At 64.9% G+C, this 56,888-nt stretch carries 48 protein-coding genes (1 of these 48 cut by a window edge); 15 read left to right on the plus strand and 33 right to left on the minus strand.

Annotated elements, in window-relative coordinates:
* Positions 1–331 (plus strand): hypothetical protein (locus CR917_RS27280; protein ID WP_158255586.1); only part of this gene is annotated, 331 nt, incomplete at its 5' end.
* Between the two features lie 4 nt (positions 332–335).
* On the opposite strand, the gene CR917_RS11290 is transcribed toward CR917_RS27280, so the two are convergent.
* The 16 genes from CR917_RS11290 to tssA all read right to left on the minus strand — a co-directional run bounded on the left by CR917_RS11290 (position 336) and on the right by tssA (position 20,783).
* Positions 336–1,385: a serine/threonine-protein kinase gene (locus CR917_RS11290; protein WP_078481832.1), complete on the minus strand. Its 1,050-nt coding sequence runs from the start codon at positions 1,383–1,385 to the stop codon at positions 336–338.
* Positions 1,382–2,110 (minus strand): PP2C family serine/threonine-protein phosphatase, encoded by a 729-nt coding sequence (locus CR917_RS11295; protein WP_043860549.1) that lies wholly within the window; start codon positions 2,108–2,110, stop codon positions 1,382–1,384. The genes CR917_RS11290 and CR917_RS11295 overlap by 4 nt, the downstream gene beginning before the upstream one ends.
* Positions 2,111–5,668 (minus strand): type VI secretion system membrane subunit TssM, encoded by a 3,558-nt coding sequence (gene tssM / locus CR917_RS11300; protein ID WP_104572296.1) that lies wholly within the window; start codon positions 5,666–5,668, stop codon positions 2,111–2,113.
* A 14-nt stretch (positions 5,669–5,682) separates the two neighbouring features.
* Positions 5,683–6,552, minus strand: coding sequence for a type IVB secretion system protein IcmH/DotU (icmH, locus tag CR917_RS11305; protein WP_058540725.1), 870 nt, complete (start codon positions 6,550–6,552; stop codon positions 5,683–5,685).
* A gap of 4 nt (positions 6,553–6,556) precedes the next feature.
* Positions 6,557–7,888: a type VI secretion system baseplate subunit TssK gene (tssK, locus tag CR917_RS11310; RefSeq protein WP_054916577.1), complete on the minus strand. Its 1,332-nt coding sequence runs from the start codon at positions 7,886–7,888 to the stop codon at positions 6,557–6,559.
* A 2-nt stretch (positions 7,889–7,890) separates the two neighbouring features.
* A complete protein-coding gene (tssJ, locus tag CR917_RS11315; protein WP_078481830.1) occupies positions 7,891–8,385 on the minus strand; it encodes a type VI secretion system lipoprotein TssJ in 495 nt (164 codons plus the stop codon).
* Between the two features lie 5 nt (positions 8,386–8,390).
* The gene (gene tagH / locus CR917_RS11320) at positions 8,391–9,554 is read right to left on the minus strand and encodes a type VI secretion system-associated FHA domain protein TagH (protein ID WP_078481829.1); all 1,164 of its coding nucleotides are present in this window, start codon (positions 9,552–9,554) and stop codon (positions 8,391–8,393) included.
* Between the two features lie 17 nt (positions 9,555–9,571).
* Positions 9,572–9,712 carry a hypothetical protein gene (locus CR917_RS11325; protein WP_058540727.1) on the minus strand — a complete coding sequence of 47 codons (141 nt, stop codon included), beginning with the start codon at positions 9,710–9,712 and terminating at the stop codon, positions 9,572–9,574.
* A gap of 96 nt (positions 9,713–9,808) precedes the next feature.
* Positions 9,809–11,326: a sigma 54-interacting transcriptional regulator gene (locus CR917_RS11330; RefSeq protein WP_078481828.1), complete on the minus strand. Its 1,518-nt coding sequence runs from the start codon at positions 11,324–11,326 to the stop codon at positions 9,809–9,811.
* Between the two features lie 10 nt (positions 11,327–11,336).
* A complete protein-coding gene (gene tssH / locus CR917_RS11335; protein WP_173925045.1) occupies positions 11,337–13,925 on the minus strand; it encodes a type VI secretion system ATPase TssH in 2,589 nt (862 codons plus the stop codon).
* Between the two features lie 6 nt (positions 13,926–13,931).
* A complete protein-coding gene (tssG, locus tag CR917_RS11340; RefSeq protein ID WP_104572298.1) occupies positions 13,932–14,939 on the minus strand; it encodes a type VI secretion system baseplate subunit TssG in 1,008 nt (335 codons plus the stop codon).
* Entirely contained in the window at positions 14,903–16,690 is a 1,788-nt protein-coding gene (gene tssF, locus CR917_RS11345; RefSeq protein ID WP_054916573.1) for a type VI secretion system baseplate subunit TssF, read from the minus strand. The genes tssG and tssF overlap by 37 nt, the downstream gene beginning before the upstream one ends.
* A gap of 65 nt (positions 16,691–16,755) precedes the next feature.
* A complete protein-coding gene (tssE, locus tag CR917_RS11350; RefSeq protein ID WP_088513884.1) occupies positions 16,756–17,163 on the minus strand; it encodes a type VI secretion system baseplate subunit TssE in 408 nt (135 codons plus the stop codon).
* Between the two features lie 14 nt (positions 17,164–17,177).
* Entirely contained in the window at positions 17,178–18,653 is a 1,476-nt protein-coding gene (gene tssC, locus CR917_RS11355) for a type VI secretion system contractile sheath large subunit (protein WP_043860559.1), read from the minus strand.
* Between the two features lie 25 nt (positions 18,654–18,678).
* Entirely contained in the window at positions 18,679–19,188 is a 510-nt protein-coding gene (gene tssB, locus CR917_RS11360; protein WP_043860560.1) for a type VI secretion system contractile sheath small subunit, read from the minus strand.
* A gap of 32 nt (positions 19,189–19,220) precedes the next feature.
* Positions 19,221–20,783 (minus strand): type VI secretion system protein TssA, encoded by a 1,563-nt coding sequence (tssA, locus tag CR917_RS11365; protein ID WP_043860561.1) that lies wholly within the window; start codon positions 20,781–20,783, stop codon positions 19,221–19,223.
* Positions 20,784–21,147: 364 nt separating this feature from the next.
* Here tssA and CR917_RS11370 point away from each other — a divergent pair, with 364 nt between their 5' ends.
* Entirely contained in the window at positions 21,148–24,990 is a 3,843-nt protein-coding gene (locus tag CR917_RS11370; protein WP_104572299.1) for a bifunctional diguanylate cyclase/phosphodiesterase, read from the plus strand.
* A 208-nt stretch (positions 24,991–25,198) separates the two neighbouring features.
* The gene (gene glyA / locus CR917_RS11375; protein WP_043860563.1) at positions 25,199–26,452 is read left to right on the plus strand and encodes a serine hydroxymethyltransferase; all 1,254 of its coding nucleotides are present in this window, start codon (positions 25,199–25,201) and stop codon (positions 26,450–26,452) included.
* Between the two features lie 142 nt (positions 26,453–26,594).
* Here the strand turns inward: glyA and yjiA are convergent, their stop codons facing one another.
* The 3 genes from yjiA to CR917_RS11390 all read right to left on the minus strand — a co-directional run bounded on the left by yjiA (position 26,595) and on the right by CR917_RS11390 (position 29,923).
* Positions 26,595–27,578, minus strand: coding sequence for a GTPase (gene yjiA / locus CR917_RS11380; RefSeq protein ID WP_162484866.1), 984 nt, complete (start codon positions 27,576–27,578; stop codon positions 26,595–26,597).
* A gap of 62 nt (positions 27,579–27,640) precedes the next feature.
* Complete coding sequence (locus CR917_RS11385; RefSeq protein WP_043860565.1) at positions 27,641–27,838, minus strand: YbdD/YjiX family protein; 198 nt, start codon at positions 27,836–27,838, stop codon at positions 27,641–27,643.
* 18 nt (positions 27,839–27,856) lie between these two features.
* Positions 27,857–29,923 (minus strand): carbon starvation CstA family protein, encoded by a 2,067-nt coding sequence (locus CR917_RS11390; protein ID WP_043860566.1) that lies wholly within the window; start codon positions 29,921–29,923, stop codon positions 27,857–27,859.
* A 197-nt stretch (positions 29,924–30,120) separates the two neighbouring features.
* On the opposite strand from CR917_RS11390, the gene CR917_RS11395 reads away from it, so the two are divergent.
* Both CR917_RS11395 and CR917_RS11400 read left to right on the plus strand, forming a co-directional pair.
* Complete coding sequence (locus tag CR917_RS11395; protein ID WP_058540734.1) at positions 30,121–30,486, plus strand: PilZ domain-containing protein; 366 nt, start codon at positions 30,121–30,123, stop codon at positions 30,484–30,486.
* Between the two features lie 264 nt (positions 30,487–30,750).
* Positions 30,751–32,271 carry a nucleobase:cation symporter-2 family protein gene (locus tag CR917_RS11400; RefSeq protein ID WP_104572300.1) on the plus strand — a complete coding sequence of 507 codons (1,521 nt, stop codon included), beginning with the start codon at positions 30,751–30,753 and terminating at the stop codon, positions 32,269–32,271.
* A gap of 386 nt (positions 32,272–32,657) precedes the next feature.
* On the opposite strand, the gene CR917_RS27075 is transcribed toward CR917_RS11400, so the two are convergent.
* The 4 genes from CR917_RS27075 to radA all read right to left on the minus strand — a co-directional run bounded on the left by CR917_RS27075 (position 32,658) and on the right by radA (position 34,906).
* Complete coding sequence (locus CR917_RS27075) at positions 32,658–32,849, minus strand: hypothetical protein (RefSeq protein WP_146095003.1); 192 nt, start codon at positions 32,847–32,849, stop codon at positions 32,658–32,660.
* Positions 32,850–32,926: 77 nt separating this feature from the next.
* Positions 32,927–33,199 (minus strand): colicin immunity domain-containing protein, encoded by a 273-nt coding sequence (locus CR917_RS11405; RefSeq protein WP_104572301.1) that lies wholly within the window; start codon positions 33,197–33,199, stop codon positions 32,927–32,929.
* Positions 33,196–33,447, minus strand: coding sequence for a hypothetical protein (locus CR917_RS11410; RefSeq protein ID WP_078481822.1), 252 nt, complete (start codon positions 33,445–33,447; stop codon positions 33,196–33,198). Before CR917_RS11410 ends, CR917_RS11405 begins: the two co-directional genes overlap by 4 nt.
* 91 nt (positions 33,448–33,538) lie before the next feature.
* Positions 33,539–34,906, minus strand: coding sequence for a DNA repair protein RadA (gene radA / locus CR917_RS11415; protein ID WP_054916566.1), 1,368 nt, complete (start codon positions 34,904–34,906; stop codon positions 33,539–33,541).
* Positions 34,907–35,081: 175 nt separating this feature from the next.
* On the opposite strand from radA, the gene mscL reads away from it, so the two are divergent.
* Positions 35,082–35,495 (plus strand): large-conductance mechanosensitive channel protein MscL, encoded by a 414-nt coding sequence (gene mscL, locus CR917_RS11420; RefSeq protein ID WP_054916565.1) that lies wholly within the window; start codon positions 35,082–35,084, stop codon positions 35,493–35,495.
* A gap of 48 nt (positions 35,496–35,543) precedes the next feature.
* Here the strand turns inward: mscL and CR917_RS11425 are convergent, their stop codons facing one another.
* On the minus strand, positions 35,544–36,320 hold the full coding sequence (locus tag CR917_RS11425; protein ID WP_043860573.1) for a ferredoxin--NADP reductase: 777 nt from the start codon (positions 36,318–36,320) through the stop codon (positions 35,544–35,546).
* A 246-nt stretch (positions 36,321–36,566) separates the two neighbouring features.
* Here CR917_RS11425 and CR917_RS11430 point away from each other — a divergent pair, with 246 nt between their 5' ends.
* Both CR917_RS11430 and CR917_RS11435 read left to right on the plus strand, forming a co-directional pair.
* Complete coding sequence (locus CR917_RS11430) at positions 36,567–37,271, plus strand: autoinducer binding domain-containing protein (RefSeq protein WP_078481820.1); 705 nt, start codon at positions 36,567–36,569, stop codon at positions 37,269–37,271.
* A 107-nt stretch (positions 37,272–37,378) separates the two neighbouring features.
* Entirely contained in the window at positions 37,379–38,503 is a 1,125-nt protein-coding gene (locus tag CR917_RS11435; RefSeq protein ID WP_104572302.1) for a methyltransferase, read from the plus strand.
* A 135-nt stretch (positions 38,504–38,638) separates the two neighbouring features.
* Here CR917_RS11435 and CR917_RS11440 read toward each other — a convergent pair whose 3' ends face one another.
* From CR917_RS11440 to CR917_RS11450, 3 genes are read right to left on the minus strand one after another with little or no spacing between them, the layout of a single operon-like run.
* A complete protein-coding gene (locus CR917_RS11440; protein WP_043860576.1) occupies positions 38,639–38,794 on the minus strand; it encodes a DUF2474 domain-containing protein in 156 nt (51 codons plus the stop codon).
* 12 nt (positions 38,795–38,806) lie between these two features.
* Positions 38,807–39,814, minus strand: coding sequence for a cytochrome d ubiquinol oxidase subunit II (cydB, locus tag CR917_RS11445; RefSeq protein ID WP_104572303.1), 1,008 nt, complete (start codon positions 39,812–39,814; stop codon positions 38,807–38,809).
* Between the two features lie 3 nt (positions 39,815–39,817).
* Positions 39,818–41,254, minus strand: a complete 1,437-nt coding sequence (locus tag CR917_RS11450; RefSeq protein ID WP_104572304.1) for a cytochrome ubiquinol oxidase subunit I — start codon at positions 41,252–41,254, stop codon at positions 39,818–39,820.
* Between the two features lie 373 nt (positions 41,255–41,627).
* Between CR917_RS11450 and CR917_RS11455 the strand changes: the two genes are divergently transcribed.
* On the plus strand, positions 41,628–42,857 hold the full coding sequence (locus CR917_RS11455; protein WP_043860579.1) for an MFS transporter: 1,230 nt from the start codon (positions 41,628–41,630) through the stop codon (positions 42,855–42,857).
* Between the two features lie 92 nt (positions 42,858–42,949).
* Here CR917_RS11455 and CR917_RS11460 read toward each other — a convergent pair whose 3' ends face one another.
* Entirely contained in the window at positions 42,950–43,435 is a 486-nt protein-coding gene (locus CR917_RS11460) for an N-acetyltransferase (protein ID WP_054916561.1), read from the minus strand.
* A gap of 159 nt (positions 43,436–43,594) precedes the next feature.
* Here CR917_RS11460 and CR917_RS11465 point away from each other — a divergent pair, with 159 nt between their 5' ends.
* Positions 43,595–44,890, plus strand: coding sequence for an NCS2 family permease (locus tag CR917_RS11465; protein ID WP_043860685.1), 1,296 nt, complete (start codon positions 43,595–43,597; stop codon positions 44,888–44,890).
* Positions 44,887–45,972 carry a tRNA (uridine(54)-C5)-methyltransferase TrmA gene (gene trmA / locus CR917_RS11470; protein ID WP_043860686.1) on the plus strand — a complete coding sequence of 362 codons (1,086 nt, stop codon included), beginning with the start codon at positions 44,887–44,889 and terminating at the stop codon, positions 45,970–45,972. The genes CR917_RS11465 and trmA overlap by 4 nt, the downstream gene beginning before the upstream one ends.
* 108 nt (positions 45,973–46,080) lie before the next feature.
* Here trmA and CR917_RS11475 read toward each other — a convergent pair whose 3' ends face one another.
* The gene (locus CR917_RS11475; RefSeq protein WP_104572305.1) at positions 46,081–47,247 is read right to left on the minus strand and encodes an alkaline phosphatase family protein; all 1,167 of its coding nucleotides are present in this window, start codon (positions 47,245–47,247) and stop codon (positions 46,081–46,083) included.
* A 168-nt stretch (positions 47,248–47,415) separates the two neighbouring features.
* Between CR917_RS11475 and CR917_RS11480 the strand changes: the two genes are divergently transcribed.
* Positions 47,416–48,276: a shikimate dehydrogenase gene (locus CR917_RS11480; RefSeq protein ID WP_078481785.1), complete on the plus strand. Its 861-nt coding sequence runs from the start codon at positions 47,416–47,418 to the stop codon at positions 48,274–48,276.
* 75 nt (positions 48,277–48,351) lie between these two features.
* On the opposite strand, the gene CR917_RS11485 is transcribed toward CR917_RS11480, so the two are convergent.
* Positions 48,352–49,020 carry a TetR/AcrR family transcriptional regulator gene (locus CR917_RS11485; RefSeq protein WP_043860689.1) on the minus strand — a complete coding sequence of 223 codons (669 nt, stop codon included), beginning with the start codon at positions 49,018–49,020 and terminating at the stop codon, positions 48,352–48,354.
* 81 nt (positions 49,021–49,101) lie between these two features.
* Positions 49,102–51,009 (minus strand): 3-dehydroshikimate dehydratase QuiC, encoded by a 1,908-nt coding sequence (quiC, locus tag CR917_RS11490; RefSeq protein ID WP_104572306.1) that lies wholly within the window; start codon positions 51,007–51,009, stop codon positions 49,102–49,104.
* A 279-nt stretch (positions 51,010–51,288) separates the two neighbouring features.
* Between quiC and CR917_RS11495 the strand changes: the two genes are divergently transcribed.
* A complete protein-coding gene (locus CR917_RS11495) occupies positions 51,289–52,629 on the plus strand; it encodes an MFS transporter (RefSeq protein WP_043860691.1) in 1,341 nt (446 codons plus the stop codon).
* A 41-nt stretch (positions 52,630–52,670) separates the two neighbouring features.
* Here CR917_RS11495 and CR917_RS11500 read toward each other — a convergent pair whose 3' ends face one another.
* Together CR917_RS11500 and CR917_RS11505 are read right to left on the minus strand one after the other, a co-directional pair.
* Positions 52,671–53,492: a sugar phosphate isomerase/epimerase gene (locus CR917_RS11500; RefSeq protein WP_078481786.1), complete on the minus strand. Its 822-nt coding sequence runs from the start codon at positions 53,490–53,492 to the stop codon at positions 52,671–52,673.
* Positions 53,493–53,637: 145 nt separating this feature from the next.
* Entirely contained in the window at positions 53,638–54,414 is a 777-nt protein-coding gene (locus CR917_RS11505) for an IclR family transcriptional regulator (RefSeq protein ID WP_043860693.1), read from the minus strand.
* Positions 54,415–54,584: 170 nt separating this feature from the next.
* Here CR917_RS11505 and CR917_RS11510 point away from each other — a divergent pair, with 170 nt between their 5' ends.
* Together CR917_RS11510 and CR917_RS11515 are read left to right on the plus strand one after the other, a co-directional pair.
* Positions 54,585–56,303 carry an FAD-dependent oxidoreductase gene (locus CR917_RS11510; protein ID WP_104572307.1) on the plus strand — a complete coding sequence of 573 codons (1,719 nt, stop codon included), beginning with the start codon at positions 54,585–54,587 and terminating at the stop codon, positions 56,301–56,303.
* Between the two features lie 56 nt (positions 56,304–56,359).
* Positions 56,360–56,888 carry the 5' portion of a LysR family transcriptional regulator gene (locus CR917_RS11515; RefSeq protein ID WP_078481788.1) on the plus strand. It continues 383 nt past the right edge of the window, so 529 of the gene's 912 nt are visible here — the first part of the coding sequence; it begins with the start codon at positions 56,360–56,362; its stop codon lies beyond the right edge, outside the window.

Raw genomic sequence — 56,888 nt, forward strand, 5'->3', positions numbered from 1 at the left:
GCACAAGCACTCGACGGCGCATTACTGGAACAAACCTGAAGCCGGTACTGGCTGGAACCAGCTGGAGCGAGCCAAGCGCCAGCGCGAGCTGAACTGCGGCTTCACCCTGTTCGGCTGGGACGGCGACACCCTCGCCTGGGAAAGCTCGCCTGCGCAGGATGAATTACGCGAGAAAACCCGAAAAAGTGCGCAACTTCTTGCGCAGTACTGTGCAAGAAGTTGCGCACTCGTCTGTAGGCCTTTATCCCAAAGGCCTAGGGAAATGTATGCACAGGGTTATCCACATTTGAGTGCGCAAGAAGTTGCGCAGTTGGTAAAAACGGCAGGGTAGATTTTCAGCGCTTGAAAAGCGAAAAAACACGCCCCCAATAGCCCCCTTTCGACGCCATCGCCTCCTGCAGTTGCCGCGCACTGACCGTGCGCTGGGCAGGGTCGAACGCCAGCGCATTTTTCAGCGCAGGCCAGCAGTGCGTGGGCAGGTTCGACGGGCGCGTCAGCGTGCGATCGAGCTGCTCGGCGCGGGCCTGAGTTGAAGGCAGGCGCCGATAGGGATGCTTGCCGCTGGCCAGCTCGTAGATCAGGCAGGCCACCGCATACATATCCGCCGCCGCACCCAGCGTGCCGTGTTCAAGTAGTTCCGGTGCTGCGTAGCCGGGCGTCCAGGCGTTGAAGCGCTCGCGGCTGAGGTGGGCCAGCCCCGAAAGCACACCGGCGTCGGCCTGGCCAAGACCAAAATCGAACAGGCGCACGCCATCTTCGCCGAGCATCACGTTGCTCGGCTTGAGGTCACCGTGAAACACGCCCCGGGCATGGCAGCAGGCCAGGGCTTCCAGCAGCGGCAACACGATGGCGTTCAACGCCTGCCCGTGCAGGCCCAGCGGTTGCTCGCACAGCAGTTTGTCCAGTGCCGGCCCGCGCAGCAGCTCCAGGGTGATGAAGGCGCGCTGGCTCGGCGGGTCGATCTCGAAGCTGTACAGGTTGACCACCTGCGGGTGCGCCACGTGCCGGGTCAGGGCAAACTCGCTGAACAGGAGCGCGTTGGCATCCGGCGAGGCGGCCAGCGCCTCGCTCACGAGCTTGATCGCCACACAGGGCTGCGGGTCACCGAACTGCTCGCGCAGCAGATCGCGGGCGCGATAGACCATGCCCATGCCGCCGGCACCGAGCAGGCGTTCGAGCCGATAGCGCCCGGCCAGCACCTGCGGCAGCGGCACCAGCGGCGGTGTCGGCGCCGGCTTTTTCTTGCCTGTGCGGCGCCCCTTGCGCTTGGCCGCAGCGGGCGCCGGGGTGGCCAACTGGCCGTTGACGAAGGCGAAATAGGTGAGGTTGGCGTCGCGGGATTCGGTGGCCAGCAAGGCACCGAGGTCGGGCTGGTGTCTGCTCATTGGCGAATCACCACTGCGGTCAGGTTGTCCCCCGCCGCGCCACGCAATGCCCCTTCGAACAGACGCTCCAGCGCGACCTGCGCCGAAGCCAGGCTCAACGCCTTGCCCAGGGCATCGCTGCTCAGTTCCTGGTACAGGCCGTCGCTGCACAGCAGGAACGCATCGCCCGGGTATACCTGCAGCTCCAGCACCTCCAGGGTCAGCTGCTCGCTGGCGCCAAGGGCGCGGGTCAGGGCGCGAGCGCCCGGTTGCGCCCGCGCCTGCTCCGCGCTCATCTGGCGCTGGTCGATCAACTGCTGCTGCAACGAATGGTCGCGTGACAGCTGGTAAAGACGCTGCTGGCGCCACAGGTAGCAGCGGCTGTCGCCGGCCCAGATGCACGCCGCACGCTCGCCCTCGAGCAGCAGCGCCACCACCGTGCTGCCCATGATGCTGTCGTGGTGTGCATCCGTGACGGTCAGTTCCTGGCCAAGGCGCCGGTTGATCCAATGCAGGCACCCGCGCACCCCTTCCAGGCGCTCGTCAAAACTTCCATGGGCCGGCAACTCGGCCAGGCTGGCGACGATCAGCTGGCTGGCCAGGTCGCCACCGCGGTAGCCGCCCATGCCATCGGCCACCGCCCACAGGCCCTGCGCCGGGCACTCCAGAAACGCGTCCTCGTTGCGCATGCGCACCTTGCCAGCATCCGTGCGCGCCGCGCTGCGCCAGCGTGCTCCAACCTGCATCTAGAGCGACCCCGGCAGACGAAAGCCGCGTAACACGCCAACGTCGAAAGGGTTGGGCGCACGCTGGCTGCTGAGCAGGTAGTTGGCCCGCAGCCCGCCCACTTCGGCCTTGAGCACCAGCACGTCGCGGCCCTTGAGGTACTCGGTCTGCATCAGGTCGAACAGGCGGAACAGCGACCACGGCCCGGTGTTCTTCTCGATGCCGATCGGGCGCTCGACCATGCGTTCGAGCACCAGGCTTGCGCGACCGTCCTGGGCATCGGTCGGCCAATTGAAGGTCATGGGCACCACCGGGCCGTGGCGATAGTCCAGCTGCCGATCGCCAAAGCGGAACTCGGCGCGGCTCACCGCCGAGTCCAGGGTGTAGGGCTCGAGCCTGAACTGCACCTGCGGCTGCGCCGGGTTCTCGGCGAAGAAGCTCTGGCGAATCGTCTGGGTCCTGGCCATCTGGTCCAGGTAGACCCGCGAGATCGGCAGGCTCTGGCCGTCGATGCTGCGCAGGCGGTAGCTGCCCGGGTCGCCGCTGATGAATGGGCGCAGGTAGGTGTCGAAGAAGCGCTCGGCGATGCCCTGAGCCTTGAAGAACTCGCGAAAGTCGTTGATCGCCACGTCACTGGTGCTGTGGGCATCGAACGGGTAGCGCTGCTGGATCGACTCACCGTAGAAGCCGTACAGCTCGCTCTGGTAGCGCTCGTTGACGTACTGGTAGGCATCGTTGAGTACCAGCCGCCAGCTGTCTTCGGCCAGCAGGTTGAACCAGCCATTGAGCGGTCGCGGCAGACGCCCGGAGGCGTTGCGCAGGGCGCTGAGCGCATCGCGCTGGCCCCCCATGCGGGTCTTGGCAAGCTCGAAGGCCATCTGCTCCGGCTGGCTGGCGCGCGCGAGGCCGGCCATCTGCAGTTGCAGGTCGTTGAGCGCCTGCAGCGCCGGGGTGAGGTCGGCGGAGGGGCCATTGTTTTCGTCCAGCAGCCGATGCAGGGATTCGAAACGCCGCTGCAGGGACTTCTTCGCGGTGTCGGGCAGCGGCTTGGCCGCCACGGCGGGCTTGCTCGCCAGGGCGCCCTGGACCTTGCCGGCCACGGCGACCGCCGTGTTGGCCTTCTTGCCCAGCTTGACCCCCTTGGCCGGGTCGCTGGCCGGTGCCTCGGCGGGCTCATCGGTGCTGCCCGGCACGGGCTCGAAACGGGTGTTGTCGCGCACCTGCACCAGCAGTTGAAGTACCGGCGAGTTGGCCGAGGTGAGCCCGGCAAGCTGATCGGCGCCCTCGCCGGCATCGCCGAACGGTTGCAGGCCGACCTGGCCGACAGCCTCGCTCCAGTGGTTGGCGTAGTCGCGAAAGTACAGCTGTTCCAATCCTACCAGCAGGCGGCGCATGTCCATGTCGCTGATGCCGCTGCCCTCACCCAGGACCCAGTTGTCACGCAGCAGCTCGCTGACCAGGGTCGAGCCCTGTACCGAGAAATACTGCTCGTAGCCCTGCTGGGTGTAAAACCCCGGAATCACGTAGTCGGTGCCGAAAAACAGCCCGCCCTGGGGGCCCAGGTGCTGGCTGAGGCGGTAGTCGGGCAGGCTGCTGGCCTGCTCGCGCAGTACCCGGTACACCACGTTGACCAGCGATTCGCTGCGCAGCACCTTGCGTGCCTGGGCCACCAGTTGCGGGTCCAGCGGGTAGCTGAATGGCAGTTGCAGCAGGCGTTCGAAATGCCCGTTGAGCCCGTTTTGCACCGCCGTGTTGCCCGCGTAGCGGCGCGACCAGTCAGCGGCTACCCACTCCTGCAGCCAGGCGGCTTCGCGGCGGTCGGGCATGCTCAGCATCAGGTAGGCACGCAGGCTGTTGAGCAGGCGCTCACGGTCGCGCAGGTTGCCACGTATCTGCCCTTCGAGCTGTTTGGCCACCCGCGGCAGCAGTTGGGTGTGCAGGTCCTGTTCGTAGGCACTGCGAAGCAACGGATTGCTCTGCTCGCCCTGGTACAGGCCCAGGCGCTCATGCAGTGACGCATCACCCGAAGGCGGGAATACCTGGGTCGCGGCATAGCTGCTGTCCAGCGGCTTGAGCGCGGCCATGGCATCGCTTTGCGGGGTCAGCGCTGCACGCTGCCCGGCCCACACCTGACCGAGCCCGCGCAGTTGCTCGAGGCGGTCGTGGTTGGCACTGAAACCGCCCGCCCACAGCAACCCGCAGCACACCAGTACGCCCAGCGCGCCGACATACAGTGCGCGCTGCCCCCAGTCGATGCGTCGCCGCTCGCGCTGGTCGAGGCCGGCCAGGTCGGCCTCGGGGAAGATGACCCGGCTGAGCAGGTGATGGATGAACCGCGAACGCCCGCTGCGCAAGGTGGGTAGCACCGTGCTGGGCAGGCCCAGGCTGGCCCCGATGCTGGCGGTGTCCGGGTCCAGCTGCTGGACAAGGTGCGGCGCACTGGTGAGGTAGAACCCGCGAAGCTGGCTGGCGCGCTGGTAGCGATTGCCGGTGAAGGCGATGTCGACGAACAGGCACAGTTGCTCGCCGATCTGCGCCAGCTGGTGCGGGAAGTCGAGGATGCGCGCGCGCCGCTGTGTATCGCGCTCGTGGTGCATGCGCATGATCACCTGGCTGTTGAGGCGCCGCAGCAGCGCCTCGAAGGCCTGGCGCAGCACGGCCACATCGGTGCCGTTCTGCGCCTTGGTGAAGGTGCTGCCCAGTACCTGGTCGCTTTCTTCACGGCTGAGCTGGTCGAAGAAATCGTCGAAGCCCTGCAACTGGTCGGCCTTGCTCAGCACCAGGTACACCGGCACCTGGACATGCAGGGTCTGCTGGATTTCCTGCAGTCGCGCATGGACCTGGCGCGCCAGGTTTTCCAGGCCCTTCTCGTCGCCACTGCGCAGCAGCTCGACCGGCACGCTGACCAGCACGCCGTTGAGCGGCCGGCTGCGGCTGCGTCGACGCAGCAGGTTGAGCAGGGTACGCCAGGCACTGGCGTCGACCTCGGCGGTTTCCTGGGTCAGGTAGCGTCCGGCGGTGTCGATCAACACCGCGTGGTCGGCAAAATACCAGTCGCAATGGCGCGTACCGCGGGTGTCGCGGGTGAGTTGGCGGTCCAGTTTGTTGAGCGGAAACTCCAGGCCGGAAAAGTCCAGCAGGCTGGTCTTGCCACTGCCCTGGGGGCCGATCAGCAAATACCAGGGCAGGTCGTTGCGCCAGCGCTCGCTGCGCCCGCCATACAGGCTCGAGCCCTTGAGCGTACGCAACGCCTCGCTGAAGCGGCTGCGCAGCTCCTTGTGGTCCTCGTCGATGCGCGCTTCACGGCGCAGGCGTTCCTGGCCGTCCTCGCTCTCTTCGACAGCCTTTTTCTGCACCCCGGCGCGCCAGCTGGCGAACACCATGCCTAGCCCCCAGCACAGGAACAGCGCACTGATGGTCAGCAGACGCGAGGTGGCCGAGGCCCAGAAGCGGTGATCGTCGACTGCCAGCAGCGGCCCCACGAACCACACCAGCAGTACCAGCGACAGCACCAGCAACAGCGTCCATACCCACGTCTTGCGCAGGAAATCGCTGACTTTCTTGAAGAAGTTTTTCATCACACGTCCCTGTTCTACTGCTGCGCCTGGACCGTTTCCGGGTCAAGCTGCTGAAAAGGTTGCAGCACGGCCTCGCGCTGCTCGCCCAACACCCAGGCGAACCCCGAATACATCACCACCAGGCAGATCAGCGCGAACAGCGTGACCATCCACCACGGCACCACCCGCACCAGGCTGCGACGCTGGTCGTTGAGCCCTTCCCACTGCGGCGAAAGTTCGCGCGGGGCATCCCCGCGCAGTTGCCGCACCTGGCGGAACAAGGCGTCGCGAATCCCTTCGAGTTCGAGCATGCCGCGTACCATCACGCGGTACTTGCCCTCGAACCCCAGCGACAGACACAGGTACATGAGCTCCAGCATCGGCAGGTGCTTGACAGGGTTCTTCGACAGACGATCGAGCAGCTGGAAGAACTTCTCGCCACCGAAGGTCTCGTTGTGAAAGGTGCTGAGCAGGCTCATCTGCGCCCACTCGCTCTCGTTGCCCCAGGAGGTGGTGACCACGGCCTCGTCGAGCACCGAGCACAACACGTAGCGCGCGGTCATCACCTGGCTGGGCTCGGCGCCGTTGTGCAGCGCATGGGCCTCGAACAGCTTGATGCCATGGGTGAGTGTCTGGTTGAGGGCGTCGAGATCTTCGCGGCTGTCGCTGTGCTTGAGCCGCACCACGTGCGAGAGCAGGTCCGAGGCGGCTGCCACCAGGGTGTTGAGGCTGATGTTGATGGCCTCGGCCGGGCCCAGGCGGGCCGAGTAGATCATCCGGTCTTCCAGTTGCTCCAGGCGCGGCGTGGCCAACCCATCGGTCAGCGGAACCTGCCTGGGCGCCTGGCCCTGGCGGTCCACCAGCACGGTCTTGTCGTCCTGACGGTGTTCGATGTCCTTGTGCATGCGGTCAGTTCCTGATGGCCCAGAATTTCAGTTCGAGCTCGGCGAACTCGCCCGAGACGTGGAAGGCAAAACCACCGGAGCGCTCCAGCAGGGCCTGGTCTTCGGCGTTGAATTCGAGCAGGAAGTAGGTCTTGTTGGAATGGAACGGGATCTGCCGCGGCGCCACCGGCAACGGCACCACCTTGATGCCAGGCAGGTGCAGGTTGACCAGTTGCCGGATACGTTCCACCGGGCCGACCTTGAGGTGCGAGGGCAGGCGCGTGCGCAGGGTCTCGCTGTCGCAGTTGGCGCTGGCGGCCAGTACGAACGAGGCCGAGGCGAGCAGCGTCTGGTCGTGCACGGCGGCCACCAGGATGCCGTACTGGCGGGTTTGCAGGTCCAGTTCGATGGCGTGCTGTTCCAGCACCATCGACAGCACCTCGCGTATGCCGTCCATCAGCCGGCGAAAGCTCGCGCCCTGGTCGCTGTGCTGATAACGGCTGTCGGTACGCGGGCGCTTGGTGTCGCTGGCAAAGGTCGCCAGGTCCCCCAGCATGGTCAGCAGGGTGCGGTACAGCTCCTCGGGGTGCAGCTGGTCCAGGCCCAGGTAGTGACGCAGCAGCAGTTCGGTACGATTGATCAGTTGCAGCATCATGAAGTCGCCCACCTCCGCGCCGCCGACCTTGCCGTTGGAACGGATGCGCTCGGCAATGGTGTCGCCACGGTGGCCGAGCATGCTGATCACCTCCTTGAGGCACGACAGCAGGTAGCTTGACGCGTGGGTGTGGATGAAGGTCGGCACGAACTCGGGGTCCAGGCTGATCACGCCGTCCGGGGTGGTGTCGAGCACGGCGCACAGCTTGAGCTTGACGTAGGCCTGATCGCCCTGCTGCTCGCCCAGCAGCAGGCGAAAGTCCGGCCGTGCACAGCTGATGTCGCTGTTGATGTCGTCACCGGCGTTGGAGTCGCTGACCGGGGTTTCGTAGGCGATATAGCGCGCCAGCACATCGGACTGCTCCAGTCGCCGGGTCTCGATGTGGTTGCCGGTCACCAGCGGCAGTGCCAGGTACACCGGCGTGTTGCCGGTGTTGGGCGGTATGTCCAGGGCCAGCGGCTCGATGTTGCTGCTGAGTTCGAACAGGCTGCCGTCGGGCAGCACGCCGCTGGCCTGGCTGACCACCAGCTTGCCCATGCTCAGGAACTGCTGGTCGATCTCCAGGCTGAGAAAACCCCAGTTGTAGCTGCCCAGCAGCTGGGTTCGGGTTTTCATCTGGTAGTCGTAGTAGCGATCGTTGTGCTGGAAGTGCTGCGGACGCAGCAGCATGCCTTCCTGCCAAATGACTTTGTGCACATGCATGATCAGTTTTCCGTCCGGGCCAGTGTGGCGTTGCTGTTGCGAATGCCGGCCTGGTCCAGCGCCAGGCTGGCGCTGTTGAGTGCCTGCGGGGTGATCTGGACCACGTAGCGCCACTGGGTCTGCTCCAGGTCGCGGTAGGCCGCCAGCACGCCGACGTAGCGGCTGCCAGGTTCCACGCTCAGGCGCAGCGTCACGTGCTCACCGGGGCGCAGCTCCAGCTCTTCGCTGACCACCAGGTCTGGCGCCAGGGATTCCTTGGCCCGCTCGTACAGGCTGAAGAAGTCGGCATGCTCGAAGGCCACCGGGTGCTTGAGTTCGAACAGGCGCACAACGATCGGCGAGGGCCGGCCATTGAGGTCCGGGTTGAGCTGGTCGCCGGCGTCGAGGGTCAGTTGCAGCTTGGTCAGTTCCGAGTACGGCGACAGCGCGGAGCAACCGGCCAGCAACAGCGCCAGCGCCATCAGGCCGGTGGAGAGAAAGGTCTTGCAGCGCAGCATGGGGATCATCCTTGAGCGTCGGTGTGAAGGGTGCCGATCAGGCGAACCTGTTCGGCGTAGGCCTGGGCGAAGTCGCGCGCCAGCAGGCGCTCGCTCCATTCATCGTCCTGGCCAAGGGCCTGGTGGTAGCGCACGTAGGCGCGCCACTGGCTGCCGGCAGTCCGCAGCAGCGGTGCCCGGCCGCGCTCGAACTGCAGGCCCAGCTGGCGTGGCGAAAAGTGCTCAAGCACACCCTGCAGCGCAGCGCGACAGGCCGTCAGCATCGCCACCTGATGCGCCTGCAGGTCGCGGTAGGCCTGGGTCAGTGCCTGGCTCGCAGGGAGCTGGCCGGGCGCGGCCGGGTGCAGCAACAGGCCCAGCGCCTGGCCGGCATCGGCGCTCGACTTCAACGGGTTGTGGCTGGCGCGGTGGGAGGTGGTCAGGGCCAGGCGCAACTCGTTCTTCAGTTCGCTGCGGGTGCGCAGGCTTTGCTGCACGCCGCCGATGCTCTGCTTGAGCAGGCCGGCCGCCTTGATCGCCAGGGCTTCACGGGCACCAGGGTCGAGCCCGCCCAGATCGACCCCGAGGGCGGTACCAAAGGCTGCCCAGAACCGTTCGTTACATGCAGGTGCCGGCGGCGCCTGTGGTTCATCGTCGGGTTCGGGCTGCGCCACCAGGTTGGGTACCAGCAGGCTTTCCATGTCTATGCGCGCGTAGTCGGGGCGCTGGCGGGCCACCGGTGCAACCGTGTCGAGTGCACTCAGTGCGTCGAGGGGCGAAGGCTCGACGTCCTGCTGGTCGAGGGCATGGAACGGGTCCAGCTCAAGAAAGGCGTCGTCAGGGATGATGCTGCCCGCGGCGCTGGGCAGGCCGACCTCGACATCGGCTGCGGTGCGGGTGACCAGGCGCGCGCGCACCTCGAAACCGCCCAGCAGGTACACGCTGTCCTGCTCGATTCGCTGCGCCTGCCCCTTGCGCAGCTGCGCACCGCTGCGTCCGTCGCGGGTGCCGTTGCTGCTGATGTCGGTGAGGAAGAACACGCCCTCCTGACAGGTGACCAGCGCATGTCGCTTGGAGACATGCCGCTGCGGGTCGCTGATGACCCAGTCGCACGCCTCGTCGCGCCCGATCACGCCGCCTGCACGGGTGAAGGTCTTGCTGCGTCCCTGCGTTTCAAGAACCAGTTCCATGTTGATGCTCCTTGCACTCACTTGCCGCGGTTGGCTGCCTGCGGATCGCCCAGCGGGCGATAGGTGTCGTCGTTGAATTTGTAATTGCCGCTACAGCCGCCCAGGCCGCTGAGCACGATCAGCGCCAGCAGCAAGGCGGGCCAGTGACGAACAGACATTTGCAGATCTCCATCGGTGGGCATTGCACGGGGCGCCGCCCGCCGGGGGCAGCGCACGGTTGTAAGGGAAAATGCAGCATTGCTCGCCATGGCCGCTCAACCTTCGAACTCGCCAAGGTTGATGTTCAGCCGCCCCAGGCGGTACAGCAGGGTGCGCCGCGGCAGGCCCAGCTCGCGTGCGGCCAGGGTCTGGTTGCCGGCGTTCTTGCGCAGGCAGTCGAGCAGCCAGTGGCGCTCCACGTTTTCAAGGCGGTCGCGCAGGTTCAGCCCGCTGTCCCCCGACGGTACTTCGCTGGCCGGAGCAACATGCTCAGGCAGCAGGCACTCGCCGTCGCACAGCAACACCGCGCGCTCCACCAGGCCCTTGAGTTCACGCACGTTGCCCGGCCAGGCGAGCCCGTCGAGGTAGGCCAGTGCCGCCGGCGACCACTGCAGGGGCTTGCGCCCCAGAAACTCGCAGGCCTTGGCAGAGAAATGCCGGGCCAGCACTGGCACATCGCCGCCGCGCTGACGCAGGGCCGGCAACTCGATGGGGAACTGCGCCAGGCGGTAGTACAGGTCTTCGCGAAAGCGCCCTTCGCTGACCAGCACCGCCAGGTCGCGGTGGGTGGCGGCGATGATGCGCACATCGATGGTGTGGGTGTCGTTGGAACCCAGCGGGCGGATCTCGCCCTCCTGCAGCACGCGCAGCAGCTTGGCCTGCAGCGACAGCGGCATGTCGCCGATCTCGTCGAGCAGCAGGGTGCCGCCGTGGGCGGCATCGAACAGGCCAGGGCGGTCGCGCAATGCGCCGGTGAAGGCGCCCCGGCGATACCCGAACAGTTCGCTCTCCAGCAGGTTCTCCGGCAGGGCCGCACAGTTCTGCACCACGAACGGCCGGGTACCGCGCGGGCCGTAGTCGTGAATCGCCCGGGCCACGACCTCCTTGCCGGTGCCGGTCTCGCCCAGCAGCAGGACGGTGTAGGGGCTGTGCAGCACCTTGCTGATCAGCTGGTAGGCCTGGCGCATCGCGGCGCTGTTGCCGATCAGCCCGTAGTCGGTGGCGCCTGCGCGCGTGGCGGGCAGCGGCGCCGGCGCCGCTTCGGGCTGGTGCAGGCGTTGCAGCAACTCCATTTGCACCAGCACGAACGCCCCCAGCTGTCCCAGCGACTGGGCAAAGCCGCCCAGGTCGACGCTGGTACGGCTGGCACACAGCAGCAGGCCGGCGATGGCCTGGTGCGGGTTGAGCAGCGGTACGCACAGCAGCGACTGCCAGGGGCTGTGCAGCACCGGCAGGAAACTGGTGTCGAGCAGGCTGGCGGGCAGGTCGGCAAGGCTTACCGAACGGTTCTGGCACAGCGCGAACTGCAGCAGTTGCTCGCCGTTGTAATCCACCGGCACGCTGGCGGCAGCACGCGGCTGCAAGGCCCCGCCCAGCCATTCGGCGGCAAGGCTCAGCGAAGTGTGGGTGGCATCGAGCAGGTACAGCTGACTGAGCTCGCAACCGCTGAGCTCGGCCACCGCCTGCACGAAGCGCTCCTGCAGCGCGGGTTCCCGGCCCGTACGCGACAGGCTGGCGAAGTGCGTCAACAGGGCTTCGGCATAGCGCAAGGGCTGCGGCACGTGGGTGAACATCACCCCCACCTCAGGCAAACTCGCACCTCACGCCCGTATCGCCATCGAGCGTGGCATGCACCTGCTGCAACGACTCCCCGGCCGCCATCGCTGCCAGCAGCCGGTCAGCCACCTGCGGCATCAGGTGCAGGTCGAGCAGGTGGTCGATCAGCCGCGCGCCGCTGTCGCCCTGGGTGCAACGCTCGGCCAGGTGCTCGACCAGCGCCGGGGCATAGGTGAAACCCAGTTGCCGGCGCAGCAGCCGCTGGCCAAAGCGCTGCAGCTTGATCTCGACCAGCTCGCGCAGCACCGGGCCGCTCACCGGGTAGTACGGCACCACACGCATGCGCGCCAGCAAGGCCGGTTTGAAATGCCTGCTCAAGGCGGGGCGTATGGCCTGTTCCAGCTGCTCGGCAGAGGGCCGTTCGGCGCCTTGGCAAAGGCTCGCGATCTGCTCGCTGGCCAGGTTGGAGGTCATCAGGATCAGGGTGTTGCGAAAGTCGATTTCGCGCCCCTCGCCGTCGTTGGCCACGCCCTTGTCGAAGATCTGGTAGAACAGGTTCAGCACGTCCGGGTCGGCCTTCTCGACCTCATCCAGCAGCACCACGGAATAGGGCTTCTGGCGCACCGCCTCGGTGAGCATGCCGCCCTCGCCATAGCCGACGTAACCGGGCGGCGCGCCGATCAGCCGCGACACGGTGTGCTTCTCCTGGAACTCGGACATGTTGATGGTGGTGATGAAGCGCTCGCCGCCATACAGCAGGTCGGCCAGGGCCAGGGCCGTTTCGGTCTTGCCCACGCCACTGGGCCCCACCAGCAGGAACACCCCGACCGGCGCATCGGGCTTTGCCAGGCCGGCTGCGTTGGCCCGCATCGAACGGTCCAGGGCCTGCACGGCCTGCTCCTGACCACGGATACGCGCACGCAGGTCTTCGGCAAAACGCATGATCCTGGCGTTGTGCTCGCGGGCCAGTTGCTCCAGCGGCACGCCGGTCCAGGCACTGATCACTTCGGCCACCAGGCGCGGGCACACTTCGAAGCTGACCAGGCGCTCTTCGGCCTGCGCCGCTTCCAGCAGGCTGCGGGTGGTCTCCAGGCTGGCCTGCAGTACGGCCACGTCATCCCGTGCATTGCCCTGCTCGCGGGCTTCGGCCAACTGCCGGCGCAGGTCCAGCACCTGCTCGGCCAGCGCGCGCTGCTGTTCCCAGCGCGCCTGCACGGCCTGCTGGTCGGCCTGGTCGCTGCGCAGTTGCGCCTGCAACAGGTGCAGCGCCTCTTGGTCTATGGCCACACCGGCTTCGGCGTCGCGCTGCTGCGCCTGCACCTGCCGCTCGCCCTCGGCCAGCGAGGCACGCAGGCGTTCCAGGCGTTGCGGCGCGGCGGCCAGGCTGATGCGCACCCGGGCACAGGCGGTGTCGAGCACATCGACCGCCTTGTCCGGCAACTGTCGCCCGGCCAGGTAGCGCGCCGACATGTGCGCCGCCGCCACCACCGCATCATCGCGCAGGTAGATACCGTGACTCTTCTCATACACCTGGGCCAGGCCGCGCAGGATGGTCACCGCCTCGTCCGCTGTCGGCTCGTGCAGTTGTACCGGCTGAAAGCGCCGGGCCAGGGCCGGGTCCTTCTCGAAGTACTTCTTGTACTCGCTCCAGGTGGTGGCGGCGATGGTGCGCAGCTCGCCCCGCGCCAGTGCAGGCTTGAGCAGGTTGGCCGCATCCGAACCGCCGGCGTTGCCGCCCGCACCGATCAGGGTGTGGGCTTCATCGATAAACAGGATGACCGGTCGGGGCGCGGCCTTGACCTCGTCGATCACGCCCTTGAGGCGTCGCTCGAACTCGCCCTTGACGCTGGCGCCGGCCTGCAGCAGGCCCATGTCCAGCGCCAGCAGCTCTACCCCGCGCAGTGCCGGCGGCACTTCGGCGGCGGCAATGCGCAGCGCCAGGCCCTCGACGATGGCGGTCTTGCCCACACCGGCCTCGCCCACCACGATGGGGTTGTTCTTGCGCCGCCGGGCAAGGATGTCGATCATCTGGCGCAGCGCTTGATCGCGGCACAGTACCGGGTCGAGTCGGCCGTCGCGGGCCTGCTGCGTGAGGTTGTGGGTAAAGCGCTGCAGCATCGACTCGCCCTGCCCGCCCGCGGCACCCTGCGCTGCAACCGGCCGGGACGCCAGGGCGAAGCCCTTGAGGCGCTCGATGTTCAGGCGGGCCAGCAGCGGCTGGTAATGGCTGCCGGCATAGCGCACGGGGTTGCGCAGCAGCGCCAGGATCAGCGCAGCCTGTTCGACCTGGCTGCTGCCCAGTTCGAGGTTGGCCACCAGCAGCGCATCCTGCAGCCACTGCACCAGTTCGGGGGCGAACACCGGGTTGCGCGAAACGCTGTGTTCAAGCTGCACCTGCAGGGTGGCGCGCAGTTCGCCCGGCGCCACGTCGGCGTCGTGCAAGGCCCGTTCAAGTAGGCCTTCGGGGCGATCGAGCAATTCCAGCAGCAGGTCCTCGACCAGGATCCTGCTGCCGCCACGTGCCACGCAACGTTCGGCGCAGCGCTCCAGGTCACGACGGGTGTCGGCGTCCAGCGCCTGGATGAGTTGTTGCAGGTCTACGGTGATCATGTTCATCGGTCCTTAATGAATTTTGCTTCCCAGGGTCACCACGCCATCGGCGCGTTCGTGACCGAGCCAACTCGTCCATCCCAGACGGCAGGCGTTGTCCTGGCCGATACGCAGCTCGCGAATCTCTTCCTGGCGCAGCACCAGGCGGATGTCGTAGTCCAGCGGGTCGCGCAGGGTGAAACGCACCAGGGCACACAGCGGCTGATAGCCGAAGCCGATCGGCAGGAACTCGTGAAAGCGCTGCCAGTCGAGCTGGGTGATGTGGATGCGGAACTTGCCGTTGCGATCACGCACCCGCTCGCCCAGCACCACGTCCTCGCCCAGCAGGCTGTTGGAGCGCCCCAGGCGATTGCACTGCTCCTGCAGGATGACCACGCGACGTTCGATGCACTGCTCGATGACCAGCTGCGCATGCTTGAAGTAGTAGCGCAGCACCGCCTCGATCAATGCCGCCGAGTGGGCACGCAGGCTCAGCAGGCCCAGGTAGGGCAACAGGCGCTTCCAGTTCAGTTCGCGGGCCTCGCGAATGTGCTCCCCACCCAGCCCGATCAGGGCGAACAGCTGCGCCGAGAATGGGTCCATCGCCCCGCTCTGGAAGCGTGCGCGATAACGGTACTTGCGCCAGATGGGCAGCATCAGGCGCTGTAGCCGATGGTGGAACACGTCGAGAAACTGCCGGGTCGTGTTGCCGTCCTCGCCATCGCCCAGCGCCTGCTCCACGTAGAACGCCGGCAGCGGCGAGCTGGCGCCGCACAGGCCAATCAGGTTGAAACGCAGGCGTGCGCGCATCTGCCCGCGGTCGTCGAAGAACTCGACGCGATCGACGTCGCTGCCCGGAAAGCCCAGGCTCGGATTGGCCTGGAACTCCAGCTGGTCGTACAGCTCCTCTTCGCTCAGGTGCGGATGGAACTCGCGCAGCCGGTCGATGACCAGCAGCACGGCCTGAAACAGCGAGTATTCGCGTATTGCGTGGCTCAGCCCGCTCAAAGCAGGGGCTGCAGGCCCATACGTGGTGTCCATTGGTACACCTCTCCCTGGGTACTTCTGACCCGCAACTCGTGGTACGAGTTGAGGCTGGCATAAAGGGCAAAGAACTCGTTGAGCACCGAGGCGAACACGAACAGGTCGCCTTCGCCGATGTAGCCTTGCGGGTCGATGGTCAGTTCGGTGCGCAGCCCGCGCAGGGGCAGGCCGCGATGCAGTCGGTCGACATGCTCGTGACGGATCGACTTGAGCCCGCCGAGCAGGCGCTTGCTGACCTTCTCGGCATGTTGGTCGTAGTAGCGCGGCAAGTCGTAGGTTTCCAGGATCACCTTGAGCGCATCGACGTTGGCCAGCGACAGGTAGTTGAGCGACATGTTGCTGATCAGCTTCCACAGGAAATCCCGGTTCAGGGGCGGTGCGTAGCTGGCCGTGACCGGGGTGATGTTGCGGAAGGTGAGAAACTCCGGGGTCTGCTCGGACGGCTGGTCGATATCACCCAGCTTGAGCCGGCGCGGCAGGTTCTGGTTGGTGCAGGTGAGCTCGATGGACAGCGTCTCGTGGGTGCGGGTATCGCGTATTCCGAAGCTCAGGTAGGTGTCCAGGCCGTCATGCAACAGCGAGGAGCGCTGGCGAATGCTGTAGTGCGGGCTGGTCTGCGGCACGTCGAAACTGGGGTCGTGCTCGAACGACTCGAACGGCACATAGGCCTGGTAGCCCACGCCGCCGGGCTTCCAGCCGGTCACGCTGTGCACCGAGAACACCCCGCAGTTCTCCAGGTCGTACTCGGCGGGCAGCAGCAGGTATTCGTCCTGCTTGCCATCCAGGCGAATCGGCAGGGCATCGTGCTGGAACAGGTTGGCGATAGGGGTGCAGTACAGCTTGACGTTGTCCAGCGTGGGGCGCATGCGCTGGATGCCGCCCCTGCGGATGTCGAAACGTATCTCCAGCCCGCGCATCTGCTTGAGGGTTTCCGTGCCCAGGGACTTGAGTGCCTCCAGGCCGTCGAGGTCGACGAACAGGAACTTGTCCTGGAAGGCGAAGTACTCCTGCAGGTAGCGGTAACCGCGAAAGGTGTTCAGCGGGTAGGGAATCAGCGCCTCTTCCTCGGCGAAGCCGACCGGCTGGATACGGTTGCCAGCCAGGCGCACTGTCACGTTCTCGCCACTGGCGCGCACCAGCGGCTTGCCATCGCCCCCCAGCGGCACCAGCTCGATGCCTTCCACGTTGCGCAGCAGGCACAGGTAGAGCATCTGGCTGATGTAGCGCTCGCCTGCCAGGTGCAGGCGCAGGCGGCTCAGTTCCAGCTCGCCGACATGCCCGTCGCAGCTCATCTCCAGGCGCAGGCTGAGCAGCGCCCCATCACCCTTTACCGAGTAATTGAGCGCGGTGAGGTCCAGGGCCATGACATCGGTGGGGTAGCAGGTGCGAAAACGGCAGCGCACCTCATCGATCGGCTGGCTCTCGACCGGTGTATCGCGCGCCACCCGCAAGGGCGGGCCGGACTGGCCCAACGGGTCGAACTGCAGGATGCTGAACGCCGGCAGCGGGCGCATGTAGTTGGGCCACAGCAGCTGCATCAGCGAATGGCTCAGCTCGGGCAGTTCGTCATCGAGCTTCTGGCGCAGGCGCCCGGTGAGGAAGGCAAAGCCCTCGAGCAGCCGCTCCACGTCCGGGTCGCGCCCGGCCTGCCCCAGAAACGGCGCCAGGGCCGGGCTGCGCTCGGCAAAGCGTCGCCCCAGCTGGCGCAACGCGGTGAGCTCGCTCTGGTAGTAATGATTGAAGGACATGCTCGGTTACCTGTTTTGCATGCTCAGGAACGTCCTGTTCGCGAGACGACAGCGCGGTGCGCGTCTCAGTTGACCTGCACCTGCCCGCCGCCCTCCAGGCGCGCGGAAAAGCTGACCTGACGCTTGATCCCGTCCAGCTCAAGCAGGCCTTCGATGCTGAAAGCCAGCTTGAGCTGATCGTGATCACGCGGCAGCGACACCACGCGCACATTGGTCAGGCGCGGTTCGTAGGCTTCGATGAACTGCTCGATGGCCTGACGCGCCTGGCTCAGCGCGTCATGCAGGCTCAGGCGCATGTCATTGAGGTCTGCCAGCCCGTAATCGGGCAGCGTCTGCACGCTGCCCGCACGGGTACTGAGCATCTTGCCCAGGTGCACCGCCACCGAGGTCATGGCAGCCCTCTCGCGGCTCCAGCCGCGACGCTTGTCGGCTTCGCCGCCCAGACGCTCGAAAAGGCTGCCATATCCGCTCATGTACGCGCCCCCGCTTACTCTTTATCCAGCTTGCCGACCAGCGACAGGGTGAAGTCGGCGCCCATGTACTTGAAGTGCGGGCGCACGTTGAGGCTGACCCGGTACCAACCCGGCTCCCCTTCAACATCGCTGACGATGATCTGGGCCGCGCGCAGCGGACGACGCCCACGCACCTCGGCGCTCGGGTTCTCCTGGTCGGCCACGTACTGGCGGATCCACTTGTTGAGTTCCAGCTCCAGGTCGGTGCGCTCCTTCCACGAGCCCAGCTGCTCGCGCTGCAGTACCTTGAGGTAGTGGGCCAGGCGGTTGACGATCATCATGTACGGCAGCTGGGTACCGAGCTTGTAGTTCAGCTCGGCGGCCTTGCCCTCGGCGCTGATGCCGAAGAACTTGGGTTTCTGCACCGAACTGGCGGAGAAGAAGGCGGCGTTGTCACTGCCCTTGCGCATGGTCAGGGAAATGAAGCCTTCCTCGGCCAGCTCGTACTCGCGGCGGTCCGACACCAGCACTTCGGTGGGGATCTTGGTCTCGATCTCGCCCATGCTTTCGAAGTGGTGCAGCGGCAGGTCTTCCACCGCGCCACCGCTCTGCGGGCCGATGATGTTCGGGCACCAGCGGAACTTGGCGAAGCTGTCGGTCAGCTTGGTGCCGAACGCATAGGCGGTGTTGCCCCACAGGTAGTGCTCGTGGCTGTTGGCCACGGTTTCCTTGTAGACGAACGACTTGACCGGGTTTTCCTCCGGGTCATAAGGGTTGCGCAGCAGGAAGCGCGGCACGGTGAGGCCGATGTAGCGCGCGTCCTCGGACTGGCGAAAGCTCTGCCACTTGGCAAACTGCGGGCCTTCGAAGTGGTCCTTGAGATCCTTGAGGTCCGGCAGGCCGGTGAAGCTTTCGAGGCCGAAGAACTTCGGACCGGCAGCGGCGATGAACGGCGCATGGGACATGCACGCAACGCTGGAGACGTACTGCATCAGCTTGACGTCGGGGGAGCTGGGCGACATGAAGTAGTTGGCGATGATCGCGCCCACCGGCTGGCCACCGAACTGGCCGTACTCTGCGGTATAGATGTGCTTGTAGAGACCGGCCTGCATGACTTCGGGCGAGTCCTCGAAGTCGTCCAGCAGGTCCTGCTTGGAGACGTTGAGAATTTCTATCTTGATGTTTTCGCGAAAGTTGGTGCGGTCGACCAGCAACTGCAGGCCACGCCAGGCCGACTCCAGCGACTGGAAGTCGGGGTGGTGGAGAATCGCGTCCATCTGGCGGCTGAGCTTGGCATCGATCTCGGCGATCATGCGGTCGACCATGGCCTTCTTGACCGGTTCGCCGTCGTTGTGCGGCTTGAGCAGCTCTTCGATGAAGGCCGACACGCCGCGCTTGGCAATGTCATAGGCTTCATCGTCGGGCGTCAGGCGGGTTTGCGCGATGATGTTGTCGAGAATGCTGTACTCGCCATCGGTGCTGCTGGTTTGCTGTGCTGCGCTGGTGCTCATGGTGTTCTTCCTTGACGGGGGAGGCTCAAGCGTCGGTGGTCGGCGTGGCGCTCAGGCCCAGTTCGCCGAGTACGCGGGTGCGCGACTCATCGTCGGCGAGCACGCCTTCGATGGCCTTGCGAAAAGCCGGTGCGTTGCCCAGCGGGCCCTTGAGTGCCACCAGCGCATCGCGCAGTTCCATCAGCTTCTTGAGCTCTGGCACCTGCTCGACCAGGCTGGCCGGGTTGAAGTCCTTCATGGAGTTGACCCGCAGGCTGATGCCCAGCTCATCGCTGGCGCTTTCGTCGTCCTGCAGGCGGTTGGGCACGCTGAGGGTCAGGCTCAACTCCTGCTTGGCGAGCACTTCGTCAAACGTCATCTTGTCGATGCTGATGGGCTTGCGGTCCTCTACCTTGCGTTCGTCCGGACGCTGGGTGTAGTCACCGATCGCGAGCAGCTTCAAGGGCAGTTCGATTTCTTCCTGGGCACCGCCCGTGGCAGGTTTGAACGTGACGTTGATGCGTTCCTTGGGGGCTACCGAGCCTTCTTTGGCCATGGCTTTTCTCCTTGCGTTTGCGGCCCGGGGGCCTAGTCGAGTACCACTTCGAGGTCGAGGTGGCACAGCCTGCGATAAACCTCATCCTTGCGTTCGCGCACGGCGTGGTTCTGCGGCAGCAGCTCACAACAGCTGTGCAGCAGACGCAGTACTTCCAGTGCCAGGTCCGGCTCCCACTGATGCAGGCCGGCCTGTTGCAGTTCGTGATCTAGGGCTTCGAGCTGGGTCTTGGCCAGTTCGTACTTCTTGGCCAGAAAGCACAGCCGCGCCTGGCTGAGCTGCCAGAAAAAGCGCACGCGCCCGCCTTGAGCCGCCTGCATGCCCTGCTTGAGTATCTGCACGGCAGGCTTGAGGCCGTCCTTGCGCAGCACGGGCAGCACCGCCTCCAGGGCCAGCTCCCAGGGTGGCAGGCTGGTCGCGAGGTCGGTCTCGACCTTGCGCGGTGCGCTGGTGCTCTGCAGGTGCGGCATGACGCTGGCGTTGATCCAGCCCCGCGTCGCCGGGTCGGCAAACGGCGTGCCGTCATGAAAGCGCAGCTCCACCACCCCGGGCAGGCGCTGCAGCAGTTGCGCGAAGTGGAACTCCACCTCGCGCATGCCCTGCTCGGCGTTGAGCTCCAGCAGGCACTCCCAGACCATGCGCTGGCCGTCGAACCAGAACGGCGACTTGGCCAGGCTGGCCTCGAGCTCCATCAGCAGGTCGGCGTACTGGCCGTTGGCAAAGCGTTCCTGGTAGATCTTCAGGCGGTCGACCGGCAACCCGCGCAGCACGGTCACCTGTTCGGCATTGCGCTCGGGCACCGCGTCGATCTGCAACCACAGCAGCGTGCGGTTGAGGCGCAAGGCGCGCACGTCGGTGGCCTTCTGCTTGAGCCACCAGTTCGATAACGGTCGAGCGCCATCCTGCAGGGTGCGTAACACCTTGTGCGCGTCTTTTTCGCTGTCGACGGGGGCGCCGGGGGTGAGCAACTGGGTGGCGGCCTGCTTGACCTGGGCCACGACCGCGCCCACGGCACCGGGTTCGGGCTGATTGTCGGCAGCACGTTGCACCATGCTCGACAGGCGTCGGCACAACGGCAGCAACAGCGGCGCCTCATCGCCCAGGTGCGTGGTCAGGGCTGCATCGAGCGCCTGCAGGCTGTCGACCAGGCGGCGGAACAGCGCCAGTTGCTCCTTGATCGCGACATTTTCACCCAGTACCTGCTCCAGGCGCGGCACCAGCCAGCCGATGGCCGCGGCCCGCGTGCGTGGCTTGGCCGGGTGCACCTGCGCCCAGTGCTGCTCGCACAGGTGCTGCAACAGCCCCACGCCGGCCAGCAGGCCCGGGAAGGATTCGCGTTGATACAACGCCCACGTCAACCAGGCGGCAACCCGCAGGTCCTTGGACTGTGTGCGCAGCAGCGTCTCGCTGTTCTCGAGCACGCGGAGCCAGTCGATCTGGCCGCTCTCGTGAACGGACTGAGCCTTGTTCAACTCGCCTTCCAGTGCTTCGTACTCACTGGAAAAACGCACGTCCTCGCCCGCAAAACAGTCTGGTGATACAGCCTGCCGGGCAACCTCGTGGTAACGAGCGTGCAACTTGCTTGAGTAGGACATCCTTGGCCTGTAGTTGGACTGCAGGCCCCGCGCCGACCGAAAAAGCCCAGGCGGCACGGGGCCTACCAAAACAGCGTCAAACACCCATCCGTGGGTTCGCTGCCTTAAGTGAGGGGGCACATCCTAGATAGGGAAATGGCACATTGCAATCAACACAGCGTGTGCAATTTGTATCAAAAAGCAGGAAACCATTCCGCTGACGAACAGGACTGGCACTTTGCCACACTTCAAGGCATGCTAGCCGCCCTTCGGGCGTGCAGCTTATAGTGCGCGCCTGGAACCGGGATGCGACAGGACTACCGCACACTGCGCCGCTTGTCGCTGCGTAGCGATCACCTGCCACAGCCTCACGCAGGAACAGCGTTTGACCAATCTGACTCAGCCTTCATCCCCGCGCAAAGCCACGAGTGCGTCCGGTTCGCCCTTGCGTGGCTCGCTCAAAGGCGCGTTGGCCATCCTGGTGCTGCTGTTGCTCGCGCTGCTGTTCTGGCAGGTGTTCGAACAGTTCCGCCATACCCAGGCCGATCGCCGCCAGCAGAGCCTGGATGCAAGTGCCGAACTGGCCAGCCAGCTCAACCTGAGCCTGGCATTGAACGCGCAAAAAGCCCTCACCCTGCTGCAACCCTACCCTGCCGCACCGGCCGTCACCGACCTGCCGCCGCTGCTCGAACACCTGCACGCACGCCTGCCCGCCCTGCGCAGCCTGGTGTGGGTGGACGCCCAGGGCGCGTTGCTGCGCGACAGCGCGGGCATCAGTGCCGACCGCAAGGCGCTCCAGGAGCTGCTGCACCTGGGCCAGGAGCGCCCGTACTACTTCAGCAACAGCGACGACAACAGCCTGGTCTACCTGCTGCTGCAGCACCCCGACAGCGACACCCGTGGCTATTGGCTGCTGCGCCTGGCCCCGGAGTACTACCAGCAACTGAGCCAACCCCTGGATCACGCCGCGCCACCGCTGTGGCTGCTGGAAAACAGCCGCACGGCCCAGGTCATCGATCGCCACGCGCCGCCGCTCGATGCGCGCGACGCCAGCATCGAGCCGCCGCAAAGCGTGCTGCTGGCGTACCTGGACAACAGCGACTGGCAACTGCGCGGCCTGTTCGATGCCGCCCACAGCCGCCAGCAACTGCTGCCGGCCTTGATCGGCAAGTGCGTGCTGGGCCTGGTGTGCGCGCTGATCCCGCTGCTGGCGCTGATCAGCATGCGCCGCCGCCACCGCGCCCTGCAGGAAGGTCGGCGACGCTATCAGGACATCTTCGAAGGCACGGGCGTGGCCTTGTGCGTACTCGACCTGTCGGGGCTGACCGAACTGCTGGAACGCCTGCGCTTGCGCAGCACAGCCGAGCTGGCCCAGCGCCTGGCCCAGGATGTATCGCTGCGCCACAGCCTGCTGGGCGAGCTGAAGGTTACCGAAGTCAATCAGGTGGCCCTGCAACTGCTGGGCGCCGGCTGCTGCGAGAGCGCCTGGCAGCGCCTGATCGAAGGCCACTCGCCGGGCGCCGACGGGGTGGGCATGCAGTTGGTCGAGGCAGTGGTGCAGGACCTGCGCCTGCTGGAGCTGGAAGTGCGGCTCAGCGACCCCCAGGGCCAGGACCAGCACCTGTGGCTGATGGTGCGCTTCCCCCAGGCACGGCGTGACTACCAGGCCGTGATCCTGAGCATCAGCGATATCACCAGCCGCAAGCGCGTGGAGCTGTCGCTGCTGGAGCGCGAAAGCTTCTGGTCGGACGTGGTGCGCACCGTGCCCGACCAGCTGTACGTGCAGGATGTGCACAGCCTGCGCATGATCTTCAGCAACCGCCACCTGGGCCAGACCCTGGGCTATTCGCGCAGCGAGCTGGCGCAGATGGGCGAGTACTTCTGGGAGGTGCTGCTGCACCCGCAGGACGCCGAGCTGTTTCGCCAGATGCGCCAGCAGCAGCGCCAGAGCGGCTATGTGGAGCAGTTGCATTGCCAACTGCGTTTTCTTCACCACGACCAGAGCTGGCGACGCTACGACATTCGCGAACAGGCCCTGACCCGCGACCCTGACGGCACGGTGCTGCGCATCATCGGGGTGGGCAAGGACGTCACCGACCAGATCGAGGCGAGCGAATCGCTGCGCGACAGCGAGCAGCGCTACCGCATGCTCGCCGAGAGCATCAGCGACGTGATCTTCTCCACCGACCCGCAGTTGCAGCTCAACTACGTCAGCCCTTCGGTGCAGACGGTACTGGGCTACGACGTGGCGTGGATCTTCGCCAACGGCTGGCAGTCGACCATTGCCAACCCGGCGCAGCTGACCGGCGTGTTCACCCTGTTCGAACGGGTCAAGCGGGCCCTCGAGGAACCCGCCGCGCTGGAACGCCTGCGCACCGAGGTGACCACCCAGCTGTTCCTGTTCGACTGTCTGCGCGCCGACGGCCGCAAGATCCCGATCGAGCTGCGCGTGGTACTGGTGTGGGACGAGCACAACCATTTCGAGGGCATCCTGGGCGTCGGCCGCGACATCAGCCAGCAACGCCGCGCCGAGAAAGACCTGCGCATGGCCGCCACGGTGTTCGAGCATTCCACCTCGGCGATCCTGATCACCGACCCGGCCGGCTACATCGTGCAGGCCAACGAAGCCTTCAGCCGGGTCAGCGGCTACGCGGTGAGCGACGTGCTCGACCAGTTGCCGAGCCTGCTCACCGTCGACGAACAGCAGGAAGCCCACCTCAACTACGTGCTCAAACAACTGCACCAGCGCGGCACCTGGGAAGGCGAGGTCTGGCTCAAGCGCCGCAGCGGCGAGCACTACCCGGCGTGGGTCGGCATCACCGCGGTACTCGACGACGAGGGTGACCTGGCCAGCTACGTGTGCTTCTTCACCGACATCAGCGAGCGCAAGGCCAGCGAACAGCGCATTCACCGCCTGGCCTACTACGACGCCCTGACCCACCTGCCCAACCGCACGCTGTTCCAGGACCGCCTGCACACCGCGCTGCAGCAGGCCGAGCGGCAGAAGGCCTGGGTGGTGCTGATGTTCCTGGACCTGGACCGTTTCAAGCCGATCAACGACTCCCTGGGGCATGCCGCAGGCGATCGCATGCTCAAGGACATGGCCGAACGCCTGCTCGACTGCGTACACGACGACGACACCGTGGCACGCATGGGCGGCGATGAATTCACCTTGCTGCTGCAACCCAAGGCCACCCGCGAAATTGCGCTGAACCGCGCGATCCACGTGGCCGAGCAGATCCTGGGCAGCCTGGTGCGACCGTTCGTGCTGGAGAACCGCGAGTTCTTCGTCACTGCCAGCATCGGCATCGCCCTCAGCCCGCAGGACGGCAGCGAGCTGAGCCAGCTGATGAAGAACGCCGACACCGCGATGTACCACGCCAAGGAGCGCGGCAAGAACAACTTCCAGTTCTACCAGGCCGACATGAACGCCAGTGCGCTGGAGCGCCTGGAGCTGGAAAGCGACCTGCGTCATGCGCTGGAGCAGAACGAATTCATCCTCTACTACCAGCCGCAGTTCAGCGGCGACGGCAAGCGCCTGACCGGTGCCGAGGCCCTGCTGCGCTGGCGCCACCCGCGCCGCGGGCTGGTGCCGCCGGGCGACTTCATCCCGGTGATCGAGGAGCTGGGGCTGGTGGTGGACGTGGGCGACTGGGTCATCAGCGAAGCCTGCCGCCAGCTCAAGGCCTGGCACCAGGCCAAGGTGCGAGTGCCCAAGGTGTCGGTGAACATTTCGGCGCGCCAGTTCTCCGATGGCCAACTGGGCACGCGCATCGCCACCATCCTGGCCGATACCGGGCTGCCGCCGGCGTGCCTGGAGCTGGAACTGACCGAAAGCATCCTGATGCGCGAGGTCAACGAGGCGATGGTGATCCTCGACAGCCTGAAGAATCTGGGGCTGAGCATTGCGGTGGACGACTTCGGCACCGGCTACTCGTCGCTCAACTACCTCAAGCAGTTCCCCATCGACGTGCTCAAGATCGACCGCACCTTCGTCGACGGTCTGCCCGAGGGCGAGCAGGATGCGCAGATCGCCCGCGCCATCATCGCCATGGCCCACAGCCTGAACCTGGCGGTGATCGCCGAGGGTGTGGAGACCCATGAGCAACTGGAGTTTCTGCGCGAGCACGGCTGCGACGAGGTGCAGGGCTACCTGTTCGGGCGGCCGATGCCGGCCAACCAGTTCGAGGCGCAGTTCAGCAACGAAACGTTGTTCATGTTCGAATGACGCATCGCGGGTCAAGCCCGCTCCCACAGGATGTTCTCGGCCCCCGAGAGCGGATACCAGACCTGTGGGAGCGGGCTTGACCCGCGATAAGTTCACACCGAGCCTGAATGAGCCCCGCTTGTCTGCGACATGATGCCCTTTCATATGCCAGACAAAAGCCGATGAGGTAGAATGCCCGCCTATTTCAGCACGATCCTTGAGGACCGCCATGTTCAGCCGTGATTTGACCATTGCCAAGTACGACGCCGATCTCTTTGCCGCCATGGAGCAAGAAGCTCAGCGCCAGGAAGAGCACATTGAGCTGATCGCTTCGGAAAACTACACCAGCCCTGCGGTGATGGAAGCTCAAGGCTCGGTACTGACCAACAAGTACGCCGAAGGCTACCCGGGCAAGCGCTACTACGGTGGCTGCGAATACGTCGACGTGGTCGAGCAACTGGCCATCGACCGCGCCAAGCAGCTGTTCGGCGCCGACTACGCCAACGTGCAGCCGCACGCCGGCTCCCAGGCCAACGCTGCCGTCTACCTGGCCCTGCTGTCGGCCGGTGACACCATCCTGGGCATGAGCCTGGCCCACGGCGGCCACCTGACCCACGGCGCGGCCGTGTCGTCCTCGGGCAAGCTGTACAACGCCATCCAGTACGGCATCGACGCCAACGGCCTGATCGACTACGACGAAGTCGAGCGCCTGGCGGTCGAGCACAAGCCGAAAATGATCGTGGCCGGTTTCTCGGCCTACTCGCAGGTGCTGGACTTCCCGCGCTTCCGCGAAATCGCCGACAAGGTCGGAGCCTACCTGTTCGTCGACATGGCCCACGTGGCTGGCCTGGTCGCCGCTGGCGTGTACCCGAACCCGGTACCGTTCGCCGACGTGGTCACCACTACCACCCACAAGACCCTGCGCGGTCCACGTGGCGGCCTGATCCTGGCCCGTGCCAACGCCGACATCGAGAAGAAGCTGAACTCCGCCGTATTCCCGGGCGCCCAGGGCGGCCCGCTGGAGCACGTGATCGCGGCCAAGGCGATCTGCTTCAAGGAAGCGTTGCAGCCTGAGTTCAAGGCCTACCAGCAGCAAGTGGTGAAGAACGCCCAGGCCATGGCCGGCGTGTTCATCGAGCGCGGCTTCGACGTGGTGTCGGGCGGTACTGAAAACCACCTGTTCCTGCTGTCGCTGATCAAGCAGGAAATCTCCGGCAAGGACGCAGACGCTGCCCTGGGCAAAGCCTTCATCACCGTCAACAAGAACTCCGTGCCAAACGACCCACGCTCCCCATTCGTCACTTCCGGCCTGCGCTTCGGCACCCCGGCCGTGACCACTCGCGGCTTCAAGGAAGCCGAGTGCAAGGAACTGGCGGGCTGGATCTGCGACATCCTGGACGACCTGAACAACGAAGCGGTGATCGACGCCGTTCGCGAGAAGGTCAAGGCCATCTGCGCCAAGCTGCCGGTGTACGGCAACTGATCGCAGGTACCTGATGTGAAAAAGCCCGGCTCCCAGCCGGGCTTTTTTGTGGCATCGCGGGTCAAGCCCGCTCCCACAGGATTTCATAGCCCTCCAGATGGGTAGTAAACCTGTGGGAGCGGGCTTGACCCGCGATGGGCCCTCAGGGGCGACCCAAGGCCTCGAACCCCTCGCGAATCTTCGCCTCGGGCAGGTCATCGGCAATGAACACCATCACACTCTCGCGCTGTTCGCCTTCGGCCCACTCGGTATCCCAGTCGAAGCCATAGAGCTTCAGCACGCCCTGAAACACCAGCCGCCGATCCTCGCCAGCAATGTTCAACACGCCCTTGTAGCGCAACAGCTGCTTGCCATGCGCCTCCAGCAATTGGTTCATGAACTCGCTCAGCCGGTCGATATCCAGCGGCACATCGGTACGCAGCACCATGCTGGAGATCCGGTCCAGGCTGTTGCCCGCCGCCACAACAGGCCGCAGGTTGAGGCTGGCGTTGAGGTTGAACCCGCGCACATCCAGCATCTCGGCCAGGTCGATCCTGCCGTTGTCCACCACACGGATCGGCGCACGTCGGTTGATCCGCGCCAGGCGCTGGCTCAAAGCCTCGAACGCGGCCGCATCGACCAGGTCGGTCTTGCTCACCAGCAGGCGATCGGCAAACCCGACCTGGGCCTGGGCGATGGTCTGGGTCAGGTGCAGGTCGGCATGCGCGGCATCCACCAGGGTGATGATGCCGTCGAGGATGTAGCGCTCGCGCAGCTCTTCGTCGATGAAGAAGGTCTGCGCCACCGGTGCCGGGTCGGCCAGGCCGGTGCACTCGATCACCAGCCGGTCGAAGGCGATTTCGCCGCTGTCCAGACGCTCCAGCAGCAGGAACAGCGCCTTGGTCAGGTCGGTGTGGATGGTGCAGCACACGCAGCCGTTGGCCAGGGTCATGACCTGCACCGGTTCGTCGCCCAGCAGTTGGGTGTCGATGCCGGCGTCGCTGAACTCGTTTTCGATCACGGCGATTTTCAGGCCGTGCTCGGCCTTGAGCAGGTGGCGCAGCAAGGTGGTCTTGCCGGCCCCCAGAAAACCGCTGAGCACGGTGACGGGAATGGGTTGCACGGAAAATCTCCTGAACACTGAAATGACTGTGGGAGCCCGGCTGCCCGGGCTCCCACAGGTTTGTCACACGCGGGCGGTGCCGTCTTTCAACAGCACTTGGGCCCGCCCTTGCCGCCGTAACGCGCCTCCTGGCGTTCCCGGAAGAACTCCTCGTAGGTCATCGGCGGCAGGTCGGGGTGCCGGGTTTGCATATGCTCGACGTAATTGTCGTAGTCGGGCATGCCGACCATCAGGCGGGCTGCCTGCCCCAGGTACTTACCCAGTCGACCGAGATCGTTGAACATGTCTGCAATCCTCTTGGTTTACGCGTCCGGCAAGGCCTGGAACGGCGATTCCTTGTCGGTACGTTCTTTCTTGTTCAAGGCGCGGATACCGACCTTGAGCGCGAAGAACAGGATGCTGAACACCACGAACAGGAACAGCGCGGTCAGCGTCGCGTTGGTGTACGCGTTGAAGATCACGTGCTGCATCTGCGCGATGTCCTTGGCCGGGGCCAGTACCTGACCGGCGTCCAGCGCCGCGCTGTACTTGTTGGCCAGGGCCAGGAAGCCCACCGCCGGGTTCGGGTCGAACAGCTTGATGAAGCCTGCGGTGGTGGTGCAGATCAGCAGCCATACCGCCGGCACCAGGGTGACCCACATGTACTGCTGGCGCTTCATCTTGATCAGCACCACGGTGCCGAGCATCAGCGCGATACCGGCCAGCATCTGGTTGGAGATGCCGAACAGCGGCCACAAGGTGTTGATGCCACCCAGCGGGTCGATCACGCCCTGGTACAGCAGGTAGCCCCACAACGCCACACAGCCGGCGGTGGCGAGCAGGTTGGCGCCCCACGACTCGGTGCGCTTGAGCGCCGGCACGAACGAGCCCAGCAGGTCCTGCAGCATGAAGCGCCCGGCACGCGTACCGGCGTCTACCGCAGTGAGGATGAACAGGGCTTCGAACAGGATCGCGAAGTGGTACCAGAACGCCATGGTGTTTTCACCCGGCAGTACCTGGTGCAGGATCTGCGCGATGCCCACCGCCAGGGTCGGCGCACCACCGGCACGGGCCAGCACGGTGTGCTCGCCGATGTCCCGGGCGACCGCCTCGAGCTGCTCGGGGGTGATGGCAAAGCCCCAACTGCTGACTGTCTGCGCCACCGACACCACGTCGGCACCGACCACCGCGGCCGGGCTGTTCATGGCGAAGTACACGCCCGGCTCGATCACCGAGGCGGCAACCATGGCCATGATCGCGACGAATGACTCCATCAGCATGCCGCCATAGCCGATGTAGCGGGCGTTGACTTCGTTGTCCAGCAGCTTGGGCGTGGTGCCCGAGGAGATCAGCGCATGGAAACCCGATACCGCGCCACAGGCGATGGTAATGAACAGGAACGGGAACAGGGTGCCCTTCCACACCGGGCCGGTGCCGTCGGTGAACTGGGTCAGCGCCGGCATCTTCAGCTCGGGCGCCAGCACCAGGATGCCGATGGCCAGGGCAATGATGGTACCGATCTTGAGGAAGGTGGAGAGGTAGTCACGCGGCGCCAGCACCAGCCATACCGGCAGCACGGCGGCGACGAAGCCATAGCCCACAAGCATCCAGGTGATCTGCACGCCGGTGAAGGTGAACGCCGGGCCCCACACCGGATCGGCGGCCACCAGGCCCCCCAGCCAGATGGACAGCAACAGCAGCACCACACCGATCAGCGAGATCTCGCCGATGCGGCCCGGGCGGATATAACGCATGTACACGCCCATGAACATCGCGATGGGGATGGTCGCCATCACCGTGAACATGCCCCATGGGCTTTCGGCCAGGGCCTTGACCACGATCAGCGCCAGCACCGCAAGGATGATGATCATGATCAGGAAGCAGCCGAACAGGGCGATGGTGCCGGGAATGCGGCCCATTTCCTCACGCACCATGTCGCCCAGCGAGCGACCGTTGCGGCGGGTGGACAGGAACAGGATCATGAAGTCCTGCACTGCACCGGCCAGTACCACGCCGGCGATCAGCCAGAGCGTACCGGGCAGATAGCCCATCTGCGCAGCCAGTACCGGGCCCACCAGCGGGCCAGCGCCGGCGATGGCCGCGAAGTGGTGACCGAACAGGATGTGCTTGTTGGTCGGCACGTAGTCCAGACCATCGTTGTTGAGCACCGCCGGGGTGGCCCGGCGCGGGTCCAGCTGCATCACCTTGGTGGCGATGAACAGACTGTAGTAACGGTAGGCGACCAGGTAGAGGGCTACCGAGGCAACCACAATCCACAAGGCGTTGATCGCTTCGCCACGGCGCAGGGCAACCACACCCAGCGCACAGGCCCCCAGGACTGCCAGCAGCAGCCATGGTATATGGCGTAGCAGGCTATTATTGTTGTTCATGGTTTGCTTCCAGCTAGTGGATATGAAAGACCGCCCATCGAGTCTAGGGCGAGTCTTGGCGCATTGCCATACTTGCTTTGGTCTAGAGCCTGCAGCCCCGCCCACAGTCTCGTTATGCGCGTTCGCGATCATGCTGGCAAGCCCTGAGCTATAGTCAGTCAGGTTCCAGCCAGGTTCTACTGCAAAGGGCCTCCACCATGAGCGATCACCCAGAACGCCGGCGCTTCCAGCGCATACCCTTCGATGCACCGACCGAACTGCTCCAGGGCGAACGACGCTGGCCGGTCAACCTGCTCGACCTGTCGCTCAAGGGCCTGCTGATCGAGGCGCCCAAGGCCTGGGACGCCGACCTCGAGCGGCCGTTCGCTGCGCAGATACGCCTGGGTGAAGAGGCGTTTGTCACCATGACGGTGGAACTGCGCCATGTCGACGACACCCAGCTGGGGTTTATCTGCGAGCACATCGACCTCGATTCGCTGGAGCACCTGTGCCGCCTGGTGGAGCTCAACCTGGCCGATCGCACCGAACTGGAGCGCGAATTCCATCAACTCATCGACATTTGAAATCTTTTAGCCCGCTACCGACCTGACCCCGCCCCGCCTTCCTGTCCACCCAGACAGCTTTCAAACAGCCGTTCATGCCACCGGACCCAGCCCTGGCGGGCCTGGTGCTGCGTGTTGGAACGATAACTGCATCCACGCCTGCACCCAAACCAATGACCTGACTGTTCCTGTGCCAATCTAAAAATTGTATACAATTGTTCTGGCAATGAATGGCACGAGTTGTCTACAGTAGCGCCACAACAATAAAACAGAGAACCTGCTCCCATGACTACGTCCTCCCCCGACACGTCCACGGCATCACGTCCTGAAGACGAGAACCTGGGGCTCGGCGCCAACCTGGCGTACGGGCTGCAACACGTACTCACCATGTACGGCGGTATCGTCGCGGTACCGCTGATTCTCGGCCAGGCGGCCGGCCTGGGCCCGGCCGACATCGGCCTGCTGATTGCCGCATCGCTGTTTGCCGGTGGCCTGGCGACCCTGCTGCAGACCCTGGGCCTGCCGTTCTTCGGTTGCCAGTTGCCGCTGGTACAGGGCGTTTCGTTTGCCGGCGTGGCCACCATGGGCGCGATTCTCAGCAGCGAGGGCGGCGGCGGCCTGCCGGGGGTGCTGGGCGCGGTGATGGCGGCCTCGTTGATCGGGTTTCTGATCACCCCGGTGTTCTCGCGCATCACCAAGTTCTTCCCGCCACTGGTGACCGGCATCGTGATCACCACCATCGGCCTGACCCTGATGCCGGTCGCGGCGCGCTGGGTCATGGGCGGCAACAGCAAGGCACCGGACTTCGGCAGCATGTCCAACATCGGCCTGGCGGCGGTGACCTTCCTGATCGTGCTGATACTGAGCAAGCTGGGCAGCGCGGCGATCTCGCGGCTGTCGATCCTGCTGGCGATGGTGTTCGGCACCCTGATCGCCTGGTCGCTGGGCATGGCTGATTTCAGCAAGGTGCTCGAAGGTCCGCTGGTGGCCTTCCCTACCCCGTTCCACTTCGGCATGCCGACCTTCCATATCGCGGCCATCCTGTCGATGTGCATCGTGATCATGGTGACCCTGGTGGAAACCTCGGCCGACATCCTCGCGGTAGGTGAGATCATCGACACCAAGGTCGACTCCAAGCGCCTGGGCGATGGCCTGCGTGCCGACATGGCCTCGAGCATCCTGGCGCCGATCTTCGGTTCGTTCACCCAGAGCGCATTCGCCCAGAACGTCGGCCTGGTGGCCGTGACCGGGGTGAAGAGCCGCTACGTGGTGGCTACCGGTGGCGTGATCCTGGTGGTGCTGGGCCTGCTGCCGATCATGGGCCGGGTGATTGCCGCCGTACCGACCTCGGTACTGGGTGGCGCGGGGATCGTGCTGTTCGGCACCGTGGCGGCCAGTGGTATCCGCACGCTGTCCAAGGTGGACTACCGCAACAACATGAACCTGATCATCGTGGCCGCCTCACTGGGCTTCGGCATGATCCCGATTGCCGCGCCCAACTTCTACGCGCAGTTCCCGAACTGGTTCGAGACCATCTTCCACTCCGGCATCAGCTCGTCGGCGATCATGGCGATTCTGCTGAACCTGGTGTTCAACCACTTCAAGACCGGCAACTCCGATCATCAGTCGGTGTTCGTGGCCGCCTCCGAGCGCACGCTGAACTACTCGGACATTTCCGGGCTGCGTGACGGCGACTACTTCGAAGACGGCAAGCTGTTCGATGCCGAGGGCAAGGAGATTCCGTTGCTGGAGAAGGATGAGCATGAGGGGCAGGTAGTGAGGCGAGAGACGGTGGCTGAGCATTGATAGTGCTCGGTTGATGAGGAAGGGCTGGTGCACGTGCACCGGCCCTTTTTGTGTGTGCCTGTTGGCCATCGGAAAGCGAATTTTATAAATATCAGGACACAACACTTCAATGTTTTATTTCTGACGACTTACAATTATATCCTTTTCAAAAAACTTCAAAACGCCGCCATCGAAATCTATTCGATACGCCCCTAACTTAAATCATAACTGAGAGACATATAATCTCCACAACCAGACACAATAAGACTTTCAAGATGCTTGCATACTGTTTTTTGATGACCCATCTATTTGAGACTCTTCAAAAAATCTCTAAGACCTTCTTTGGTAGCGGGGAAAACTAAAAGAGAACCGCCCCCACTTTTCCAGCCCCTAATGCTGCGCCTTCCTCATGCATAACAGCCTTTAATAGTGACCGTCTTGCCTCCTTGAGATTGGGTATGTTGTAGGAGTTTTTTAAGCGGCCCGACTAACTCGGCAGCCCCACCGTGACCATTGCCAATAAAACCTTTCGGTGTACCAACAGTAAAGTCATCAAATATGACCTCACCGGCATTCATCGTCACTTTCGGGAAGTACATTGCTAGCCCCCCATTAGCAGCATCAAATGAAGCCTTTCCAAGATCTGCTGCGAGAGGAGAGGTTGCTTTTGCACAAACTAATCAGTGACTATTTTTTGCATCAAGCTCGCGACCTTAGATTTAAGCATTTCATCGTCAAATTCATACTCTTCCCTTGATTCATCTGGCTCGTACATATCCGCAGCACAAAAAATGCTGGACAAGCACTCGCTCAACGAAGGCTCATCGAGCTGAAGGACATTCCTATCTCGCTCAATTTTCCAAAGCTCAATATACGCCTCCGAAAAAACTTTGGCTGTCAGTCTTCCTGCGACATACGATCTTGCAAACTCCAAGATAGTAAGACTCATCGCAAAACTCCATATTTAATAAAGCAGCGGGCATCGGCCGGCGCCGGTGCAGTCTGGGTTGGGGCGGTGCTGCCAGGCAGCTCCTTAAGTTCCTGCAGGCGCCGCTGCTGCTCTTCAAGCAACCGCCCCTGACGCTCGCGAATCAGTTCCTGGTCACCCGGCAAGCTCGCGGCCGATACAGGGTCAGCAAGGATGCCCAACAACAGCCAGAAGCAGGACAGCTTTGTGCCAGATACCAAAAACGCCATCTTCCCATCCCTGGAAGCAAAAAACGAAGGCGCGACAGTAGAGAGACAGAACAATGGCGCCAATTAGCCATCATGGCAAATTGATTACATTTTATTCAAACAACGCATCCAACGCCTGCTCCAGGCGCGTCACCGCAATCACCTGCAGCCCCGGCGGCGCTTCCTTGGGCGCGTTGCCCTTGGGCACGATGGCGCGCTTGAAGCCGTGCTTGGCGGCCTCCTTCAGGCGCTCCTGCCCGCTCGGCACCGGGCGCACTTCACCAGACAGGCCCACCTCGCCGAACACCAGCAGGTCGTGTGGCAGCGGGCGGTTGCGCAAGCTCGACATCACCGCCGCCATCAAGGCCAGGTCCGACGCGGTCTCCAGTACCTTGACCCCGCCCACCACGTTTAGGAACACATCCTGGTCGTGGGTGGGGATGCCGCCATGGCGATGCAGCACCGCCAGCAACATGGCCAGGCGGTTCTGGTCCAGGCCCAGGGTCACACGGCGCGGGTTGGCCATGTGGCTTTCATCCACCAGCGCCTGCACCTCCACCAGCATCGGCCGGGTACCTTCCCAGGTGGCCATCACCACGCTGCCCGGCACTTCCTCCTGGGCACGGGTGAGGAAGATCGCCGACGGGTTGGAGACTTCCTTGAGGCCGCGGTCGGTCATGCCGAACACGCCCAGCTCGTTGACCGCACCAAAGCGGTTCTTCACCGCGCGCAGCAGGCGCAGGCGACCGTCGGACTCGCCCTCGAAATACAGCACGGTGTCGACCATGTGTTCCAGTACCCGCGGCCCGGCCAACGCGCCCTCCTTGGTCACGTGGCCGACCAGGAAGATCGCCGTGCCGCTCTGCTTGGCATAGCGCACCAGCAAGGCGGCACTCTCGCGTACCTGCGACACGCCACCGGGCGCCGACTGCAACTGTTCGGTGAAGATGGTCTGGATGGAGTCGATCACCATCACCTTGGGCTTTTCGACCCGCGCGGTGGCAATGATGGTTTCGATGCAGGTCTCGGTCATCACCCGCAACTGATCCTGCGGCAGGCCCAGGCGACGGGCACGCATGGCCACCTGCTGCTGGGATTCTTCCCCGGTGACGTACAGCGCCGGCATGCGCGTGGCAATGTTGCACAGGGTCTGCAGCAGGATGGTGGACTTGCCGATGCCCGGGTCACCACCAATCAGCACCACCGATCCATCGACCAGGCCGCCACCGAGCACGCGGTCCAGCTCGGCGCTGGCGGTGCTGAAACGCGGGATCTCCTCGACACTGACCTCGGCCAGGGTCTTGATCTGCGCCTGTTGCCCGGCCCAGCCGGTGCGCCCGGCAGGCGCCGCAGCGCCGCCACTTTCGATCATGGTCTCGACCAGGGTGTTCCACGCGCCGCATTCGCCGCACTGGCCCGCCCACTTGGGAAAGGTCGCGCCGCACTCGGTGCAGCCGTACATGCGCTTGGCCTTGGCCATGGGGCAGTCTCCTGGAAAAAGGGGCCATGATAGCCGAGCCGACCCAGCTGCGGGGCGCCGCCTGGGCGACAAAACTATTCGGCATAGCCGGGGTCTTTTACTGCAACGCGGAGCATGAAGCGCATAGCTGATTTACACTGCGATGACCAATCTCATCTGTTACAGGGAATAAACCATGGGCGTGATCAGTGAATTCAAGGCCTTCGCGGTCAAGGGCAACGTGGTCGACATGGCCGTCGGTATCATCATCGGCGCCGCGTTCGGCAAAATCGTTTCATCGTTTGTTGGCGATGTGGTGATGCCACCCTTGGGCCTGCTGATCGGTGGAGTGGACTTCAGTGATCTGGCGGTGGTGCTCAAGGCGGCCGAGGGTGACGCGCCGGCGGTGGTGCTGGCCTATGGCAAGTTCATCCAGACGGTGATCGACTTTCTGATCGTGGCCTTCGCGATCTTCATGGGCGTGAAGGTGATCAACCGCCTCAAGCGCGAAGAAGCGGTGGCCCCGACCCTGCCGCCGGTACCCACCAAGGAAGAAGAACTGCTGGGCGAAATTCGCGACCTGCTCAAGGCGCAGAACCAGCAGCCCTGAATCGGGCCTGCCTGACCGTAACGGCGCCTTCGGGCGCCGTTGTGCTGTCTACCAGTAGTTTTCCACCGCCACCTGGCCCGGCCGGCGGCTGAGGCTCAGTTGAAGATCACGCGCCTTGAGCACCTGGCGGGTGTCGTCGATCATCTGCGGGTTGCCGCAGAGCATCACCCGCGAATGTTCGGGGGTCAGCGCCAGGCCGGCCGCACGCTCCAGTTCGCCGTTCTCGATCAGGGTGGTGATACGCCCGTTCAGCGCACCCGGGTGTTGCTCGCGGGTGACCACCGGAATGAACTGCAGCTTGCCCGCATGTTCGGCCAGGTAGTCGCGCTGCTCCAGGCCGGCGATCTCCTGCTGATAGGCGAGCTCCCTGGCTTCGCGCACCGAATAGACCAGCTTGATGGTGTCGAACCGCTCCCAGGCTTCGAAGTCCTGCAGTATCGACATGAAGGGTGCAATGCCGGTACCGGTCGCCAGCAACCACAGGTCCCGCCCGTCGGCGAAGCGATCGAGGGTCAGGAAACCGAACGCCTGGCGGTCGATCAACAGTTGGTCACCCTCGCGCAGCCGGCTCAGCTCACTGGTGAACTCGCCGCCGGGGACGACGATCGAGAAAAAGTCCAGGTACTCGTCGAACGGCGACGAGACCATCGAGTACGCCCGCCACACCACGCTGCCATCGGCACGGGTCACGCCCAGGCGAGCAAACTGGCCGGCCCGGAATCGAAAACCGGGATCACGGGTTACGCGCAGGCTGAACAGGTTGGGGGTCAGCGGCTGGACATCGAGCAGGGTCTGGCGGGTGAACTTCTCCGCACTGGCAGTCATGGTGTGCTCCACAATTCAGGTAAACACAGTGTCGCGCAAAGCTGACGGGATAAACACCGCCGCGATGTAATGGCATTACGCTCATGTGTTTCAACCACGTAACAAAACATGTAACGCGGGTTGTACAACCCTATTTTTATGTAGAGCACTGGAACATTTCTATAGCAAAAAAAACCTAGAACAACGTGCGACTTTTCCTACACTCGATCCAGGGTGACTAAATTGCAAAGGTGCACGGAGGCTCAAATGCCATATTGGAAGCAGGAGCAGTTGCAACAACTGACGCAGGAGGAAAACCAGCAACAGATGTTTGCCACTGCACTGTCACTGGCCGAGCAACTGGACATGGAGTTTCTGGCATACCGCCTGAACGGCAGGACGGTCGCCGAAGGCCCGCAGGTCATGATGTTCAACAACTACCCGGCCGAATGGAACGAGCTCTACAAGAAGAACGAGTACGAGCGCATCGACCCGGTGCTTGTGCATTGCCATCATTCGAACATGCCGGTGCTGTGGTCCCCGCAGTTGTACAAGCAAGCCCCCGAGTTGCGACAGACGGCGTGCGAACATGGCCTGTGCCATGGTTGGAGCCAGGGCACCCAGGACCTGCGCGGCAACGAAAGCGTGCTGTGCGTATCACGCCGGCAGGGCGAAGTGAGCATGGCGGAACTGTACGAAAAGTCGGCCCAGACCCTGTGGCTGTGCAACCTGCTGCACACCCTGATGGTTGCCAAGTTGCATCCGCCCAAGGCCCGTGTGCAGGCACTCTCGCCCCGGGAACGCGAGGTGCTGCAGTGGACCGCTGCCGGCAAGACTGCCGAAGACATCAGTTGCATCCTCACGCTGTCCAGAAGCACGGTCAATTTTCATATCCGCAGCATCACCAGCAAACTCAACACCACCAACAAGACCAGCGCGGTCGCCATCGCCACCCAGTACGGGTTGATCTGAGGTTCTGCTCGCCAACACCCCCCTCCCCACCTGCAAAAACGCTGTAGAATCTGCGCCCGTCCAGCGCCAAGCCCCAGCGCGCGCGCCAAAGCCCAGAGCCCTACGCCATGCCCCTGTTGATCACCCCCTTCGCCGAGCTCGAGCTGCTTCGCCAGCCCGAATACGCCAACGACCCCTTGCAGGCCTTCGACGCGGCCGACGAGTACCTGCTCGAACACCTGGCCGCGCAGGCGCTGCCTGCCACGAGCCGGGTACTGGTACTCAACGACAGCTTCGGCGCGCTGGCCATCAGCCTGCGCGCCCATGCCCAGGTGCTGGGCAGCGGCGACTCCTACCTGGCCCGGCTGGCACTGGAGAAGAACCTGGTGCGCAATGGCCAGGCATTCGACAGCGTGCCCTTCATCGCCGCCAGCCAGCATTGGCAGGGGCCGTTCGACCGGGTGCTGGTGCGCGTACCCAAGACCCTGGCGCTGCTCGAAGAGCAGTTGATCCGGCTGCAGGGCCAGTTGGCACCCGGCGCGCAGGTAATCGCCGGGGCGATGATCAAGCACCTGCCACGGGCAGCCGGCGACCTGCTGGAGAAGTACATCGGCCCGGTGCAGGCATCGCTGGCGCGCAAGAAGGCGCGCCTGCTGATCGCCACGGCCGAGCCCAGGGCGGCGGCAGCCTCGCCCTACCCCACCCGTTATAAGCTGGAGCAACCACCGCTGGAGCTGGTGAACCACGCCAATGTGTTCTGCCGCGAAGGGCTGGATATCGGTACTCGTGCCTTCCTGCCACATCTGCCCCGCGACCTGGGCGATGCGCGGGTGGCCGACCTTGGCTGCGGCAACGGCGTGCTGGGCATCGTCAGCGCGCTGGCCAACCCGCAGGCGCACTACACCCTGGTGGACGAGTCGTACATGGCGGTACAGTCGGCCGAGCAGAACTGGCAGGCGGCGCTGGGCGAGCGAGCCGTGACGGTGCGCGCCGACGACGGGCTGGCCGGGCAGGCACCGCAGTCCCTGGACGTGGTGCTGTGCAACCCGCCGTTTCACCAGCAGCAGGTAGTGGGGGACTTTCTCGCCTGGCGCATGTTCCAGCAGGCACGCGAGGCACTGGTGGCGGGCGGGGCGCTGTACATCGTGGGCAATCGGCACCTGGGCTATCACAGCAAGCTGGCGCGATTGTTCCGGGGAGTGGAGCAGGTGGCAGCCACGCCGAAGTTCGTGGTGCTCAAGGCGCGCAAGTAGGCCGGGTACGGAGCCGACACCTTCGCCGGCAAGCGGCTCCTGCGCCGGGCGGCCGAGACAGGCAAAAAAAACCCTGCGCAGCTCACGCGGCGCAGGGTGTAAACCCGCCCAGGGCGGGATGGGAAATACCTTGGCTCAGTGGGTACTCAAGCCCGCCGCCGCCATGAACATCCGCATCAGCCAGGCCACCACGGCCAGGCTTGCCACGCTCACTGCCCAGATCAGCAGCAGCCAGCCCAGGCGCTGCATCAGCGGCTTTTTCTCCGGTTCGAAGGTGTCTTTGCCAGTCATTGCCAGGCCCTCCTAGTGATAGCCGTCGTCGTGGGTCACCTTGCCGCGGAACACGTAGTAGCTCCAGAAGGTGTAGCCCAGGATGAACGGGATGATGAACAGCGTGCCCACCAGCATGAAGCCCTGGCTCTGCGGCGGCGCTGCGGCGTCCCAGATCGAGATCGACGGCGGGATGATGTTCGGCCACAGGCTGATGCCCAGCCCGCTGTAGCCCAGGAAGATCAGCACCAACGTCAGCAGGAACGGGGTGTAGTGGGCATGGCGTGCCACCGCCCGCACCAGCCCGTACAAAGTGACCAGCACCAGGATCGGCACCGGCAGGAACCAGAACAGGTTGGGCAGGCTGAACCAGCGCGTGGCGATGTCCGGATGCGCCAGCGGCGTCCAGATACTCACCACACCGGTCACGGCCAGCAGCACGAAGGCCAGTGGGCGCGCCAGGTCATGCATCTTGCTCTGCAACGGGCCTTCGGTCTTCATGATCAGCCAGGTGCAGCCGAGCAAGGCATAGGCCACGATCAGCCCCACCCCGCAGAACAGGCTGAACGGCGTCAGCCAGTCCAGCGAGCCGCCTGCGTAGTTGCGTTCGACCACCTTGAAGCCTTCGATGAATGCGCCCAGTGCCACGCCCTGGAAGAAGGTCGCGGCCAGCGAACCGCCGATGAACGCCTTGTCCCACAGGTGGCGCTTGTCGGCCCTGGCCTTGAAGCGGAACTCGAAGGCCACGCCACGGAAGATCAGCCCCATCAGCATCAGCATCAACGGCAGGTACAGCGCCGAGAGCACCACCGCATAGGCCAGCGGGAAGGCGCCGAACAGCGCCGCCCCGCCCAGCACCAGCCAGGTCTCGTTGCCGTCCCAGACCGGGGCGACGGTGTTCATCATCACATCGCGGTCGCGCTCGCCCTTGACGAAGGGAAACAGGATGCCGATGCCCAGGTCGAAGCCGTCCATCACCACGTACATCATGATGCCGAAGATGATGATCACGGCCCAGATAAGCGGAAGATCAATACCCATGAGTCAGTTCCCCTTGCTCAGGCTGGCGTGGTCGTCGGCATGGTCGTCGTCGGCAGCCGACAACGGCCGCGCCGGGGTGCGTTGCTGGCCAGGCCCGCCATGGGTCGGCTCGTCGCCCTCGCCGGTTTCCGGCCCCTTGCGCACCAGGCGCATCATGTAGCCGAGCCCCGCGCCGAACAGCGCGAAGTACACCACCACGAACATCACCAGGGTGATGCCCAGTTGCGCATAGCTGTGGTTGGACACGCCATCGGCGGTACGCATCAGCCCGTACACCACCCACGGCTGGCGACCGACCTCGGTGGTGAACCAGCCGGCCAGGATCGCGATCAGCCCGGACGGGCCCATCCACAGGGTCAGGTAGAGGAACGGGCGCGAGCTGTACAGGGTGCCGCGCTTGCGCAGCCACAGGCTCCACAGGCCCACGGCGATCATCAGCATGCCCAGCCCGACCATGATGCGGAACGACCAGAACACCACGGTGGAGTTGGGCCGGTCTTCAGGCGGGAACTCCTTCATCGCCGGCACCTGCTTGTCCAGGCTGTGGGTCAGGATCAGGCTGCCCAGCGCCGGGATCTCCAGCTTGAAGTGGGTGGTCTCGTTCTTCATGTCGGGGATGCCGAACAGGATCAGCGGGGTCGGCTCGTCGCCGATGTTTTCCCAGTGGCCTTCGATGGCGGCGATCTTCACCGGCTGGTGCTTGAGGGTGTTGAGCCCGTGGAAGTCGCCGATCACCGCCTGCACCGGCGCCACGATCAGCGCCATCCACATGGCCATCGAGAGCATCTTGCGAATCGCCGGGTTGTCCTTGCCGCGCAGCAGGTGCCAGGCGGCCGAGGCGCCGACGAAGAAGGCCGTGGCCACGAATGCTGCCGTGGCCATGTGCGCCAGGCGGTAGGGGAAGGACGGGTTGAAGATCACCGCGAACCAGTCGACCGGGATCACCACGCCGTTGACGATTTCATAACCTTGCGGGGTCTGCATCCAGCTGTTGGACGCCAGGATCCAGAAGGTGGAGATCAGCGTGCCGACGGCGACCATGATGGTGGCGAAGAAGTGCAGGCCGCGCCCGACCTTGTTCCAGCCGAACAGCATGACACCCAGAAAGCCCGCTTCGAGGAAGAACGCGGTGAGCACCTCATAGGTCAGCAACGGACCGGTGATCGAGCCGGCGAAGTCCGAGAAGCGGCTCCAGTTGGTGCCGAACTGGTACGCCATGACCAGGCCGGAGACCACGCCCATGCCGAAGTTGACGGCAAAGATCTTCGACCAGAAGTGGTACAGGTCGCGGTAGACGCTGTTGTGGGTCTTGAGCCACAGGCCTTCGAGCACCGCCAGGTAACTCGCCAGGCCGATGGTGATGGCCGGGAACAGGATGTGGAAAGAGATCGTAAACGCAAACTGGATTCGGGCGAGATCTAGAGCCTCTAATCCGAACATAGTGCTTCCTCTGTCAGGTTATCCGGCGTCAGGGTCACGGCCTTGGCGCCAACTGCCCCTACGTCATTGAGTGCGGCGAGTTGGAATTGTTCTGAAAACTTGCAATCGCAGGGAATTCGGCCCTCCGGCCACATCGTTGCATTTGAAACAGTTGCAAAAACAACAATTGATCCAGGTCAACGATTGCCTGAAAGCATAGTCCTGAACGGGCCGCATGGTTGTGTGGTGGTTTGCCGCGTGACCGGTTGCCTCACCCCCTTTACGCACACACGAATCGGTGCGCCTACCGCACGGGGATGACGGCTTTCGCAACCTGCTGTTACAAACTGGTGATAATCTGCCCCGCCGCCCCCGCAAAGGCTCTGTATCGCACATGTCAGACCATGCCCCGCTTCTGCTGCGCCATCACCGCCCCTTCCTGGCATTCTGGTGCGCACGAATTTTCACTGCCAGCGGCTTCCAGATGCTCACCGTGGCCATCGGCTGGCACCTCTATCAGCTGACCGGCAACGTGCTCGACCTGGGCCTGGTGGGCCTGGTGGAATTCGCCCCGCGGGTGCTGTTCATGCTGCACACCGGGCATGTGGCCGACCGCTATGACCGGCGCCGGGTGGCAGCGCTGTGCCAGTTCGCCCAGGCGCTGATCGCCCTGGCGCTGGTGGTGGGCAGCAGCACCCACAGTGTGACCCGCGAACTGATCTTCGTGCTGGCGTTCCTGCTGGGCAGTGCGCGCTCTTTCGAGATGCCGGCCACCCAGGCGTTGCTGCCCAACGTGGTGCCCTCGGCGCTGTTCCCGCGGGCAGTGGCCGCGTCGGCCTCGGCCATGCAGTCGGCGACCATCGTCGCGCCGGCGCTGGGGGGCTTTCTGTATGCCTTTGGCAGCGTGTGGGTGTATGGCCCGACCGTGGTTCTGTACGTGATCGCCTGCGGCCTGACCTTGCGCCTGAGCGCCGCCCGCCAGCCGGCCAACCGGGGCCGGGCGAGCCTGGAATCGCTGCTGGCGGGCATTCGCTTCATTCGCAGCCGCCCGGACGTGCTCGGCGCGGTGTCGCTGGACCTGTTCGCCGTGCTGCTGGGCGGCGCCACGGCGTTGCTGCCGGTGTTCGCCAAGGACATCCTGCTGACCGGCCCGTGGGGCCTGGGCCTGTTGCGCTCGGCGCCGGCGGTGGGGGCGCTGCTGATGTCGGTGTGGCTGGCGCGCTTCCCCATCGAGCGCAAGGTCGGGCGGGTGATGTTCACGGCGGTGGGGGTCTTTGGCGTGGCGACCATTGCCTTCGGCCTGTCGACCTCGTTCTGGTTCTCGCTGGCGGTGCTGGCGGTGCTGGGCGCGGCGGACATGATCAGCATGGTGATCCGCAGCGCGTTCGTGCAACTGGAGACGCCGGACGAGATGCGTGGTCGGGTAAGCGCGGTGAACGGGTTGTTCATCGGCGCCTCGAACCAGCTGGGCGAGTTCGAGTCCGGGGTCACGGCGCACTGGTTCGGCACCGTGCCGGCGGTGGTGCTGGGCGGGGTGGGCACGCTGGTGGTGACGGGCGTGTGGATCAAGCTGTTCCCGACGCTGGCGGGGCGCGACCACATGCATACCCAGAAAAAGGGCTGACCGCGCGCACCCAATCGCGGGTCAAGCTTGCTCCCACAAGGGCCTCACTGAATCTGTGGGGGCGGGCTTGACCGGCGATGAGGCCAGCCAGATCAAAGCATCAGGGTCATCTGCCGCTCATACCCCACCCGCCCGCGATACCCCTCGCCGCTGTCCACCCACCCCGCCGCGCGGTACAGCCTCAACGCCGCCTGATTGTCGGTATCCACCGACAGTTGCAGGCAACGCACCTGCGGCCACACTTCGCGCACCCGCGCCGGCAGCGCCGCCAGGCACCAGCGGCCAAGCCCCTGCCCCTGCGCCCGCCAGTCCACCTGCAGGGCATGCAAGGTGGCCGCATCATGGCGGGCCCACGGCGGCAGGTGTGCACCACGCTTGAGCAGCAGGAAGCCCTGCGGCACGCCCCCCACCAGCAGCGCCAGCCCGCGCACATCGTCGCCGGGCCGGTTCAGCAGGGTATGCAGCGCGCCCTCGATGTCACCGCAAAACGCCCGCTGCGCCGCCAGCACCTCGATGCCGGGCAGGCCTGCGCGCTGGGCCGGGGTCAGCGCATCGTAGTGAATCAGCTGCACGGTCATGGTCCTGGTCCAAAAGTGGCGGTCTTGCTGATATGATGCGCGGCTTTTTTGCGGCCCATTCAAAAATCACTCAGTCCGGCACCCCGTGTCCGGTACAGTCTGTGCTTTGCTGATGGGGTCGAACATTCAAGGCGCCGCAGTGCGCCACGGGGAGCTGGCATGCTGGAAAGGCTGTTTCAACTGAAAGCGCACAATACCAACGTGCGCACCGAAATCCTGGCGGGGGTCACCACCTTCCTGGCCATGGCCTACATCCTGTTCGTCAACCCGAGCATCCTCGGCGAGACCGGCATGGACAAGGGCGCGATCTTCGTCGCCACGTGCCTGGCTGCCGCCATCGGTTCGGCGGTGATGGGGCTGATCGCCAACTACCCGATCGCGCTGGCGCCGGGCATGGGCCTGAACGCCTTCTTCACCTACACCGTGGTGCTGCACATGGGCCACACCTGGCAGGTGGCACTGGGGGCGGTATTCATTTCGGCAGTGCTGTTCTTCCTGCTGTCGATCTTTCGCATCCGCGAATGGATCGTCAACAGCATTCCGCTGCCGCTGCGTTCGGCAATTGCCGCCGGCATCGGCCTGTTCCTGGCGCTGATCGCCCTGCACAACGCCGGCATCGTGGTCGACAACCCGGCCACCCTGGTGGGCCTGGGCGACCTGCGCAACCCGGCACCGGTACTGGCCACCCTGGGCTTCTTCCTGATCGTCGCGCTCGAGGCGATGAAGGTACGCGGCGCCGTGCTGATCGGCATCCTGGCGGTCACCGTCGCCTCCATCGGCCTGGGCTACACCCCGTTCAACGGCATCGTGTCGATGCCGCCCTCGCTGGCCCCGACCTTCCTGCAGCTGGACATCAAGGGCGCACTGGATGTCGGCCTGATCAGCGTGATCTTCGCCTTCCTGTTCGTCGACCTGTTCGACAACTCCGGCACCCTGATCGGCGTGGCCAAGCGCGCCGGGCTGATGGGCAAGGACGGCCACATGCCGAAGATGGGCCGCGCCCTGATCGCCGACAGCACCGCGGCCATGGCCGGCTCGCTGCTGGGCACCTCGACCACCACCAGCTATATCGAATCGGCGGCCGGCGTGAGTGCCGGCGGACGCACCGGGCTGACCGCCATCGTGGTGGCTGGGCTGTTCCTGCTGGCACTGTTCTTCGCCCCGCTGGCCGGCAGCGTGCCGGCCTTCGCAACCGCGCCTGCACTGCTGTTCGTCGCCGTGCTGATGGCCTCGGGCCTGGCGGAAATCAACTGGGACGACGTGACCGAGGCCGCCCCGGTGGTGGTCACCGCGCTGGCCATGCCGCTGACCTATTCGATTGCCAACGGCATCGCCTTCGGCTTCATCTCCTGGACCGTGATCAAGCTGATCTCGGGCCGCCGGCATGAACTGAACTCGGCGCTGGTGGTGCTCTCCATCCTGTTCGTGATCAAGCTGGGCTGGTACGCCGCATGAGTTCCGTCTACGACCCGACTACCTACACCGCGCAGCTTGAGGCCAAGGTCGAGCGCCTGCGCGCACTGCTGGCGCCATTCGGCGCACCGGAGCCGGCGGTGTTCGACTCGCCGCGCGAGCATTACCGCCTGCGCGCCGAGTTTCGCCTGTGGCGCGAGAACGAGCAGCGTCACTACGCGATGTTCGCCCCGGGTGAAAAGCACCAGGCGATCCTGATCGACGACTTCCCCATCGCCAGCCAGCGCATCAACCAGTTGATGCCGCAGCTCAAGGCGGCGTGGCAGGCCAGTTCGGCGCTGAGCTTCAAGCTGTTCCAGGTGGAGTTCCTGACCACCCTGGCGGGCGACGCGATGATCACCCTGTGCTACCACCGTCCCCTGGACGAGCATTGGGAAGCCGCTGCCCGGCAACTGGCGACCGACCTGGGCGTGAGCATCATCGGGCGCTCCAAGGGCAAGCGCGTGGTGATCGGCCGTGACTATGCGGTTGAAGAGCTGGCCGTGGGCGGGCGCACTTTCCGCTATCGCCAGCCTGAAGGCGCGTTCACCCAGCCCAACGGCACGGTGAACCAGAAGATGCTCAACTGGGCCTACGAGGCCCTGGGCGAGCGCGAGGACGACCTGCTGGAGCTGTACTGCGGCAACGGCAACTTCACCCTGCCGCTGGCCACGCGGGTGCGCAAGGTGCTGGCCACCGAGATCAGCAAGACCTCGGTGAACGCCGCGCTGCACAACCTGGACGACAACGGCGTGGATAACGTGCGCCTGGTGCGCCTGTCGGCCGAAGAGCTGACCGAGGCCCTGAACGAGGTGCGGCCGTTCCGGCGCCTGGAAGGCATCGACCTGAAAAGCTATGCCTTTGGCAGCGTGTTCGTCGACCCGCCGCGCGCGGGCATGGACCCGGACACCTGCGAGCTGACCCGGCGCTTCGATAACATCCTGTACATCTCGTGCAACCCCGAGACACTGGCGGCGAACATCGAGCAGTTGAGCGATACGCACCGTATCGAGCGGTGTGCGCTGTTTGACCAGTTCCCGTATACGCACCATATGGAAAGCGGGGTGCTGCTGGTTCGGCGCTAGGCCCGGATCGGCGGTGTTCTATCGCGGGTCAAGCCCGCTCCCACAGGAATGTCACGGCTCTGAAGGGCAGTGGGGTACCTGTGGGAGCGGGCTTGGCCCGCGATGGCCCTAACCTGAGTACATCAACAGCGGCACCACCTGGTCCGCGTCCGTCAACGCCCCATGGTGCCCGCGCCACTGGCTGGGGTGCTTCTCCTCCACGCTGCGAATGATCCCGCCGGCCCCGGTCGGAACCACGATCAGGTCCCCGATACGCCCTTCGGCCTGGCTCAGCATCACGTCCCCGAACAACCCCGCGCCAATCGCCTGCGCCTTGCTCAACACCCGGTATTCATCCCCCAGGCGGTTCTGCCAGCGCTCGTGCACGCGGTCCTGCTGATGCTCGTGGGTGTACAGGTAGCGCGCCCGGATGTCCCCGGCCATCGCCCGCACCCCGTCCTGCAAGGCACTGTCGGTATCGAAGTCATGCACCTGGGCGCGGTCCAGGTCGAGCATGCCGTGGTCGGCAATCACGAGCATGCGCGCCGAGCGCGGCAGGCGCCCGGCAATGTCGCGGGCCAGCTGATCGGCAATCTCCAGTTGCCTGCACCAGTCGGGCGAGCCCGGCCCATACAGGTGCCCGGCAAAGTCCAGGTCACCGAAATAGGCAAAGCAGAAGGCTGGCGCCTCCACCTCCAGTGCGCTACGCACCAGCTCGGGATAGGCATCGTAGGCCGGCGCGGCAAGGATGCCGCCGGCCTTGTAGATGGCACGGGTGAAGTCCGAGTCGGCAAAGCGCCCGAGCATGACCGTGCTGATCTGTACGCCCTGGGCGGCCGCGTCTTCCCAGGCGGTCTGCGGCACGATGAAGGAGGCCGCGACAGGCGCCGCGGTCGGCACGCTGCCCGTCTGCGCGGCCGCAGTGGTCCATGACAGCGGCGAGAACACCGAATGTGCATCCAGGGCGAAATCGCAGCCCACGATGCCATGCGCACCGCTGCCCATGCCGGAGGTCACCGTGGCCAGGCTGGCGGCAGTGGTGGCCGGGAAGCCGACCTTGAAGTGGCTGTCGGGCTGCATCAGCGCGGCCAGGAACGGTGCATGCTCGGCGTGCGCCTTGAGCAGGTTCCAGCCCAAGCCGTCGATCAACAGCAGGCAGGTGGCTGTAGAGCGCTCGAGCCGGAACGGATTCCTGAAGCCCCTGGCGCCCAACCCGGCGAAAACCGACTGGGTCAGGCTGGCCAGGCCCGGCCAGGTGTCGTGAACGTCCCGCATCTCTTCGAACTGCGCCGCCATGTCGCCCTCCGTGGTGCCGTGCAAAACAACAGGTTTAGCACAGCTTGTTCGATCAGCGAACAGAAACGATCAATGCACGGCCCGTCCCGATTGACCCTATTAACCAGTCAGTACATTTTAGTCGTGACGCTCCCTCCCCCTGCCAAGAACAACAATGGAGTTTTACCGATGAGTTTGGCCCCCCCTTCCGGCATTCTCGCCGGCCTGATCGGCGCCGGTATCCAGGCCTCGCGTACCCCGGCCCTGCACGAGCACGAAGGCGCCGCCCAGGGCATCAACTACCTGTACCGGCTGATCGACCTGGACCAGCTGAAGCTGGACAGCAGCGCCCTCGAAGAACTGCTGACCGCGGCCGAGTACATGGGCTTTACCGGGCTCAACATCACCTTCCCGTGTAAGCAGGCGATCGTGCCCCTGCTCGATGAGCTGTCGCCCGAGGCGCGTGGTATCGGCGCGGTGAACACCGTGGTGCTCAAGGACGGTCGACGCATCGGCCACAACACCGACTGCCTGGGGTTTGCCGAGGGCTTCAGGCGTGGCCTGGGTGATGTTTCACGCCGTCATGTGGTGCAGATGGGGGCAGGCGGTGCGGGTGCCGCGGTGGCCCATGCGCTGCTCAGCGAAGGGGTGGCCCAGCTGACGCTCTTCGATGTGGAGCCCGCCCGGGCCCAGGCACTGGCAGACAACCTCAACCAGCATTTCGAGGGCAGCCCGGCACGCTGCGGGCATGACCTGCAAGCGGCCATGGGCCAGGCCTGCGGGCTGGTCAACACCACCCCCATGGGCATGGCCAAGCTGCCGGGCATGCCGGTGCCCAGGGCGCTGCTGCGCGCCGAAATGTGGGTGGCCGAGATCGTGTACTTCCCGCTGGAGACCCAATTGCTGCGCGAGGCGCGGGCACTGGGATGCCGCACGCTCAACGGGGCCAACATGGCGGTGTTTCAGGCGGTGAAGGCCTTCGAGCTGTTCAGCGGCGTGGTGCCGGATGCACAGCGCATGATCGGGCACTTCAACAGCCTGGGGGATTGAACGCTTAGCCGGCACCTGTACAGGGTGGTCAACCCGCAGGTGCCGGCCCTGCCGGCGACTGGAGGCTCCCCGGCATCACGCCTGCAGGTAGCGCAGCACCGACTCGCAGATCATCTCGCGGTGCTTGTCCTTGAGCGCCTTGTCCTCGAAATCCACCTGGAAGATCTCGCCAAAGGTGTGCCGGTTGGACACGCGATAGAAGCAGAACGAGCTGATCAGCAGGTGTACGTCCAGCGCCGTCAGGCCCTGGCGGAACACCCCCTCGGCAGCCCCGCGCTGGAGTATCTCGTCCAGCGCGGTGAGCACCGTCTTGTTCATCGAGCGGATCGCGGCCGACTGCTTGACGTACTCGCCGTGATGCATGTTTTCGTTGCACACGATACGCACGAAGTCGACGTTGCGATCATGGTGATCGAAGGTGAACTCGATCAGCCGGCGAATGCCCTGGCGCGGCTCCAGTTCAGCCAGGTGCAGGTTGCTTTCGGTGCTGCGGATATCGCCGTAAAGCTTCTCCAGCACCTCCACATACAGCTGCTCCTTGCTGTTGAAGTAGTAGTAGATCATGCGCTTGGAGGTCTGGGTGCGCTCGGCGATCGCATCGACCCGGGCACCGGCCAGGCCTTGCTGCACGAACTCGCTGATGGCCGCCTGCAGAATGTTCTCGCGGGTTTTCTCAGGATTGTTCTTGCGGCTCTTGCGCGGCGCCTCGGCAGGTGCCGCCAAGGGTGCTGGAGTTGTCGTCATACGGGGCTCTTGACCAGTCGGTTAACCGCGCGATTATGGCCCCGGGGTGCGCCAGAAGAAAGCCTGACGGGCGCTGACACGTTACAGCTTGGCATGCCGCAGCCCGCCGCTGCGCGCCTTGGCCATCGCCGCCAGGCGCACCGCGACGTTGGCCGCGCCGTAACCGCTGTAGCCATTGCGCCGCTGCAGCACCTCGAAAAAGAAGCGCTCCTCGAACGGCTCGGTGTACACGTGGAACAGCTCGCCGCCCTGGGCATCACGGTCGTACAGCACGTTGTAGTAGGCCAGCTCGCTCAGGAACTGATCGTCGAAGTCGAACCGGGCCGCCAGGTCGTCGTAGTAGTTGAGCGGGATATCGAGCAGCGCCACACCGGCTTCCTTGGCGCGCTTGACGGCGGCGAAGATGTCCTGGCAGTCGAAGGCGATGTGATGCACGCCCGAGCCGCGGTAGTTGGACAGCGCGTGGGCAATCGCGGTGTTGCGGTTTTCGGAGATGTTCAACGGCAGCCGGATCGAACTGCACTGGCTGCGCAGGGCGCGGCTCTTGACCAGGCCATAGGGATCGGGAAGCACCACCTCGTCATCGGCGCTGAAGTCGAGCAGGCTTTTGTAGAACAGCACCCAGCTGTCCAGGCTGTCGGCCGGCAGGGCAAGTGCCATGTGGTCGATGCGGGTCAGGCCCAGGCCATGGGCGGGTTGCTCGCTGAGGCTGAAGTCGGTGTCGTAGATGGTGCGTCCGTCCGCGCCCTGGTCCACCAGGTAGATCAGGCTGCCGTCGGGCGCGCGTACCGCTGCCAGCTCACGTTCGTTGGGCCCCACCAGGCCACGATAGGGCTGGCCGTGATAGGCCACCGCCCGGGCCAGCGCCTGGGCGCTGTGTCTGACCCGGATCGCCGTGGCGCACAGCGACGGGCCGTGGCTTTCGAAGAAGTTGTGTGCGAACGAATAGGGCTCGGCGTTGAGGATCAGGTTGATCTCGCCCTGGCGCAGCAGGCTCACATTCTTCGAACGATGCTTGCCGGCACGGGCAAAGCCCAGGCCTTCGAGCCAGTTGCCCAGCTTGGCGCCCGAGGCGTCGTCGACCGCAAACTCGAGAAACTCGATGCCATCGCAGGTGCTGGCCGGCGGCGGCGCGAACAGCAGCTCGGGGTCGGCCAGCGGTGCGGTGCGTTCGAGCAACTGACGGGTCTTTTCCTCCAGGTACAGCAGCGAACGCAGGCCGTCGGCGGCATTGGCCCGTGGCGGCGCGGCACGAAAACCGTCGTTGAAGATCTCCAGCGACAGCGGCCCGCGATAGCCGGCCTGCAGAATCGGCGCCAGAAACCCCGGCAGGTCGAACTCGCCCTGCCCCGGGAAGCAGCGAAAATGCCGGCTCCACTCCAGCACATCCATGGCCAGGATCGGCGCATCGGCCATCTGCACGAAGAAGATCTTGTCCCCCGGCACCTGCGCGATGGCGCTGGGGTCGCCCTTGAGCGACAGGGTGTGGAAGCTGTCGAGGATCATACCCAGGTTGGCGTGATCGGCCTGGCGCACGATGTCCCACACCTGCTGCCAGGTGTTCACGTGCCGCCCCCAGGCCAGCGCCTCGTAGCCGATGCGCACACCGTGGGCGGCGGCCCGCTCGGCCAGCAGGCTCAGGTCGTCGACCAGCAGTTGCTGGCCGCCCAGCGCGTCGGCCGACACGTTGCTGCACACCAGCACCAGGTCGGTGCCCAGTTCCTGCATCAGTTCGAACTTGCGCTCGGCGCGCTCCAGGTTGCGCGCCAGGCGCCCGCGCGGGCAGCCCTCGAAATCGCGAAACGGCTGGAAAAGGGTGATGTCCAGCCCCAGGTCGGTGCAGCGCTGGCGAATCTCGCGGGGGCTGCCGTCGTAGTAGAGAAGGTCGTTTTCGAAGATCTCCACGCCGTCGAATCCGGCGGCGGCAATGGCTTCGAGTTTTTCCGGCAAGGTGCCGCTCAGGGACACGGTGGCAATCGAACGCTGCATCTTCAGGCTCCAACGGGCAGGCAGTGCCCAGCTGCACGAATTATTGGCTGGGGTTTATCCTAGCTCAATCAAAAGGTACGAACTGGTTAGTTTTGTGTGCGATTATCGCCCAGTACCCGCCCAGATCAATTGACCCTTTTTTGACCAATGCGCACCATTTCTTACCACCGGGCAGACGAGCATCTTGCCAAAAGCACCGACGAACCTGCCGTAGTCGACTGGTGTACCGCGTGTCATCCTGGCTTGACCCATAAACATAAAAATACGGGTAATCACCACATGATCCACAGCCAAAGCACTCCCCTGGCCCAGCCATCGGCCAGTACCCCGCACGCCGGCATCGGCGACAAGATCCGTGGCGCCATGGGCGTCGGCAAGACCCGCTGGGTGATGCTGGCGCTGGTATTCTTCGCCACCACCCTGAACTACATCGACCGCGCCGCACTGGGCGTGATGCAGCCGATCCTGGCCAAGGAAATGAGCTGGACGGCGATGGACTACGCCAACATCAACTTCTGGTTCCAGGTGGGCTACGCCATCGGCTTCGTGCTGCAGGGCCGGCTGATCGACCGCATCGGCGTCAAGCGCGTGTTCTTCTGCGCGGTGCTGCTGTGGAGCCTGGCCACTGGCGCCCACGGCCTGGCCACCTCGGCGGTGGGCTTCATGGTCTGTCGCTTCATCCTCGGCCTGACCGAAGCGGCCAACTACCCGGCCTGCGTGAAGACCACCCGGCTGTGGTTCCCGGCGGGCGAGCGGGCGGTGGCCACCGGCATCTTCAACGCCGGCACCAACGTCGGCGCCATGTTCACCCCGATGCTGCTGCCGCTGATCCTCACTGTGTGGGGCTGGCAGGCGGCGTTCATGGCCATGGGCGCGCTGGGCCTGGTGTGGGCCACGTTCTGGGGCCTGAAGTACTTCAACCCGGAAAACCACCCGAGCGTGAGCAAGGCGGAACTGGCGTACATCCAGAGCGAGGTCGAGCCTGAACAGGCGGCCGTGCCGTTCACCCGTATCCTGCGCATGCGTGGCACCTGGGCCTTTGCCCTGGCCTACTCGATCACCGCGCCGGTGTTCTGGTTCTACCTGTACTGGCTGCCGCCGTTTCTGAACCAGCAGTACAACCTGGGCATCAGCGTCACGCAGATGGGCATCCCGCTGATCGTGATCTACCTCAGTGCCGACTTCGGCAGCGTGGGTGGCGGGATCCTGTCCTCGTTCATGATCGGCCGCGGCATGGCGCCGGTGAAGGCGCGGCTGCTGTCGATGCTGCTGTTCGCCACCACCATCGTCGGGGTGATCTTCGCCGCAGGCGCCAGCAGCCTGTGGGTGGCGGTACTGGCCATCTCCCTGGCGATTGCCGCGCACCAGGCCTGGACCGCCAACATCTGGAGCCTGGTGATGGACTACACGCCCAAGCACATGATGAGCACCGTGTTCGGCTTTGGCGGCATGTGCGCGGCCACCGGGGGGATGTTCATGACCCAGATCGTGGGGCATGTGCTGACCAGCACCAACAACAACTACACCGTGCTGTTCACCATGATTCCGGCGATGTATTTCATCGCGCTGCTGTGGATGTATTTCATGGCACCGCGCAGGATCCCGACAGTCGAGGCGTAAGCCCGGGCTGCAATGCAGCCCTTCGCCAGCAACGCTGGCTCCTACAGGGAGCCGGCGTTCATTACCTTGCGGGCCTTCTCCAGCGCCCACTGCGCGCGCTGCAGCGCACTCACCCCCTGCTCCAGCAACTGGCGCGTGGGGATCTCCAGGCTCAGCGGCAGGTCGGCCGGCAAGCTGTGCAGCAACCCGTTCAGGTCGCACTCCCCATCCCCTGGAAAACGTCGCTCGTTACGCGCCTGACGCAGGATCTCGGCCATGTCGTCGGGGCGCGGGCCCGCCACGTCGCACAGTTGCGCGTAGCGGATGCGCGAGACCGGCAGGCGGCGCAGGTCTTCCAGGCGCGACGCCGAGCGATCGAAGTGGAAGGCATCGACCAGCACGCAGCCGTTGGCGCGCCCGGCGTTTTCGACGATGCGGGTGGCCTGGGTCAGGTCCTTGGCATCGGTCCACGGCATGAACTCCAGGTGCGGGTGCAGGCCATACGGCGCGGCCAGGTCGCACAGCGCCGCGAAGTTGTCGGTCAGGCGCTGTTCATCCGGGTCGTTGCCGGCAACCAGCAGCTCACTGGCACCGAAGTCGGCGCCCACCGCGAGCAGGGCCTCGAAGTTGGCGACCAGGGTGTCGGGCTTGAGCCGCAGAATCTCCACATCGAGCACCCGGATGCCGGTGTCGCGCAGGCGCTCGGCTGTCTGCCGGCGCAGGCCGGCGTCGCTTGCCAGCGGGAAGTGGTGTTCTTCGGGGGTGGCCGGCTCGAGGCGCAGGCCGACATGGCTGTAGCCGGCCCGGGCGGCGACTTCGACCATCCGGGGTGGGGACAGCTCAAGGACAGTGAGGGCGGCCAGGGACATGACACGTGGGTTCATGGAGGAGTCTCGGGTGCGTTGTTGTATTTGCATTATTTAGAACTTAGTTCCAATTTCAATGCAAGTACAAAAAAAACAGCTTTGCGCTCCACAAAACTGCCTTGGTTTACCTGAGGGCCGCTTCGCTGGCTTGCCAGCGAAGCGTCTAGACAAACAGCTCCGACGCCGGGCTGGCCGCCGACAGCTCGGCCGCCGCCGCCAGCAACGCCGGCGCCAGCTCGTGCAGGCGCGCCTCGTTCAGGCGCGCGGTCGGCCCGGCCACGCTCAACACCCCGACCACATGCCCATCCTGCGGGTGTCGCACCACCGCCGCCAACGCCGACGTACCCAGCGCCGAACTCTCCACCACCCACGCATAGCCCAGTTCCCGCGCCATGCGCAGGCGTTCCAGCAGCTGGGCATTGGAAGCTGGCGCGTTCGGCCCGAAGTCCTCGCGCCGGCCCACGCCCTGGCGCTCCACCAGCAGCAACGCCTGGGCATCGCTCAGGCTGGCCAGCCAGGCATGCCCCGACGCGCTGTAGAACAGCGGCGCCTCACGCCCCATGTCCGGGTCGTAGCGCAGGCCGGAGCGGGCGCCCTGGGCCTTGGCGATCCACACCTGGCGCTCGCCGTCGATGATCCCCAGTCGCACCAGCTCGCCGGTCTGCGCGGCCAACTGGTCGAGAATCGGCTGGACGATGTCGGCACCGCTCTGGGCCAGGTAGCGAAAACCCATGCCCACCAGCTTGGTGCTCAGCAGGTACCGGCTGTTTTCCGGGTTCTGGCGCACGTAGCCCAGGCGCATGAGCTCGGCGAGCATGCGATGGGTCGCGCTCTTGGGGATGTCCAGCTGCTCGGCCAGGGTCTGCATCGGCAGCCCGCGCGGCTCGCTGGTGAGGCTTTCGAGAAGGCTGAAAGCACGTTCGATCTGACTGCCGGCCATGGTCACGGTCCCTGAAAATTTCGCCGATTCTAAAGAGCGCCGGGCAAAGCGCAAACCACTGTTCGATCTTCGCCCAACTTTGCAGGCGACGGCCTTGGCAGCCGACGTGCAATCATAGAATATGGAACTTCGTTCCAAAATAATAATTGCGCGCACTGCGAGGACCCAGCATGACTGCCCACACCCCTACCTCCCGCCCGGTGGACTGCGATGTCCTGGTCATCGGCTCCGGCGCTGCCGGCCTGAGCGCCGCGGTGACCGCCGCCTTTCACGGGCAGAAGGTCATCGTGGTCGAAAAGGACCCGGTGTTCGGCGGCGCCACGGCCTGGTCCGGCGGTTGGATGTGGGTACCGTGCAACCCGCTGGCACAGCGCGCCGGCATCGTCGAGGACCGTTCGCTGCCGCGCACCTACCTGCAACACGAACTGGGCGAACGCTTCGAACCGGCGATGATCGATGCGTTCCTGGAGGCGGCGCCCCACATGGTGTCGTTCTTCGAACGCCATACCGCCCTGCAGTTCGCCGACGGCAACGGCATTGCCGATATCCACGGCGACACGCCCGGGGCCGGCACGGGCGGGCGCTCGGTGATCGCCGCCCCGTATGACGGGCGCAAGGTCGGCAAGCTGCTCAGGCAGCTGCGCCGCACGATGCGCGAAACCTCATTCATGGGCATGCCGATCATGGCCGGCAAGGACCTTACCGCCTTTCTCACCCTGACCCGTTCGTGGCGCTCGCTGCTGCATGTGGGCAAGCGCCTGGCACGCCATCTGCTCGACCTCGCACGCTACGGCCGGGCGATGCAGCTGGTCAACGGCGTGGCCCTGATCGCGCGCCTGGCCAAGTCGGCCGAAGACCTCGGCGTGCTGCTGTGGGCATCGGCCCCGGCGCAGCGCCTGCTGCACAACGCTGGCCGGGTGACGGGGGCGGTGGTGCAGACGGCCAACGGCGACGTGAGCATTCATGCGCGCAAGGCCGTGGTGCTGGCAGCCGGCGGCTTCCCCAACGATATCGAGCGGCGCAAGGCGCTGTTCCCGCGTACCCCCACCGGGCATGAGCACCTGGCTTTGCCGCCGCTGGGCGCCAGCGGCGATGGCCTGCGCCTGGGCGAGAGCGTGGGCGCACACGTGGTCGACGACCTGGCAAGCCCGGTGGCCTGGGCCCCGGTGTCGAAAGTGCCGTACAAGGACGGCACCTTCGGCCATTTCCCGCACATCATCGAACGTGCCAAGCCCGGCATCATCGGTGTGCTGGCCAACGGCAAGCGCTTCGTCAACGAAGCCAACGGCTATTACGACTACGTGAGCGCAATGGTCGCCAGCGCGCCCGGCGAGCAGGTGGCCTCGTGGCTGATCTGCAGCCACGCCTTCCAGCGCCGCTACGGCCTGGGCATCTCCCGGCCCTTCCCACTGCCGGTGGCGCCCTTCATTCGCAGCGGCTACCTCAAGTGCGGCGACAGCATCGAGGCGCTGGCCATCGCCTGCGGCATCGACCCCCAGGGCCTGAGTACCACGCTCAGCGACTACAACCGCCATGCGCGCCACGGCGAAGACCCGCAGTTCGGCCGTGGCAGCACGCCCTACAACCGCAAGCAGGGCGATGCGCTACACCGGCCCAACCCGTGCGTGGCGCCCATCGAGCAGGGGCCGTTCTATGCGGTGAAGGTGGAGCCGGGCTGCTTCGGCACCTTTGCCGGGCTCAGGACCAATGCCCACGCCCAGGTACTGGATGCACAGCAGCAGCCGATTGCCGGCCTGTATGCCGCCGGCAGCGACATGCTCAGCATCATGGGCGGGCATTACCCGGCGGGCGGGATCAATCTGGGGCCGGCGACCACCTTCGGCTACATCGCCGGGCGGCACATTGCCGGGGTCAGTGCCTACGAGTAGGCGCGCCGGCTGCTGCTAGACTGGCGACCCGACTCCTTCATGAAAGCCAGCCGACCATGGACCAGATCAGCGCGATGCAGGCGTTTCGCCGCGTGGTAGAGAGTGGTGGTTTCAGCGCCGCTGCGGCCCTGACCGGGCAATCGCACACCGTGCTGTCGCGCCAGGTCAAGAACCTGGAGCGCCACCTCGGCACCCAGTTGCTCAGCCGCACCACGCGGCGCCTGCACGTCACCGAAGCCGGCGCACTGTGCTACCGCCATTGCGTGCAGGTGCTGGAGCAGCTCGAAGCCATGAGCCTGGAGATTTCCGAACACCAGCAGCAACCCACAGGCACCCTGCGCCTGAGCGTGGCCACGGCATTCGGTGAACTGGAGCTGGGGCGCTGGCTACCGGACTTCGTCGAGCGCTTCGACCAGTTGCAGGTGGAGCTCATCTGCACCGACCGCTTTGTGGACATGCTCGAAGAAGGGGTCGATGTGTGCCTGCGGGTGACCACCCACCTGCCCGACTCCAACCTGGTGGCCCGGCAACTGGCCGTCAGCGAAGTCGTGCTGGTAGCCGCCCCCGCGTACCTGCAGCGCTGGC

Origin of the sequence: Pseudomonas sp. BRM28, assembly GCF_002939405.1 — a bacterium.
GTDB classification, from domain to species: Bacteria; Pseudomonadota; Gammaproteobacteria; order Pseudomonadales; family Pseudomonadaceae; genus Aquipseudomonas; species Aquipseudomonas palmensis.

What these genes read in the sequence shown, in the direction of transcription:
- CR917_RS11495 (WP_043860691.1), top strand. Translation starts at nt 51,289, where the DNA reads ATGATCCACAGCCAAAGCACTCCCCTGGCCCAGCCATCGGCCAGTACC.
- CR917_RS11405 (WP_104572301.1), bottom strand. Translation starts at nt 33,199, where the DNA reads ATGAGTCTTACTATCTTGGAGTTTGCAAGATCGTATGTCGCAGGAAGA.
- CR917_RS11450 (WP_104572304.1), bottom strand. Translation starts at nt 41,254, where the DNA reads ATGTTCGGATTAGAGGCTCTAGATCTCGCCCGAATCCAGTTTGCGTTT.
- tssF (WP_054916573.1), bottom strand. Translation starts at nt 16,690, where the DNA reads ATGTCCTTCAATCATTACTACCAGAGCGAGCTCACCGCGTTGCGCCAG.
- CR917_RS11440 (WP_043860576.1), bottom strand. Translation starts at nt 38,794, where the DNA reads ATGACTGGCAAAGACACCTTCGAACCGGAGAAAAAGCCGCTGATGCAG.
- tssK (WP_054916577.1), bottom strand. Translation starts at nt 7,888, where the DNA reads ATGCATGTGCACAAAGTCATTTGGCAGGAAGGCATGCTGCTGCGTCCG.
- CR917_RS11460 (WP_054916561.1), bottom strand. Translation starts at nt 43,435, where the DNA reads ATGACCGTGCAGCTGATTCACTACGATGCGCTGACCCCGGCCCAGCGC.
- tssJ (WP_078481830.1), bottom strand. Translation starts at nt 8,385, where the DNA reads ATGCTGCGCTGCAAGACCTTTCTCTCCACCGGCCTGATGGCGCTGGCG.
- CR917_RS11325 (WP_058540727.1), bottom strand. Translation starts at nt 9,712, where the DNA reads ATGTCTGTTCGTCACTGGCCCGCCTTGCTGCTGGCGCTGATCGTGCTC.
- tssB (WP_043860560.1), bottom strand. Translation starts at nt 19,188, where the DNA reads ATGGCCAAAGAAGGCTCGGTAGCCCCCAAGGAACGCATCAACGTCACG.
- radA (WP_054916566.1), bottom strand. Translation starts at nt 34,906, where the DNA reads ATGGCCAAGGCCAAGCGCATGTACGGCTGCACCGAGTGCGGCGCGACC.
- cydB (WP_104572303.1), bottom strand. Translation starts at nt 39,814, where the DNA reads ATGGGTATTGATCTTCCGCTTATCTGGGCCGTGATCATCATCTTCGGC.
- tagH (WP_078481829.1), bottom strand. Translation starts at nt 9,554, where the DNA reads ATGGAACTGGTTCTTGAAACGCAGGGACGCAGCAAGACCTTCACCCGT.
- CR917_RS11485 (WP_043860689.1), bottom strand. Translation starts at nt 49,020, where the DNA reads ATGACGACAACTCCAGCACCCTTGGCGGCACCTGCCGAGGCGCCGCGC.
- CR917_RS11475 (WP_104572305.1), bottom strand. Translation starts at nt 47,247, where the DNA reads ATGGCGGCGCAGTTCGAAGAGATGCGGGACGTTCACGACACCTGGCCG.
- glyA (WP_043860563.1), top strand. Translation starts at nt 25,199, where the DNA reads ATGTTCAGCCGTGATTTGACCATTGCCAAGTACGACGCCGATCTCTTT.
- tssM (WP_104572296.1), bottom strand. Translation starts at nt 5,668, where the DNA reads ATGAAAAACTTCTTCAAGAAAGTCAGCGATTTCCTGCGCAAGACGTGG.
- tssE (WP_088513884.1), bottom strand. Translation starts at nt 17,163, where the DNA reads ATGAGCGGATATGGCAGCCTTTTCGAGCGTCTGGGCGGCGAAGCCGAC.
- CR917_RS11425 (WP_043860573.1), bottom strand. Translation starts at nt 36,320, where the DNA reads ATGACTGCCAGTGCGGAGAAGTTCACCCGCCAGACCCTGCTCGATGTC.
- CR917_RS11390 (WP_043860566.1), bottom strand. Translation starts at nt 29,923, where the DNA reads ATGAACAACAATAATAGCCTGCTACGCCATATACCATGGCTGCTGCTG.
- tssC (WP_043860559.1), bottom strand. Translation starts at nt 18,653, where the DNA reads ATGAGCACCAGCGCAGCACAGCAAACCAGCAGCACCGATGGCGAGTAC.
- CR917_RS11430 (WP_078481820.1), top strand. Translation starts at nt 36,567, where the DNA reads ATGCCATATTGGAAGCAGGAGCAGTTGCAACAACTGACGCAGGAGGAA.
- CR917_RS11410 (WP_078481822.1), bottom strand. Translation starts at nt 33,447, where the DNA reads ATGGCGTTTTTGGTATCTGGCACAAAGCTGTCCTGCTTCTGGCTGTTG.
- CR917_RS11385 (WP_043860565.1), bottom strand. Translation starts at nt 27,838, where the DNA reads ATGTTCAACGATCTCGGTCGACTGGGTAAGTACCTGGGGCAGGCAGCC.
- CR917_RS11500 (WP_078481786.1), bottom strand. Translation starts at nt 53,492, where the DNA reads ATGAACCCACGTGTCATGTCCCTGGCCGCCCTCACTGTCCTTGAGCTG.
- tssH (WP_173925045.1), bottom strand. Translation starts at nt 13,925, where the DNA reads ATGAACATGATCACCGTAGACCTGCAACAACTCATCCAGGCGCTGGAC.
- CR917_RS27075 (WP_146095003.1), bottom strand. Translation starts at nt 32,849, where the DNA reads ATGTACTTCCCGAAAGTGACGATGAATGCCGGTGAGGTCATATTTGAT.
- CR917_RS11505 (WP_043860693.1), bottom strand. Translation starts at nt 54,414, where the DNA reads ATGGCCGGCAGTCAGATCGAACGTGCTTTCAGCCTTCTCGAAAGCCTC.
- CR917_RS11330 (WP_078481828.1), bottom strand. Translation starts at nt 11,326, where the DNA reads ATGTTCACCCACGTGCCGCAGCCCTTGCGCTATGCCGAAGCCCTGTTG.
- CR917_RS11395 (WP_058540734.1), top strand. Translation starts at nt 30,121, where the DNA reads ATGAGCGATCACCCAGAACGCCGGCGCTTCCAGCGCATACCCTTCGAT.
- CR917_RS11510 (WP_104572307.1), top strand. Translation starts at nt 54,585, where the DNA reads ATGACTGCCCACACCCCTACCTCCCGCCCGGTGGACTGCGATGTCCTG.
- CR917_RS11290 (WP_078481832.1), bottom strand. Translation starts at nt 1,385, where the DNA reads ATGAGCAGACACCAGCCCGACCTCGGTGCCTTGCTGGCCACCGAATCC.
- CR917_RS11400 (WP_104572300.1), top strand. Translation starts at nt 30,751, where the DNA reads ATGACTACGTCCTCCCCCGACACGTCCACGGCATCACGTCCTGAAGAC.
- trmA (WP_043860686.1), top strand. Translation starts at nt 44,887, where the DNA reads ATGAGTTCCGTCTACGACCCGACTACCTACACCGCGCAGCTTGAGGCC.
- CR917_RS11455 (WP_043860579.1), top strand. Translation starts at nt 41,628, where the DNA reads ATGTCAGACCATGCCCCGCTTCTGCTGCGCCATCACCGCCCCTTCCTG.
- quiC (WP_104572306.1), bottom strand. Translation starts at nt 51,009, where the DNA reads ATGCAGCGTTCGATTGCCACCGTGTCCCTGAGCGGCACCTTGCCGGAA.
- tssA (WP_043860561.1), bottom strand. Translation starts at nt 20,783, where the DNA reads ATGTCCTACTCAAGCAAGTTGCACGCTCGTTACCACGAGGTTGCCCGG.
- mscL (WP_054916565.1), top strand. Translation starts at nt 35,082, where the DNA reads ATGGGCGTGATCAGTGAATTCAAGGCCTTCGCGGTCAAGGGCAACGTG.
- icmH (WP_058540725.1), bottom strand. Translation starts at nt 6,552, where the DNA reads ATGCACAAGGACATCGAACACCGTCAGGACGACAAGACCGTGCTGGTG.
- CR917_RS11295 (WP_043860549.1), bottom strand. Translation starts at nt 2,110, where the DNA reads ATGCAGGTTGGAGCACGCTGGCGCAGCGCGGCGCGCACGGATGCTGGC.
- CR917_RS11480 (WP_078481785.1), top strand. Translation starts at nt 47,416, where the DNA reads ATGAGTTTGGCCCCCCCTTCCGGCATTCTCGCCGGCCTGATCGGCGCC.
- tssG (WP_104572298.1), bottom strand. Translation starts at nt 14,939, where the DNA reads ATGGACACCACGTATGGGCCTGCAGCCCCTGCTTTGAGCGGGCTGAGC.
- CR917_RS11435 (WP_104572302.1), top strand. Translation starts at nt 37,379, where the DNA reads ATGCCCCTGTTGATCACCCCCTTCGCCGAGCTCGAGCTGCTTCGCCAG.
- CR917_RS11465 (WP_043860685.1), top strand. Translation starts at nt 43,595, where the DNA reads ATGCTGGAAAGGCTGTTTCAACTGAAAGCGCACAATACCAACGTGCGC.